Source organism: Epilithonimonas lactis, assembly GCF_900110605.1.
GTDB classification, from domain to species: Bacteria; Bacteroidota; Bacteroidia; order Flavobacteriales; family Weeksellaceae; genus Epilithonimonas; species Epilithonimonas lactis.
In genome coordinates this window covers 230,686-288,356 of the sequence record NZ_FOFI01000004.1, presented here as the reverse complement: position 1 = coordinate 288,356, position 57,671 = coordinate 230,686, and the positions used below count along the sequence as shown (strand labels likewise).

Sequence of the window (57,671 nt, the reverse complement as noted above, 5' to 3'; positions counted from 1 at the left end):
GAGATCAAAGAACAATTGAATGAGAAAATTGGAAGAGAAAATCCTGATTATCTCATCGCTTGTGTTGGTGGCGGCAGTAATGCAGCAGGGACTTTTTATCATTATGTCAATGAACAAAGCGTAAAGATCATTGCGGCTGAAGCTGGTGGTCTTGGCGTTGATTCTGGGAAGTCTGCAGCTACCACTTTCTTAGGAACCTTAGGAATTTTACACGGAAGTCAGAGTTTGGTGATGCAAACGGAAGACGGGCAAGTCATTGAGCCACATTCGATTTCCGCAGGTTTGGATTATCCTGGAATTGGACCGATGCACGCTAATCTTTTCAGAGAGAATCGCGCTGAGTTTTTCAGTATCAACGATGATGAAGCTTTGAAATCTGCCTTTGAACTGACCAAGATCGAAGGCATCATTCCAGCGCTTGAAAGTGCGCACGCTTTGGCGGTTTTGGACAAGAAGAAATTTGAGAAAGATGATGTAGTTGTCATCTGTCTTAGCGGTCGCGGTGACAAGGATATGGAAACGTACTTGAAACATCTTTAAATCTGTAAAATGTAAAACGTATTAATGTATTTATGACCTCAGAATCGTTAATACATTTTACGTCAATACCTTAATACAACAAAAATGAAAAAACTAAACATATACTTCACAGCCGGAGTACCCGAGCAGGAAGACACAGGAAAAATCGCAAAACTGATTCAGGATTCAGGTGCAGATATGATGGAAATCGGGATTCCATATTCTGATCCAGTTGCGGATGGACCTGTGATCCAAGATGCGCACTCGTTGGCTTTGAAAAACGGAATGAGCATCAAAAAACTTTTCGAACAATTGGCTGAAGTCAAAGATTCTGTGACGATTCCGAAGATCTTGATGGGTTATCTTAATCCAGTTTTGCAATTCGGATTTGAGAATTTTTGTCAAAGATGTGCGGAAGTTGGGGTTTCGGGATTGATCATTCCAGATCTTCCACCAATTGCTTTTGAAAATCAATATGGTGCAATTCTTAAGAAATACAATCTGAATTTCACTTTTCTGGTAACGCCGGAAACTTCGGAGGAGCGCATCCAATATCTGGATTCTTTGAGTTCTGGGTTTTTATACGCCGTGAGTTCGTCTTCCACCACAGGCAATGCAAATGCTGTTTTGAAGAATGAAGATTATCTGAACAGACTAGCCTCTTTAGACTTAACAAATCCAGTTTTCATCGGATTCGGGATCAAGGATAAATCGGATTTTGAGAATGTGACGGAGAAAGCGCAAGGCGGCATCATCGGAACTGCTTTCGTGAAGATCCTTTTGGAAGATGGAGATTGGGAAACGAAAGGAAGAGCGTTTATAGAAGCGGTGAAAAATTAATTTCCACCACTATGAAAACCTTCGCAATCCTATTATTATCTAGTTTCTCAACATTGATCTCTGCTCAAATTTGTAGTTGTTCAGAAATGCCAGATCTTAAAGATCTAATATCGTGCAAGACAACAGCGTTTCAAAACGGAGCAAAAATATATTGGGAATTTGATTGTAACTCATCTTGGATCACATTTGAGAATGGTGGTTTAAAAAAGAAGATATTTGAACTCGACAAAACTGAAATGGAATTCAGCGGACAATTGGGTTATAAGAGTTGGACAGAATTGGAGAATTCTTTTTTAATTGAAAACAGCGTTGTTTCGGGTTGCTGTCAGCCAGATGAGTATATTCTTTATAATAAAAATAGTGGAGACCAAATATCAGATCTTGGAACATTGGTCTATCTTGAGAAAACTGGAAAACAGCCATTTGTATTAACATTCAAAAGGAATGAGGATCTGCTTTTTACCGATTTAAACAATCATAGATCCTATGTCGTAAAAATCCCAAAAAATAAGATTGACAAAACAATGAAAAACTCAGATGAACTGTATGCTGAAAATCTGTTCGGTAACGTTCAAATGAAAAATGGATTGCTATCAATGGAATTGAGATATAAAGTTTCAAAGAAAGGCGCGTGGAAAAAGGAAATTATTACACTGGACGTGAACAAAACCGAAAATAATCATCGACAGCCGACACCGCAATAGGGATAGTAATGGATATCCTTTTTGTTTTTTGCGCGGGAAAAAGCGTTGGAAAAACAAAAAGATAGTAATGGATAGCCCGGCCCGAGCAGTGGCCTTAGCGTTGGCGAGGGATTGCCCAAATGATCTGCATAAAAAAAGAGTTTCAATTGACTGAAACTCTTTTTATTTTTAATCTTCGTTGCTTTCGAAGATGGTGGAGAAAGCTGATGTGACCAGCGAGAGCAAGATACTGAACAAAAGTGCCCACCAGAAGCCTGCGACTTCCATACTGTCCATGAGATAGTCGGCCAACAAGATGATCAACGCATTGATCACAAAGGAAAAAAGTCCCAAGGTCAAAATCGTGATCGGCAATGAGAGAATCGACAGGATCGGTCTTACGATCAGGTTGAGAAGTCCCAAAACGATGGCGAAGATTACTGTAGACATAAAGCCGTCGAAATGAACGCCTGTAAGGACTTTGCTAAGGATAAACGCTGATATCGCGGTGATCAGCAAACGGATAATGAAGTTCATAGTTCTGAATTTTATAGATTGAAACTTTCTATTCAAAAACCAGACCTAATTGGCTTTCACGGTCCAGATCGCGCCGTTTTTGGTGGTCAGTTTCTCCAGTTTCCCTTGGGAAGTAAGTTCGTCCAAAATCCGTTCGCTTTCTTTTCGGTTGTTGCCAGATAACTCGTTGAACTCCTTTGCGGTCAGAGAATTGTACTTTTTAAATAATGATTCCCAGTCTTTTGCATATTCTTTTTTGGTAGCTTTTGGATTGGCGGTTAGGATTGCCGTTTCATAAAATGGATATGGTTTGGTGCCGTAAACTGTTTGGGATTCGCCGTTGGCATCCACGAAAAATAAAGTAGGAAATCCTCTCACGCCTAGCTTTCTGGCCAACTTCAGATCGTCTTCGAAAAGCGTTTTGGCTTTGCTTTCAAAATCTGATTTTAATTGATTGACATCCAAACCAACTTTCTGTGCCGCCAAAGCGATGTTGTCCCATTTGGCAATATTTTTCTTTTTCAGGAAGACCAATTCCCTAAGTTCTCTCATAAAGATGATCGCCTTTTCTCCATTCTGCAACTGCGCAGCCTTGAAAGCGATCGACGGCGGATACGAAGAATCTAATGGATCTTCCAGCCAAACATCACCATCAATTGGCATATCATAATGACCGCTCACCTCGTCCCAATGGTGCGCAACGTCCGAAGGTTTGCTGATGCCACCACTGTTGTAACTCCAGTCTGGGAGCAATCCGCCCATGTGATATTCCAATTCGATTTCCTGGCCATATTCCAGTTTCATCTTTCTCAACTGCGGTTCTATGCCCCAACAGGACGAGCAAATCGGGTCGGTGAAATAGATGACTTTGATGGATCGTTCTTTGTTATCGATTTTGAGGTTGTCTTTGTTCCCAACTTCAGGAACGCCGCAGACGCCAGTTTCTGCGTCGCAAAGCAATGGATTGTTGTGTGTTGTAGATTCGTTCATTGTTTTTTTAGTTTTCTTGGTCTGTCCGTTGATAGAGAATGATAACAGACTTAAGCTTATCAGGATCAGTTTTTTAGCATTCATTGGTCAGAGTTCATCGCGTTGTTGAGCTGCTTTTCTTGTAAAATTGTAATGTTTTATAGGATTCGTTTCTTTCTTTTTCCAATTTATCAGAGATCAAAACCCCGAACAAATGGTCGATCTCGTGCTGGAAGATCACAGCTGTGAAACCTTCCACCATTTCGTCGTGTTTCTTATTTTCGAGGTCAAAATATTCCAGTCGGATGCTGTAGCTTCTGTAGAAATCGCCACGGAAAGTCTCTATCGACAGGTCGCCTTCCGGACCTTTGTTCAGAAGTTCGGACCACCAGGTGATCTTCGGATTGATAAAATATTCCACCGGCGCATTTGGCTTATCAAAGCGTTGCACCAGCACCACTCGCCTATTGATCCCGACCTGAGGCGCCGCGATCCCAACGCCACCGCCAGTTGCAGCGAGAGCCAACCTCATTCTCTCGATCAGGATCGGCAGGTTTTTAGCTTTGGGCGAGATCTCTTCGGACTGGTTCAGCAGCACTTTGTGTTGGTCCTCCTGGTCGGTTTGGTAGATTGGTAAAGCCGTTTTGATGTCGCCAGCGAGGATCAGTTCTTTTTCTTCTTTCGAGAATTTCTGAGAAAAGACCAAGGTTCCCACGAACAGTAATATTAAGACCGTAAAATTCCGCATCGTTTATTTTTATTTCAAAGATAAATATTTTGGGCCCCTTATCCGTGCTCCGTTCCCGCTTTTTTCTGTCATTGCGAAAGAAGCGAGGCCATTGGTTGAACTTTTCTACCATCGCAATGAAAGAAAAAGAGCTCCACTCAGCCCGGGGTGCGCTTCGCAACAATGAAGCTTTCAGGTTTGAATTCACATTGCTCCATGATTTTTTCAAGACAATTCAAAGTTAAAAAATGCCCTTCGCCAAGTCCGATGGATAGAGCGTTTGCAGAGCAGCCAAAACGGCAGGCGTCCCGTTACTCAACGGCAGGCGTCCCATTCCTCAATGGCAGGCGTGCCGTTCCTCAACGGGACGCCTGGCATGAGCAAACTTCACGTGTGGTATCGCTCTATTTTGCATGTGGTTTTAGATCGCATCTTACAAATTTTTAAAAAATTCCCATCACTAAACAAAAAAAACGTTCCCCCGAAATGATCCGGGAGAACGTCAAATAGAGAGAAACTAACAACATAAATCTACCAACAGTTCGCCACTCCGTGGCTGGTCTAGGTATTATCTTTAATAGGCTTCAAAAGCCTTATCTAACAGACTAATTGATCACTTCATTTTTCCTTCTGTTGAAGATCCAGAAGATGATCGGGAAGATCAACAAGGTCAATATCGTTGCGGTGATCAATCCACCAATGATGACAATCGCCAAAGGTTTCTGAGATTCAGAACCGATCCCTGTGGAAAGTGCTGCTGGCAGAAGTCCAATCGAAGCCATCAGAGCGGTCATCACCACTGGTCTCGTTCTCACTTTCACACCTTCCATAATGGATGAATCCAAGGATAATCCGTTCTTGACATTTTGATGGAACTCAGAGATCAGGATCACCCCATTCTGGATACAGATCCCAATCAACGCGATCATCCCAACTCCGGCAGAGATCCCGAAATTCATATTGGTCAAATGTAATGCGATGATAGCGCCGATCAAGGCAAAGGGCACATTCGCCAAGACCAAAAGTGAATCTTTCATATTCCCAAATAAGATAAACAACAGGAAGAAGATCCCAATGATACTGATCGGAACCACCTGCGTCAATCGGTTGGTGGCTCTTTGCTGATTCTCAAACTGTCCGGTCCATCCAATCGAGTAACCATCTGGCAATTTGATCTTATCTACTTTCTTCTGCGCATCGGCAATCGTTCCACCGAGATCTCGGTCACGGATGGAAAACTTGACGCCAATGTAACGCTTGATATCATCTCTGTAAATGAAAGCTGCCCCATTTTCTTTCTCGATTGTACTAATTTCCTTTAGTGGAATCTTCGCACCGTCCTGGGTTGGAACCATCAAGGACGCGATATCTTCTTCATTCTTTCTGTATTCCTGAGCGTAACGCAATCTGATCGGGAATTTTCTTTCTCCATCAAACATTTCAGAACCTGTCTTTCCACCAAAGGCCATTTCCAGAACGGCCTGTGCATCGGCTGGTAAAACGCCGTATGCCGCCATTTTGCTTCTGTCCAAAACCACACTGATCTCTGGCTGACCAATATTCTTGATGATTCCAGGTTCTTTCACACCGTCCACATCTTTGATATAAGCCAGAACTTCATCCGCCAGTCTGTCCAAAGTATGCAGATTGTCACCATAGATCTTGATGCCATTTTCCGCTTTGAAACCCGCCACTGCTTCGGCAACGTTATCAGAAATGGGTTGTGAATAATTGAAGGTGATGCCTTGGTAATTCTTCAGTTTTTTATCGATCTGCTCGATCAATTCATCGTACGTGATCTTCCGTTTCCATTCATCTTTTGGTTGGAGGCTGACGGCGAACTGTACGAAACCAAACCCGTTCGGGTCGGTTCCGTCATTACTTCTACCCGTCTGCGCCAGAACATCGGTCACTTCCGGGAAACTCATAATGTCTTTTTTGAGTGCGTTGGCTGTGACCAAAGATTTGTCCAAGGACGAACTCATCGGCATTTCTGCTGTGATCCAAAGCGAACCTTCATTCAACTGCGGTAAGAATTCGGTTCCAAGGAATGTTGCTGAAAATAAAGTGATCGCCAAAACCGCGGTCGAAACGAATAGGCTGACTTTCTTATATCTGAAGGTGAACTTCAAACCTTTCATCACGTATTTGTCCCAGAATTCCACGAATGGATTGTGTCTTTCCTTTACATTTTTCTTTAAAAGCAAATGCGACATCACAGGAACCAAAGTCAACGTGAATATCAATGCTCCCAACAAAGCAAAACCTAAGGTGAATGCCAATGGAGAGAACATTTTACCCTCCACTTTTTGGAAAGAGAAAATCGGTAAAAGAGAGGTGATGATAATTAATTTTGAAAAGAAGATCGCTTTCCCCAATCCGGTTCCGGTCTGTTTGATCCAACCAGCCTTCGCCATTTTGTTGAAGCGTTCCATGCCGTACTTCTTCGCCTTGTGGTCGAGCATCACAAATAATCCTTCCACCATCACGACGGCACCGTCAATAATGATCCCGAAATCCACTGCTCCTAAAGATAATAGGTTGGCGCTCATTCCGGCCATCTTCAGACAGAAAAAAGCAAACAACAAGGACAATGGAATGATGATGGAAACGATCAAGGTCGTTCGCCAATCTGCCATGAAGATCAATACGATGACCGTCACCAGAATGATCCCTTCCAAAAGGTTGTGCATCACCGTATTGGTGGTAAAATCCATCAAGTTCTGGCGGTCGTAGAAGGTCCTCATTTTGACATCCTTTGGAAGGATCTTGGTATTCAGTTCCTCGATTTTGGCTTTCACCAGTTTCAGTACTTCCTGTGCATTCTCGCCTTTCCTCATCACGACGATTCCTTCCACCGTGTCATTGTCATTATTGAGAGAAGCCTGTCCGACTCTCGGCATCGAACCTTCGTGAACGTCTGCCACATATTTGACAAGGATTGGATTTCCGCTGTCATTATGAACGGTGATGTTTTCAATATCAGCAATAGACTTCACCAAACCAATTCCACGAACCACATAAGCCTGACCGCTTTTCTCGATGACATCGCCGCCGACATTCAGGTTGCTGTTGGTGACGGCTTCCAGAACTTCGGTTGGTGTCAGATTATATTTGTCTAATTTTCTGGGATCGATGCTTAATTCAAAAACTTTGTCCTGACCTCCGAAAACATTGACATCTGCAACACCGGGAACACTTCGCAAAGCTCTGTCGACCACCCAGGTTTGGAGTGTCAAAAGGTCTCTGGAATCCCGGTCTTTGCTTTCTAAGGTGTATCGGTAGATCTCTCCGGTCGGTCCATAAGGTGGCTGAACTTCCGGGTCTATTTCGTCTGGCAAACTGACGGTTCGCAATTGGTTGTTGACCATATTCCTTGCGAAAATATCGTCCACACCATCTTCAAACAAGATCTTCACGATAGAAAGTCCGAACATTGTGGTACTTCGGACGCTTGTCTTTTTCTGGACCGGACTCATCGCCAGCTCAATCGGTGTGGTGACGAATCGTTCCACTTCTTCTGCACTTCGCCCGTTCCATTGGGTAATGATGACGATCTGTGTGTTCGTCACATCCGGGAAAGCTTCAATCGGCATATTCTTGAAACTGATGAAACCGGCAACCGCCAGAATCGCCACCCAAATGAATGTGAAGGCTTTATTTTTAAGGGAAAATCCTATGATGCTTTTTATGAATTTGTTCATATTTTATATTTTGAATCACAATTTTTATTTATGATTATTCATATTAATATTGATCCGTAGGTAAAACTTACGGCTATTGATAATAAACCTTGATGGTTTCTCGGAAAGCTTTAAATATTAATTATTCAAAGAGCGGTAAATCAATAATTGATTGTTGGTCACCACGGTTTCACCTTCTGCAAGGCCACTTGCGACGTAAGTGTTCTCTGTGTTTTGTTTCAGGATCTTGATCTCCTTGACCTTGATATCGGTTTGGGATTTGTAAACCACTACAAAATATCGATTGTCATCGAAGATCACGGCACTGGATGGAATGGCCAAAGCGGTTTCGTTTTCTGCGGAAGAAACGCGGATAGTTGCTTTACTTTCCGGGATCAACAAGCCTTGAGAATTATCCAAAACTACCCTAGCCTGCATCGAATTGGTATCTGGGTCGATGATCTTGAAGACCTTGTCGATCTTGCCAAAAAAGACTTTATCGGGATAGGACAATGTGGAAACCTGGGCTTTCATTCCAAGGTTGATCTTGTCAATATCCGCTTCGTTGACGTTCATAATGGCCCAGACGTTTTTGGTGTTTGCAACGTCGAAGATATTCTCGCTTCGGTCGCTTCTGAGTTCCATATCTTTATTGATGTCTTTATGAACGATGTAGCCATTGATCGGCGAGATCACGCTGTAGATGTTTCCTCTTTTCACATTGTAAACCGTGCTTACCGCGTTGGATCGGTGCAAAGCGTCTTTGGCTTTTTGAACTTCACCTTGTGCTTCCAAAATATCTTTTTCCGTATTCAGTTTGCCGGCGTACATTTCTTTGGCAACGCGAAGGTTGTTCTCTGCGACCAGCAAATCTGTTTTCGCATCGCTGACATCTTTCTGCACTTCTGCCAACTCGGTACTTCTGATGGTTGCCAAGACCTGACCTTTGTGGACATAATCTCCTAATTCAACATTTACACTTAAGACATTGCCGCCAACCAAAGGGAAAATATCAATGTAGGTATTTTTGTCCGCAGAGATCTTTCCGTAGAAGCTGTATTCGTCCTCGATGAATTTCTTTTCTACCTTGGCAAATGTTGTGGATTTCAGCATTGTCTGGCTCAATTCAAAACCTTTGGTCTCTTCCTTCACAATTTCTTCCTTTTTGGAACAGGAGATCAAACTGATGGCGAGGATAATGGGAATAATAATTTTTTGCATTAATAGAAGATTTTGGTTTGTACTAATTGATTGAGCTGCTCTGCAGAGATCATGATCTGTTTTTTCATTTCGTAGATCTGCAGCACCGTTTGTCTGTAGCTTTCCAGGAAGTCTGTGAAATCCATCAGGCTGATGTTTCCGCTTCGAAAATTCTTGAGAATGCCATTATAAACCGTATTGAGGTTTTCTACATCCACAGGTTTCAGCTCGAAATATTGGTCGTATTGATTTTTCCAGGTTTGATAGGCCGATTCTACCTGCGTTTCGAGATTCAGTTTTTGATATTCTGAATTTTTCTCGTTTTGCTGGATGGCGTATTTTGCTTTTTCAACATTTCCTTTGTTCACTTTCCAAAGTGGAATGGGGATCCCGACCTTCAAATTAATCTCATTTCTGAATGTTCCAGAGTTTTGATCGTACTCTGCGCCGAGATTCAGATCTGGTGTATTCAATGATTTTTGCCATTGGGCGAAGAGTTTGCTGTTCTCAATCAATCTAAGATTGTAAAGATAATCGGCGTTGTTGACCAAAGCTTTTTCTTTGAGGATTTCCAGATCGCCGAAAGGCTGAGAGATCAAAATATCATTCTCGTCAAGCTTGGAAATATTAGGAAGAATGTTGTTTGAATTGCCTGTCAGGATCTTCATATTTTGCTGAAATGCCAGAATATTATTGTTGATTTCGATCTTATCATTGTTCAACTGAATGACGATGCTTTGAAGTCTTACATAATCCTTGAGCGAGATATTTCCCTTATCCGTCTGGATCTTGTAAGCTGCCAACAGCTCATTCATATATTTCAATTGTCCATCGATGCTGATCTGTTTCTTTTGTTCGTAGATCAGATTGTAATAGGTCTCCCGAAGTTGAGATCGCAGGTCAACCAACAACTGGTTGAATTGCAATTGCGAAAGTTCCTTGTTGGATTTGGCAAACTGGATCTCGTTTTTCTTTTTACCACCGAGATAGATGAGCTGTGTGATCTCTGCACCTTTTGCCCGTCCCACATCGAAAGCGCGCTTGTCCTCGGGATTGTAAGCATTCACGTAACCGCTGATCTGTGGCAATTCCCAGATCTTGGCCTGGATAATATCGGCGTCTGCCATATTGATATTGTACTGCGCGGCGAGAACTTGAAGGTTGTTTTTTTGAAATGCTAATTCGCAATCCTGAAGAGACATCTGCTGCTGTCCGGATAGACAGACAAATGCCGAAACGGATAACACCAGCGTTGTTATTTTATTCATTTTATCTCGTTTTGGTCTTGCAAAAGTGACCTTCCTCGATTAAAACGGACTTAAATGAGACTTAAAAAAAACTTAATTGTGGTTTTGAATGAAAAGCGTGCAAGGATTTTTTGAACTTATTGAAAATATTTTAAAGCAATATTGTTCTCGCAGATTAAGCAGATTTTGCAGATTTAAAAACGCAGTATTGTCATTCCGTAGGAATCTAGACTGTTGAGATTTCTACGGAATGACAAAATTTGGTTTGATTCTGTATGTTTAAACTTTGCGAAGCGCAGCCCGACTTGAGCGGAAATCCTTTTTTGTGGCTGGAAAAGCCAAGGCAAAAAGATTGGGAGCGGAAGGCGGAAATAGCTGCCCCAAATAAAATATTACTTATTAAAAATCACGGTGAAAAGATTCTCATTATCCGAGAGCGAAGTGTAAGAAATCTCCGCTTTGTGGTATTCCAGAATGCGTTTTACGATGCGCAAACCGAGGCCAGAACCTGATTTGTTTTGAGAATTGCTGCCTCGCATAAAGGCTTCGAAGAGTTTTTCTCTTTCGGAAATTGGAATGATGCTTCCTCTTGAAAAAATATTGACAATGATCCGGAATTCGGTTTCTTTGATTGAAATATCAACTTCCTGATCATCTGAGTACAGAGCCGCATTTTTAAATAGATTGATGAATGTAATTTCGAGTAAAGACTTAACACCTTTGACGGTCAGAAATGCATCTTCACTACTCTCTTCGTCGATCTGGAAATCCATTTTGAATTCCGGGAAATTACGATGGACAGACTCGAAAGCGTCGAAAACCACTTCGTCGATACGCACTTCTTCATAAACGCTGGCGATGCCTTCCTTATCAAACTTCGAAAGTAAAAGCAACGAAATCGTGAGGTCCGACAATTGATGAACATCCTGCAACATTTGATTTAAAGTCGCCTTGGTTTTGGGCGAATGATTTTCCAGCTGAATCAGATTCTCGAGCTGAAAAGCCATTCTTGTCAACGGTGTTCGCATCTCGTGAGCCGCACTGGAATTGAAGTCTTTCTGCGACTGGAAAACATCATTCAGTCGGTTGGTCATCAGATTAAAAGACGTTGCCAAAACGCCAATCTCATCTTTGGGATTTTTGACTACAACAGGCGTTGTGAGCTTATGAACACTGATTTCGGAAATGTCGGACTTCAAAATATCCAAAGGTTCCAAAAATTTTGAAACGATGTAATAGCTGAAAAACCAAATCAACAGAATGCTGACCACATACGAGAAAATCAACATATATTTCAAAAAGTCAAGCTTGGATTCTCCCGTAACGTCTTGTGCACTCGTGAGAATGTAGTAGTTATCGCCGTTAATATTTCTTAATGTAGCGTAAATCTCAGGTGAAGAATGTTCCAAATAGACCGTTTTTTCCTTGTCCAAACGGCTTAATAATGTTTTGTCCCAAGTGATTTTTTTGTCCTTCAAAGTGCTGTAGACCAATTCCTTCTCTGCATTAAAGATCATAATGTTCTCATTCAACAAAACATTGTCCGAATTTTCATCAAAGAAAATGGGCGCTTCCTTCTCAAAATCTCTGGACTTCTCGATAAAATTGACCGTGAAAACCAAACGTTTCTGGAATCTTTCCTTGAACTCGTCTCTCCTAAAATCATTGAAAGAAATATAGACCACAAACATCATAATCCCGAAGATCAGGGAAAATGCAATGCTGAGACTAAGTGCTATTCGGCGTTTTAGAGACATGATCTATAAATGATGAATGATAAGTGATGAATGATTAATTTCGAATTTTCAACTTTGAATTTATAAAGGACTAAGGTAATATCCGAAACCTGGTCTGGTGTGGATGAGTTTGGTTTTGAAGTTCTTATCGATTTTTTTGCGGAGGAAATTGATGTAAACTTCAATCGCGTTGTTGGTGGATTGGAATTGGTTTTTCCAGACTTCATCGGAGATATATTGTTTGGAAAGTGTTCTTCCGTTCGCTCTCGCCAGCAAAACCAATAATTGAAATTCCTTCACCGTCAAGCTGATCTCTTCGCCGGAGCGAAAAACCTTGCTGTCTTCTGGGAAGATCTCCAGATCTTCTATCACAATCTTTTCTACTTCTTCTGTCTTTGGCGTCAACCTTCGCATTTGGGAATTGATCCTCAATAATAATTCTTCCAACAAAAATGGTTTCACGAGATAATCGTCCGCCGCGTGCAGAAAAGCCTCCTTCTTCTCCTCGATTCCGTCATACGCAGAAATAATGATGATCGGCGTTTCGGAATTGGTTTCGCGGATGGTTTTGCAGATCTCCAGTCCATTGATCTTCGGAACATTGATGTCCAATAAGAAAATATCGTAGGCTTTGTCGGTGAACATATTCAGGAACACTTCGCCGTCTTCAGCTTTGTCGGTCTTTATGGATCTCGATTCCAGAAAAAGTGCAATTTCTGAAGAGAGAACAGAATCGTCTTCTAAAAGTAATGCCTGCATTTGTTGAGAATTTTTTACAAATATGGGAAAAAGTAAATTGGGAGAATTAAAATTGATGATATTTATGGTCGAATTTTGTTAAATTAGCTTTGTTAAAATAATAGAAATGATTGAAAGCCTTTCCAATAAATTTCTGAAACTTGGAATTCCTGTTGACCAAAAAAAAGTGACATTAGATCTTACTTCAATTTCAAAACTTGATGATCTATTTGAAATTTTTGAAAAGCACAAATTTAAATTTGATGTGTTTGATGCTCAATATCCACAGATCTCTGATGAAGGCGCCTACTTTTCATATTCATTTGATAAGGTTTGGAAGATGACCTTGGGCAATCACGGTTGGTCTGGCGGCATTTACATTATTGATAAAGAGGTAATTATAAATCAATTAACGAATCTAACAATACTTGAAAATAAGATAGAATTAAAAATACGAAATGTAAATTTCTTTAAACAATTTACTGAAAAATCAGATTCTGAAAATTTCGAAATGAATGGGAGGTTAAAAGAAATTCATAAATTAGTTTAGTGCGTGTTTGTCATTTAATTCGGAATCACGTGCTCAAAATTCTCAAAAAATCACTGATAAAATCAAATTATGAACCTTGAAATAATCACTGACAAAATCAAATTAAAAATCGTCGAAAAGGGCGATGCAGAAAGTCTTTTCAAACTGAGAACTAATCCAGAGGTCAGTCAATTCGTAAATAGGGATCTCAACAAAACTTTGGCTGATATTGAGGAATTCATTGAGCATAAGATCAATCATCAAAACGAGATTTTATTCTTCACCATCAAAACAATTCCAGAAAATGAATTGGCCGGGACGATCTGCCTTTGGAATATCGATCACGAGAAAAAGTATGCGGAAGTTGGCTACGAATTATTTCCCCATTTTCAAGGTCGAGGCATTATGAGCGATGCTTTGAAAGCGATTCTTGACCTTGCCTTCAACGAACTTGGATTTGAATATCTACAAGCTTTCACGAACAAAGAAAATCTGAGTTCCAGAAAATTATTGGAGAAATTCGGTTTTGAACATCTTGCTGAAAAGAAGGATGAAAACAATCTGAATAATGTCATCTATGGCTTACGAGCTAATAATTATTAATACGTCTTCGTCATATCATTCGGGATCACCAAATTAAATTCTGTTGGAATAAAATCTTTTTCAGGCAAAACCAACTTAGACTTTTCTGATTCGAAAACAGAGATCACTGCAATTTTCAAATTCGGGTTTTTCTTTTTCAAGTACCAATAGATTCCGCCGTATTGCTTGCTGTGATAATCGCCGTTGTAATGGATAAAAGTCTTTCCAGCCTGTAGATTTTCGAGAATCGATTCCGCCATTGTCGCATCTTTTATGGCTTGCGCTGAGATGAAATTCATCAATTTTAATTCGTCCACGTGGTCGCCCATCAAGGATTTCATTTCTTTGTAGCCGGGCGTTTCCAAAGTGACTTCGATTGGTAATTTGGTAATCCATTTCTTTTCATTTTCCGGCAATTGGTTCAAGCTTTCGATTCCCGATTTTGATGTTTGAGACGCGTATTTTCTGGGAACATTTGTCGCGATGAATTTCAGTTGATGGTCTTTCGCAAAATCCACCAAAGGTCTGTAATCCGTTTCGTAATTTTTCCAAAGTCGAACAGAATCTTTCAGAACTTTCGGGTCAATTTTCCCAGCCAGATAAGAAGCAAGTGCTTTCTGATTGTCTCTTTCAAACATTTCCGCACCCAGAATAACTTGACCTTTTTTCTGATCAAAAAGTGCTTCGGTAATCTTTTTCTCCAACCAATGATTGATGGAATTGTCGTGATGTTCGCCAATGAAAACCACATCATAATTTACCAATTCTTTCACCACTTTTTCTGGCGAAACGGCCTTTGACTTTTTATCAAAGAATTGATATGAACGGAAATCCTGAGCCTGAAAAATATTCAGACTTAACATCAATGAAAATAATATTAACTTCTTCATTTTAAAACAAATAAGAAAGCCATTCTAAAGTCAATTAAAACTAAAAAACGGCTTCATTAACAATACTTATATTTGGATCTTACAAAGCTGCGACAAGATCTTTCCAACCTTGAAGTTCTGGATTTCCAGGCTTTCTCTTTCCGAAAAGCTGAACGATAAAATCGCCTTCTTTGTTGAATACTTCAATCGAAGTGACTTCGCCGTCTTCCGTCGGTTTCTTGGTGATCCAAGTTTCTGCGATCTTCGTTGTATCAAGGTGAAGGTTGAAATCCGGGTCCATCACGTTGAACCATTGCTGGTGCCAAAGTGTCTTTTTCACTTCACCTGTATGGATCTGAATAATACCTCTGTTCCCAACGAAAACCATGATCGGCAATTGCTGCTCAGAAGCGTCCTCCAAGACGTTCACCACTTTAGAATTCTCGATTTTTGTAGCGTAACCTTCCGGCGCCAATCTCAAAGCTTGAGTTCTAGTCACACCGAATTTTCTAAGCATCATAAAGAAATCGTGTGTGTCTTTCAAATCTTTCCAAGCTTGTTGGAAACCAGCGAAATCGATCTCAGAATCTGCTTTCTCTGCAGGTTTTCCGGGAACAGACTCGGTAACAACATTTGGAGATTGTTCGTACGCTGCATATTTCTCTGTCAACGCATCAAATTCTGCTTCGTTGCTTTTGTTTGTCAGATAGATCTTGTGAAGCGCCAATCCATCTTTTCCGAAGAATTGTAAGCTTTTTCTATCGCCTTCGATCACTGAGAAACCGAATTTCCAAGAATTGATGAAAATCCTAAGATCAATATCTTCGCCTACGAAGACCTGTCCGTGAGGATTGCTGAAATCTGGATTCAAATAGACGCCTTTTCTTTCGTGCACGCATTCGTCGTTTCTGGTCAAAGCCATTACTTTTTCCAGCTTTACAACCTCCTGTAGAAGGTCTGCAAACTCAGGTTTCAAAACTGTAACGCCGTTTCCAACGTTTGTAGCCAATAATTCAGCTTCGCTCACGCCCAATTGTTCGGCCGCGTTTCTGATTCTCAAATGTGGGTTTTCTGCTTTTAGCGCTTCCCATTTTTCTTTTAATTCATTAATTAATGTACTCATATTAATTTATTTTGATTTATTTTTTGATCGTTAAAACGTTGTATTCTCTTTTGACCAGTTCGCCAGATTTACTCGTTATCAGTTCTTCTTTCTCCGATTTTATCATCCTTTTGAAATTCGTTTGGGAGATTAGCAGCTCGATGTCTTCGTAATTATAAAGTTTGAAATCTGCTGTGAAAGGTAAATTTTTCATAAAATCTTTCTTCGCAAACGTGAGGACGAAACTTCCGTGTTCCTTTAAAACCCTGTAGATCTCATTAAGAAAATCGACTTGACTTTCCCAGAAATAAATGGTGTTGACCGTCATTATTTTGTCGAAAGTTTCGTCCTCAAAAGGAATCTTCTTTCCATCGTACAATTGAAATTTGGCTTGAGAAAGATATTTTTGATTGATACTTTCTGCTTCTGACTTCATAGTTTCAGAAATTTCCAGACCTGTGTAATTGATATCTTCGGCAAAATCCAAAAGGTAAGACAAATGTCCAGCATTGCCGTGACCGAGTTCTAAAACCTTTTCGTTATCCGTTAACAGCATAGCTTTGATCGTTTCTTTGGTCATCGAGATATTGGTCTCATTCATCATTTTGGCGACATCTTTGCCAACTTCACCTTCGGGATTTGATAACTGTTGTGCTAATATTTTGAGTTCGTTTTCTGTCATTAGTTTAGTTTTTATTTAACCAAATAAGATCATCGTATTGTCATTGACCGGATGTTTGCAAATTGTACAAGGGAAATTATACGCCTTGGAAATGGTTTCTGCCGTGAACACTTTTTCTGGTGAACCGTAAGATAAGACCGAGCCTTTTTCCATTAATAAAATATGGTCTGCGAACTGTGCTGCGAGATTCAGGTCGTGTAGAACTACGATTGCGGTGTTGTTGGTTTTGGTATAATTCTTTATCAGCTCCAATGTTTTGTATTGATGCTTAATATCCAGATTATTAAGTGGTTCGTCCAGGAAAAGTAAAGTGTTTTCTATCTCATTGTCCAACTGTGCCAGAACTCTCGCCAGATGAACACGCTGCTTCTCGCCACCCGAAAGTGAGTTGTATTCACGCTTTTGGAAATGTACAACGTCGGTCTCTGCCATCGCTTTTTGTACCGATTCGAAATCCTCCTGATGCGGCTGAGAACTGAAATATGGATAACGTCCCATCATCACAACATCGGCTACCAAAAGCGGAATGTCCTGTGCGTTGTGTTGGGAGAATTTGGCCTTGTGTTTGGAAAGCTCTTCCAGATTCCAGTCGGACAGGATCTTGCCTTTGAACTGGATATTTTTTTTGTTATCTGTTTTGATTTCGTTCGCTAACAAATTCAGAAGGCTGGATTTTCCTGCGCCATTTGGACCAACGATCGCCAGGAATTCGCCGAAACCAACATTGATATCAACATCCTTCAAAATGCTGATTTTTTGACTTTGATAATTGATCTTTTGCCCTTTTATCATCTTAATGTATTTTTGAATTTAATTAAAATGGCAATGAAAATCGGTCCTCCGATCAATGAAGTCAGGATTCCGATTGGAAGTTCTGAAGGTGCAACAATCGTTCTGCTGATTGTGTCCGCAAAAAGCAATAAGATACTTCCACAAACGGCTGACAAAGGTAAAATGAAATGATAATCGGAACGGAAAAGCAATCTTAAAATGTAAGGAACAATTAACCCAACGAATCCAATCGTTCCAGAAAATGCGACGCATGTTCCCACCATCAAAGCGGTTAAAACGACGATCTGTTTCTTCAAATTTTCAACATTGATTCCCAAGTGTTGTGCATCTTTCTCGCCTAACATCATCGCATTCAAGGCTTTTCCTTTTGGTAAAATGACCAGATACGATAATATTAGGACAATCGTTAAGATGATATTTTTGGTCCAGGTTGCACCTGCCAAACTGCCTAGATTCCAGAAGGTCAAATCTCTAAGTTGTTCGTCTTTTGAAATGTAGATCAGAAATCCGGTGATTGAAAATCCAATGGAAGTGATCGCGACGCCACTCAATAACATCATTACCACATTCGTTTTTCCACCAGAAGTTGAGATCCTGTAGACAATGATCATCGCCAATAATGCACCGACGAACGCGGAAACACCGACCAAAGAATTTCTTACGATTTCCGGCAGATAAGCCTCAAAAGTATGTCCCAAAACAATCGCAATGGCTGCCAACAATGTAGCGCCAGAAGTCAGGCCAATAGCCTCGCCCGTTGCCAATGGATTTTTGAACATTCCCTGTAAAGTAGTTCCGGAAACCGCCAGCATACTTCCAACTAGAACGGCCATTACAATTCTGGACGCTCGCACGTCCCAAATGATGTACTTCTCGCTCAAGGAAATTGATGAATCGCTTGTGACAAATTTCCAAAACACCTCGTAGGAAGTCGATTTACCGAAATCAAAAACCCCGATATTCAAAGACAAAACCATCATCAGCATTAATAAAATAATACCGATGATGGCGTAAAATGTAAGACTTTTTGATTTCAAATCGTATGTTCGTTTTTCATAGGAATGAATTCCTATCTTTTTCTTATTTTCATAGAAATAAATTCCTATGCTAAAAAAATCGTTCGTCCCGATGGGACTTTTATTTTGTGGATTCTATCAGTAGTTTGTTTAGGCTGGCAGCTGCTTCTCCGACTCTTGGGCCGAATGAAGATAGTAAACCGCCGTCCATTGCAATCACACGCTTATTTTTACCAGCGTTGGTTTGAGGAACGCCAGGCATTTTGAGAGCGCCATCAATTCCGCCAGAACCTTGCAATCCACTGCTGAAGAACAGTAGGACGTCAGGATTTGACTGTACGACTGCTTCAGGTGTCAAAGGTTTGAAATCTTCGAAATCATTGGCTGCATTTTCTCCGCCAGCGATCTCAATTATTTTTGCCATTGGTGTGTTTTTGCCCCCGACCATCATCATATTTCCTCTTGCATAGATGAAAAGTACTTTTGGTTTTTTAGCGATCGGCTGAATCTGCTTGATGTCTGCATCAATCTTATCCAATAATTGCTGCTGGTTTGTGTTTCCTAAAGTTTTTGCAACTTGGTCAATTAATTTCTTTGTACCATCGATTGTGAATTCTTGATTGAACAATTCTGATTTGATGCCGGAAGCTTTGATCTTCGTCAGTAGGTCTGGATTGATGTCTTTGTCAGAAGCTACGATCAAACTTGGATTCAGTGCCAAAAGTGGCTCAATCGTCATTGAACGAACGTGACCTAGCTCTTCGGCTGTATTTTTCAAACTCTCAGGATAGGTGCTTGTCACATCGATCCCGACAATTTCCTTCTCGTGGCCGAGTGCTACAACAATTTCGGTAATTCCACCGCTGATGCTCACGATTCTTTGGTTGGACACTGGAGTTTCTGTTGCGGTCTCTTTTTTTGCCTCTACTTTGGAATCTTCTTTTTTGCAAGAAACACCTGCAAGAAGTATTGCTGAGAGGAGTGCTATTTTGATGTTTTTCATTGTTTATTTTATTATCGATTGATTTGTCTTAAAGCGGTTTGTATTCGAATTGAGGGAAACCTCTATTACCGTTGACATCGGTCATTCTGGTAAATCTCAATTTAAAGAAATAGCCGTCGGCATCACGGATCACGTAGAAACGGTCAGAATGAACCTCCAATCCGTTGACACCTACAGGATTTCTCCAATTTGCCCCAATGATGGTCTGGTCATTATTAATGAATTTCGAGCTCTCTACATTTTCTAGTTTAAAGTTGTCATATGCAGTCTGACCAGTAGCAGGCGCTGTTGCTGTTACCTGATAGGCACTTACTTTCCCTAAAGCGTTGGTGATGACAAAGTCAGCATAGATGTAACTTCCCGCTCCTTCGATCACATTGGTCATTACAGTAAATCCCAGATCCCATTTAGAAGCTTCTGGCTGGATGTTAGCTTCTTTATCAGTTGCCATGCTAAAGAATGTATAGTCAAACTGAGGTTTTTTTGCAACGATATATTCTTTGTGAGACGTTTCATTAAGATTTGCATATTTTACCTTGTAACCATCATTAAATCTGACAATCTGAACTTTTTTCCAGCCTCTTGCATCACCGCCAGTGTAGACCGTTCCAGGCGTTTGGGTTCCTGTATAGATATCGCGTCCCATATTCACGAGGTAGATCGGATTTTCAGCATCGTTTGCTTTGATCTCTGCAATGGCAGTCCTACCTGTAATGATGTAGCCTTTTGGATCATCAATATAAGTTTCATTGGTCGGGTCAAAGGTTCCTACCTGTACTTTTTCCTTCAGCGCAGTCACGTCGGATTCTTTGACGGCATCAATGTTTGTAGCATTAGGAATAGCACCAGCAGCCATCATTATAGAATAATTGATCGCCACTTTGAATTGGTCTCCAGAATAAAACCCAAGGTCCCAATCTGTACGTCTGTTGTAGGTTTTCTGCTCGCTGCTCAGGTCTATCCAAACTTGATTTGGTTGCGCTGCGCCGCCAACTTCGGCATCCATAACGGCACCGTCTGTAGGAGGAATTGCAATTGGGTCTTCATTATCATTAATGCACGACTGCGTAAAAAGTGTAAGTCCCAACAAACTGAATAGGAATATTTTTTTCATTTTATCTCTTTTAGAAATTATAATTAACTCTTGCAAAATAGCTTCTGCCATAAAAAAGATCCAAGCTGCTAGCCGCGCCTACGTGAGCGCCTCCAGTCAATGTTGTATCTCGTACAGATGAAACATCAAAAAGATTCTTGATTCCTAAACTCAATTCAAAATGATTGTTGAAAAACGGCTGCATAATGGTGAAATTCATCATACTGTAATCATTTCTCTCTCCCACTTTATAGACTGAATTAGAAACGTCTATTGCATCTAAATTGAACATTTGTATTTTACCCGTGTATTTGTAAAACAGAGAAAAAACCGTATTGATCTTTGGTAGTGTATAATTAGCATTCAGATTTCCTTCAAATGTGTAGAAAAAATCATCTGGAGAGACTATTGAGCCATTTGTCAATGTCTTGGAAATCCCATAGTAAGACGCATTGGCAGCAAGACCAAAGGCACCTTTTCTGACACCAAAATTACCTTCGAATAACATCGACCTGTACTTGTCCACATTGAAATAACTTACCACCAATGGCTGGATCGTAACGTTGACCTGCTCTATCCTATCTTTCACATAGAGATAAGTTCCACTGGCGCCTACTTTGAAGTCCCAACCAGCTGAATTTCTAATCCTTTTCTCAAAATTAAGGGAACCTGTGTAGCCACTTTCCGGGATCAAATTCTGATTTCCCTGTAAGTTATGGTTAGCATCTACAAAATAAGTGTACAACTGGTCAAAGTTTGGAAATCTGTTGGCAGTTCCCACGACCAATCTGATATTGTCAAAATCTGTGATCTTGGCTCTCGCGGTCACTGAGTAATTATGTTGTGAATTGAACTTATCGCTCAAAGCAAGACGGTAGCCGGGACGAAGAGAGAAAACATTGTTGATCTTCCACTCTGCTGTTATGAAATTAGCATAGTTAAAGATCCTTCTCTCCACATTGTTTCCATCAAAAGCTCCGGCAATGAAACCAGCATAACCAGAAGTGTGGTCCAATTCATAACCGATCTGAAAATCAATCTTATCATTGTTCAAGAAATTGCTGAAAACACCTCTAGAATAGATCACGTCTGCTTTATTGTAGGACCTATAATCATCAACTGACATTCTCTGTCTGTTGGGAACATCATAATTATAATCTCGGTACTTTCTGTCTTGGGTCTGGTAGGAAAAATCCCCCGTATAATTAATGACTCCCAAATTTGTCTGAACATTCAATTGATGCAGATATCTTGTTGTAAGATAGTCTCTGTCCACAGACAAATAAGTTCTGTTGCCACCACCCAAATATAACTCTGATACGACTGGATTGTAATAATTCAGTTTTTCATTCAGATAACCAAATTTGTAGAAGATGGATGTTTTGTTTTTGTTATATCTTACGATACCATCAACATTCAAAATATCTTTTGGCTGCCACAGATAGCCTCTTTTGCCATCTTGTCCTATGTATTTGTAACCTTCCTGAGTTCCTTTGAAACCTTGGAAATCATTATGATTGATATTGGCGCCGACATGCCAATTTTCATTGATGTTATAACCTAGATTAAGCGTTTGGATATGACGTCCTTCGCCTTTTTTATATAAGTCATACTCTTTGCCTACGGTCTCCTCTTGTAAAGAAGCGTTCAGAGTGACCTTCTTGTGGCTATTTTTCTTTGTGATGATGTTGATGACACCTGCAACGGCATTACTACCATAATCCACACCCATTGATCCTCTTACAATTTCGATTCTTTCAACATTGTTGACATTAAGTTTTGTAAGGTCGATATTGTTACCTAGACCTATGTCTCCTACAACAGGAATATTATCAATTAGGATCTTGGTGTATTCTCCGGTCAATCCCATGATGCTTGCAGTGGAGTTTCCAGAATTACGATCAGAGGTGATCAGGATATTAAGACTTTGATTAAGTACATCTGCAACATTGGTAGCTGCCATGTTTTTGATCTGCACTTCATCTATAACTTCTACCTTATAGATGGATTTGTTTATGGATTGAGGACTGTATTGCCCGGTAATGACTACTTCTTCTATGTTTTTTTGACTGGTAGAGTCTTTTTGTCCGTACGCAAAATTCAAAATTGCTACTGATAAAAGGCTCATTGTTCGCTTCTTCATTGAAAAAATTTTTGCGAAGATAAGATTTTATTTAGAATCATTAAAAACAATTTCGTACTTTTGTAGAATAATTCTAAATAACAATTTAAGTTTAATAATATCAATTATGAAAGCAAAACTATTTTTGGCCGCATCTCTGTTCGCAGTTGTAGCAAACGCTCAGTTAACATCTATCAACGAAGATTTCTCAGGATTCACTCAACAGAACTTCCCTCAAAATGGTTGGACATCCAATCGTACTTATCCTTATGCATACTTTATCCAAGGTCAATATGCACAAAGCTACAGTTTGTTCGATGTGACAAATCCTACATATATCATTACTCCGGAATTAGCGATCCTAAATGGTTCTCAAACTTTGAAATTTGATGCTCAGGTGTCTACTGGATCTGGCGGTGCAGGCACTATACAGGTTGGTACGCTTGCAAATCCAACCGATGTTTCCACATTTGTTGCAATATCTCCCGCAGTTACTTTGACGACCAGCGCAGCTACATTGACGTACAGTGTACCTGCTTCTTCAGCTAAGTACATTGCATTCAAATTTCAGCCATCTACTGTTCACGCTGCATTGCAAGTAGACAATGTTGTTTTTGGAGAAAGTTTATCAGCGTCCAATTTCGCAGCAGCAAAACCAGTACAGTTTGTTGTAAAAAACAATCAAATCAATTTCTTGAATGATGCTAAGATCAGTAATGTAAAAATTTACAGTGCAAGTGGAAATCTAGTTGCTAATGAAGCTCCAACTCAAAACAAATTGGATGTTTCCAGGCTGAGCAATGGCGTTTACATCATTGCAATAGAAAACAATGAGGGTAAGATCACAAAATCTAAATTTATTAAGTAAAAGATTTGGTTTTGACCTTTTTGGTCAGATAATGCATATAAAAGCTTCTCAGGGAACTACCTTGAGAAGTTTTTTTTTGAACTAGACAGCTTTTATCTTTTTAGATGATTTTTATCAACTTAATTAATTAAATCTTATTTAGAATAATTAAAAACAATTGTATAGTTTTGTAGAATAATTCTAAATAACAGATTTTAATAATTTCAAATAAATGAAAACAAAACTACTTTTGGCAAGTCTACTTGCTTTCACTGTGAACCAAACCGTATTGTCACAGACCGACGAGAACGGATACACCCAAGTTGACCTTACAACTGGCCCTAATTATTCGAATAGAGTCTTCTTCGACCTTTCTGCAAACAACATCATTTCACAACCTGCGACTGGCTGGGATATCGCATTTTACAGAAATAGCGCAATGGACTTCGGGATCAAGGTGAATGATGCTACAAGCGTTGTAACCTACCAGGTTTCTGCTGATCCTGCAGCATTTGATACGGTTACTCCAGCAGACAAGGCCAATTGGGGAGCGCCACTTTACAATCCTGACCAAACGGAAAGAATTCAGGATGGCTCTTTTGATGCTGCCACATTATTGCCTGCAACAGGACTTAACTTTGGCTGGGGATCTTATGATATCGTGACGCATAAAGTGAATGGAAAAGTGGTTTTCGTCTTGGAATATGGTACAACTTACTACAAATTCTTCATTAATGAATATGCTGCTGGATACACTTTCAAATATGCTAAATGGAATGGAACATCTTGGGATGCCACGCAAACAAGAACCATTGCTAACGGTACAGACGATGCATTCTTTAACTATTTCTCTTTTGACACAGGCGAAAAAGTTCCAAACCTGGAGCCAGCTAAAGCAAACTGGGATTTGATGTTCACAAGATATTATACTTTTTATGCCAATATCATGATGTATAAATTATCTGGTGTGATCCAATCGCCCAATGTGACTGTAGCAAAAGTACAACCGGAAACTCAGGCTGTTTCAACTTTTACAGCACCTGCTGCCGCGGCTTATTCAAAAAATATTACAACCATCGGTCACTCTTGGAAACCTACTACAGGCGTTTATTCAGATATTGTTTATTACATCAAAGAAGGAAGTAAGTATTACAGATTGTTCTTTACTGCAAATGGTGGTGCAACAACAGGAAATATGTATTTCAAGTACAAGGATATCACAAACCTTTTGGCTGTAGCAGATTTCGGTAAAAAAGGAACTTTCGGGATCTACCCAAATCCGACCAAGGAAGATAAAAAAGTAAACATTTTATTTGATGTTAAAGAAGCTGCTTCGAAAAACGGAACTGTTGAGCTATTTGATTTTTCTGGCAAGAAAGTTTACGAGACGGCCATCGCCAACCAATCAGGATTCTCAGCTCAAGAAGTTGACCTCAATCGACTTAATTCTGGCGTCTACGTTGTAAAGATCACTTACGGAGGACAGACAGAAACCAAAAAGCTAATTGTTAAATAGTCATATTTCATTGGTAAGTTTTCATTGATCTATATCAGGTCATATGCCATCACCATTTCGCTGCTGGTGTTTGTGAAGGAAATTTACCGTAGCGATTTCAGATTTTATTCTTTATGAGAACCACCTTCGGGTGGTTTTTTTGTGGCTTGTCGTTTGATGAAATAATGAGTAAATTTGTATAAATAATTCCAATCGAACGTGAATTCTCTCATCAACAAAAAAGTAAAGTTCCAAGACCTCGGTGTTAAAGATTATCAGCCAACTTGGGACTATCAGGAAGAATTACTCAAGCAAAATCTGGACATCAAAATCCACAATCGCGAAAATCCGGAGAATCTGAAACCGACCGACAATCATTTGCTTTTTGTAGAGCATCCGCACGTTTACACTTTGGGAAAAAGCGGACACGAATCCAACCTTCTCGCTAACGAAAACAAACTGAAAGAGATTGAAGCGACTTATGTCAAAGTCAATCGTGGTGGTGATATTACGTATCACGGTTTCGGACAGGTTGTCGGCTACCCTATTTTGGATCTGGAAAATTTCTACACAGACATCCACCGCTATATGCGAGATCTGGAAGAAGTCATCATCCGAACAATTGCAGAATATGGCTTGACAGGTGAACGTTCACCAGGCGAAACCGGTGTTTGGTTTGATGTCGGAAAACCTTATGCCAGAAAGATCTGTGCGTTGGGCGTAAAAGCATCACGCTGGGTCACGATTCATGGTTTTGCATTGAATGTCAATACCAATATGAAATATTTCGATTACATCATTCCTTGTGGAATCTCCGATAAACAGGTTACTTCGATGCAAAGAGAACTTGAAAAGGAAGTGGATTACGCGGAAGTGAAGAATAAGATCAAAAAACATTTTGCGGATGTTTTCGGATGTGAACCTTTTGTATAAGTGATAAATGATGATTGATAAATGATTTTTAAAACATAATGATTAATCATTTATCACCTATCAATCGTCATTTATAGTTACATCGTCATCCCAATATCAATTCCTTTGATCTTTCTGTAAAGATCGGTCGCGAAATTATCTGTCATTCCGGAAACAAAATCTATGACACCCAACACTTTCTGATAATCTGTTCCTTCTTTATAAAAGAACTGTTTCGGAAGAAGTTTTAAAGCTTTTTCATCATAAGATTTGACTTCATTCTCAGATTTGAGGATTGATGGGATAAAATGATCAAGAAGTTCATACATCACATTGTAGCCAGCATTTTCAATTTCTACGACAGCCTTGTGATTATAGATTTTTTCGACCGAAAAACTTGTGATATCCTGTAAGGTCTTATTCTCAGATTTATAGATATCCAGAAGTCCTTTGTCCAGATCACCTGCAAGGATCCTATCAAAATTGCTTTTATAAAGCTCGATAGATTTGTTAATCAAAGCATTGATGACCTTTGCTCTTAGATATGATATCTGTTCGTTTTCATTAGAGATAGAACCGAGTTTACTTTCAATTTTTTTAATATCGTCGGTCTCGGATTTGACCAGTTCAAAGAACAGATTTTTACAGTCTGCCGTAGAAACTATTCCCAGTCTGTGGGCATCTTCCATGTCGATGATGTTGTAACAGATATCATCGGCCGCCTCTACCATCCAGACAAATGGATGTCTTTTGAAAATATGGGGATTTTCACTTTCTGATATCAGATTTGTACCTCTTGCGATCTCTAAAAAGATATCTTTTTCGTTTTGAAAAAAACCGAATTTCTTCCGGTGCACGATTCCTTTCTTTCTGGCAATCGCTTCACAAGGATATTTTGCGATACTTACCAGCGTGGCAAATGTCAACTGGATTCCGCCAGCGTCTTTTCCTTGTTGCTGCTGCGCTAAAACTCGTATTGCGTTTGCATTACCTTCAAAATTAACAAGATCAGCCCATTCTTTTTCATTGAATTTGGGCTTCAGATTGTTCTCATTTCTGTCAAAGTAGCTTGCAATCGCATCTTCGCCGGAATGTCCAAAAGCAGGATTTCCAACATCGTGACAAAGGCACGCAGCAGCAATCACATGTCCCAAGTTATGAAGATAAAAATTTCTGGAATCCTCTGTAAGGTGTTTTTTATAATTATCGTGGATGAACTCTCCTATGATACTTCCCAAACTCCTCCCCACAGAAGAAACTTCCAAAGAATGGGTCAAACGGTTGTGTACAAAAACACTTCCAGGAAGTGGGAAAACCTGGGTCTTATTTTGAAGTCTTCGGAAAGCCGATGAAAAAATAATTCTGTCAAAATCTCTCTGGAAATCAGTTCTTGAAGCCTTTGTATGTGGATTATTTCCCGTTCTCTGATTGGTAAAAATCTGGTTTAAGTTCATCATTTTTCAAAATTACTTCAAATTTTATTTTTAACGGAATAATATTTGAGTTTTTATCCACAAAAATCACCCATGCCAGAAGGTCCAACTATTGTGTTGATGAAAGAAAATCTCCAGAAATTTGTGGGAGAAAAAGTTGTTTCTGCTGTTGGAAACTCCGGCATCGATAACGAATTGCTCATTAACAAAAAACTTAAAGAAATCCGACTCTACGGAAAACAGACGTATTTGATATTCGATAAAGTGAGCGTCAAAATTCATTTGCTGATGTTTGGTTCGTATGAAATTGACGAGCAGACAAAACCCGACAAATCTTTGAGACTTGGTTTAAATTTCAAAAATGGGAAAGCACTTTTCTACACTTGCTCTGTGAAAATGGTTGATGACGATATCCTCAAAACCATCGATTGGGAAGCCGATGTGATGAGCGACAATTGGAATCCAAAAAACACGAAAAAGAAACTGAAAGCCGAACCGAAAATGATGGTTTGCGACGCCTTGATGAATCAGGAAATTTTCTCTGGTGTTGGGAACATCATTAAAAATGAAGTCCTTTTCAGAGTCGGCGTTCATCCCGAAAGTGAAGTTGGAAATCTGCCTTTGAAGAAATTGAACGAACTTTTAACAGGGGCCAGAAATTACAGTTTCGACTTTTTGAAATGGAAAAGAACAGATGAATTAAAAAAACATTGGCAAATTTATCACAAAAAGATATGCCCAAAATGTGGACAAACCGTCATCAAGAAAAATATAGGCAAAGGAAAAAGAACAAGTTTTTATTGCGAAAAAGACCAAAAACTGTATTAATTATAAAAGATATTATTACAAAAACTCAAGTTTTAATCATTTGATTTCAACTTAATTTTACTTATCATTGGCAAAAATTTTATTTTATGAAGAATAAATACTTATTAATTCTATCTCTTATTTCATCTGTTGCTTTCGCTCAGCAGAATATATCATTTGAAGCTTCGGAAGCATACACTTTGGGCGACATCAACGGACAAAATGGTTGGACCGTGACGGAATCCAGTGATGGTCCATTGACAAATCAAATCGTAACGACCGAACGTGCAAGTTCTGGAACATACTCTTTCAAAAATTCTTTTGTATCACAATATGATCCTCAATGGTTTCCTATTTTTGGAATCGAGAAATCTTTTTCGCCAGCTTTGGATTACCAGAACACCATCATTTCCTACGACTTCTACTCTTCTGACCAAAACGGCGCTGACTTTGAATTTGCGCTGTATCACGAAAATTTGGAAGAAGAGGTTTTTGATATCGTGACAGCAGTTGGATTTGAGAACAGAGGAAACATCTACGTCTATCCTGAGCTAAATTTTGGTGGTTACACCATTACAAATGCAAGCTGGCAAGTGAACAGATGGTACAATTTGAAAATTGAATTCACCGAAGCGACTATCAAATATTACTTGGACAACAACTTAATTTTGTCCGTTGCCAACACCAGCAAAGTGAATCTGGATGGAATGAATTTCCTTCACAACAATTATGGCGGAGATGCTTATTATGATAATATCAAAATCAATGATGAAGTTTTGGCAGTGAATGATGCAACAAAAGGAAACATCAAACTTTATCCAAATCCAGTGAAAGATATTTTAAAATTAAATCTTCCTAACGGTGAAAAAATATCAACCATCGAAGTTTACAACACGCTTGGTCAAAAGGTTTCCGACTTCAGCAATGTGGAGGAAATCAATCTGAAACAATTGAAAGCTGGCGTTTACATCATTAATTTGAAAAACAACAAAGGAAAAACTTACTCTTCCAAAATTGTAAAACAATAATTGAAAATTTTGAAATCCCGTTCTGTGAGCGGGATTTTTTTTATAAGTTACACACCAAGGCACAGGGGAAATTGGATTTTAGAATAGGTTTAAAGGCACTAGGAAACCTTCGTTTTTTTTAAGATAAGCTTAGTACCTTATTTTTTCCAACTTTTTATTGCAACTAATTTTTGTGCCTTTGTGTTTTTTCATTACTGCACATTAAGTATCTTTAGTAAAAATTAGAAAAGCAATGTCAACAGCCATCAATCCAGAAACGCTCAAGTTCCTTTCTACGCTCGAAATCAATAACAACAGAGAATGGTTCAATGAAAACAAACCGCTCTATCTGGAAGCCAAAGCGAACTTTGAAAATGTGGTAAATGAAATCATCGCAGAAGTCGCCGAGTTTGATGAAAGCGTTGAAAGATTGGAAGCTAAGAATTGTATTTTCAGGATTTACAAAGACACGCGATTTTCCAAAGACAAAACGCCTTACAAAACCAACATCGGCGCATCGCTTGTAGAAAAAGGTCCGAAAACTCTTAACCACGCTGGATATTACATTCATCTCGAAAAAGGAAAATCTTTTCTCGCAGGTGGCGTTTATATGACAGAACCAAAAAATCTGAAAGCGATTCGTGAAGCCATCAGTTCTGACAGCGAAACATTCCTGAAAATCCTCAACAAAAAATCCTTCAAAGATGTTTTGGAATTGCAAGGCACAAAATTGGTGAAAGTTCCACAAGGTTTCGATAAGGAAAATCCAATGGGCGATTATCTCAAATTCAAGCAATTTACCGTGTTCCATCCTTTGTCAGACAAGGAAGTTCTGGATAAGAACTTTGTAAAAAATACGGTGAAGGTTTTGAAGGAAATCTATCCATTCAATCGGTTTTTGAATGAGGCGATTGGAAGATAGATTTATAATCATGTTGGAGTGCGCAGTCCAAGCAAAAAAAATCAAAAATATATGATTGGAACAAAAACTTGGAATGTTAAAAATGTGAGTTATGTCTTTAGTTAAAATTTGTATTTTAGTTAAAGATTTCTTCTTAGAATAGTATTGATGAATCAGAATGAATAAAAGTAAAACGCTCTACACAATTAGCACAAAAGATGAAAGAAATTGTTCTAACGCTCACCGAGAAGAATATTTTAGATAGTTTACTATACTCCGCATCCAAATCAGATCCTATAAAAAAATCGAGGAAAACCACTAGGATACTTTTTGGAGTAATAATGTTGTTACTGACCTTGCTTTTCCTGTTCTCGAACAAATTGATCGCAGGTGTCACTTTTATTGTCGGAAGTATTGCTTTTCTCCTGTTTCCACAGTATCTCAAAATCTATTACAAAAAATTTTTCACTAAACTTTCCAGATCCGATGAACAAAAAAAACTGATCGGTCTAGAATATAAAATGACATTCCAAGACCATTATCTTGAGACCAAGAATAACTTTGTAGAATCAAAATGTTTGTACACCAATTTTGAGTACATAGCCGAAACCCAAGAAAATATTTTTATAAAACTTAAAACCGAAACCTTTCTGACATTTCCCAAGGACCAGATCGACAATGAGCTGAAAAATTACCTTAAAGACCTCTGCTCCCGATATCAAATTGAATATATTGAGGAGAACTGGGTTTGGAAATAGACATCGGATCATAAAAATCGAACGATATCAAAACAAAAAAAATTAAAACACGATGACCTTTTTATTTATCATTTTCTTCATTCCTCTTTTAGTTGTTGGCTGGTACGGAATCGATTTTCTAGTCAAAAAGATATTGAAATCCAACTATGATAAGAAGTATTCCGTAATTTCTTTTGCGGTCTGCATTCCTATCTTTTTTATAATTTTCGTTTATATCCTATTGTCATTGGCATCTATGGCAGGAGCAGAATTTAAAGATTAAAGGTTTCAATCCCAAGCCTTACCACCTCGAAGCATTAAAACCCGCCCAATAATAGAAACAGATGAAAAAAATTATATTCAGGTATTGGTCATTAAATATTGCTGTTACTATTCTGCTGTACTTTGCTTACAGAATCACGATTTCGGAAACAGATTACGCTGATGCAGATTTTCTGGACTGGATCTTTCATATTTTAGATATCGTGGTAAACTTGCTTTATTCATTGGCGTATTTGGTGGGAATGGCCCTTTGTTCGTTTGCAATTTTTCTAAATCTGATAGACAAGGTCAGGAACAATTTCTATCTATCCTTATCAAGCTTTATAGGAATTCCGCTGATATACGTGGTCATCATAACGGTAAACATATTGAGCGATGATCTTCTACAAGACGACTACGTTACCATCTTCAGAAATCTTTTGATCTTTTCGATAATATATCTGCTTTTTACAGGTCTGCAATTTTCATTTTTCAGAAAAAAAGTCAATAAACTTGATTTGAATCCATAGTAAGAAATATACTTCATAAAACAAGAGAAAGATAAGTTGATCATCAATCTAATGCAACACTGATAATATGAGTTATACAGTACAAAAATGGCACAAATTCAAATTCGTTCTACATCCTTCAGAATTTGAGAGTATTTTTTCTGGTCTGGAATATTTCATAGCCATCACAAACCAAAGGGTCGAACTAGATTACAAGATCGAAGATAAAAACTCGATCTTCAAACAATATGAATTGTATTACAAGAAATTGACCTCGGGAAGCGAACGAAAGAAAGAAAATGGGAAATCTGACATTTACACACAGATAACAGACAATCCAAAATATATTGACTATGAAGTTTTTGAAATAGAAGAAGACAATCAGGTAAAGCATTTCAAGCGAGCTATTCAATTGGAACCAGTTATCAATATCAGTCCTTTTTCTTTGACTGTAAATCAGAAAAACCAACAGTTGCGGGTCAACGTTTTTGATGCGACAGGAAATTCAAAGATCGGACTCGAGTTTAGCTATCCAAAAGAGATTTGGCAAAATGACCAAGCTCTAAAAACCGAACACCTAACGACATATCAACTATATCTGGAATTGGTTAGAAGAATTAAAAAAATTGCTCATAAGGCCAAAGCTCTAAGAAATGGAGAGACCTCAAGTCCCGATTTTTGGATCAGCGACAAGAGTTTGTCCGAAGTCAACAATAATTTTGGACTAAGAGAAAACGCGATAACACTGGAATAATAGCATAAATAGACATTTGAATTCTTCCTATTTTCTGAGGACGAATTTGATATGTTTGTAGAATTTGATACTATCAATGAAATTAAAAAATACATAGAAGAAAATCCTGATATGAAAGAATTTCGAGTTTTAGATTGCTACATGAATGAAATCAATTTAGCCGACACCAAATAAATGTACTGCCACTAAAAAAGTATTGCGAAATGCGATGCTGAAGGATTTCTATCCAACTTTTTGTTATATTTAAAACCCGGTATTCCTATACACGTGATGTTCTAAAATCCACACCTTCGGCAAAACCGAAACAATAGAAACTGTCTGAAAAATAGGTACGAATGGAATTAAGAAAAGAAATAGAACCAGACTTTGAAACTGCTGAAAAACTTTATCAAGAGGTTCTAAAATTAATTTTAGCATATACAGATTACTGTGACGAAACCGGAGATGAAGACAACTCTGAGTATGAAAAATTGGAAAATACACTTCACGAGATGACCGGAAAAAATATGTCCCAGTTCAATCTTTGGGAATGGTGGGAAGAAGAAGGTGCAGAAGTTTTGGCCTTTAGAATTTCACTTCCTGACCCAAAAACTGTTGAGAACATTACAAAAGAAGAGTTGACAGAACTTATCAGACGACAAAAAACTTTTGTGATTCAAGATGAGCAAGATGAGACATTAAAAGGACAATTTCATTATCATATTGATGACTACTTCATTAACTTTCTAAGAGTAAATTTTAAAACTTTTGACCACAAACTTTTTCATAGTCACAAGGATAAAAATGGACACTACCATGAATACACCCAAGATGAAATAGTCGAGAAATTATGGAATGCTGGGGATTACAAATAAAAAAAGTTGCTAAAAAAAACTGTATTAGAAACAGTCAGGATCTTGAAAATAATTCTTTAAAAATCAATTTAATAAAATGATGAACCTAATTGTCATATTTCTGGTGATGCTATTGCTTTTTGGGCTGTTTTTCATCAAGAGGTCAAGCTCCAAAATTCCACAAAAAATTGCAGAAGAATCCGGTAGCCTTAGAGTTAGAAGAAACGAAGCTCACGAAAAAGGTATTACTGAAGAAGAAATAAGGACAGTTCTTGTTTCATTGAATTTAGCTCCGTTTGTCATCAAGTTATTTGACGGAACCGAAAATTTAACGAAACACGGGTTTTACAATGTTTTTTTGCCACCATATTCAATGATCGACCAGACGAAAGAAGAACAAGCAATTTATGAGACTGGCAGATACATTCCATTATTCGAGACCATGGATGACTTTTTGGAAGTGCTAGCATATGATAATGTTCTACAAGGCTTTATCCGCTATTGCCCAGAGAATGATCTTCCACTGGCAAATTATGAAGTTCTGACGTGGGATGGTACGTTCATTGAACAAATTTTAGAATGGTACGAGAACAACAAGACCGATGGTGATATTCTAAATATTTGCAAATTGTTCGGTTTGAAACATAGCAAAGAAATTTTAGAAAGTATTCATATGAACTTAGGATCAAAATATACAGATGAAGACCGTAAAAACTGGGTGTCTAAGACCATCGACGAGATTGATGGAAGAATAAAGCAAAACCAACAATAAATGCCTTTTGCGACAGGATTGATAAAGCAAAAATTCGACACCACTTTCTCAGCTGCTATTATACTTATAAATAAACACTTAGATTGACAATCGGATATTAATTTTGATAAAACTATAACGATCGGCTTTCTAGACCAAACTTTGAAAAATGTACAGAATAATCAATCAAAAGAACCTATCTCAAAAATGAATCATGAAAATAATTAAAAGTAACTTCCTCCTTTTTTTATTTATGTTCTCTGCAAGTTTCTCGCATGGACAGACTTTGAAGGTCAGTGACCTGAGAAAAGCCTTTGATCATGATCATCCTACCGAACATAGACAATTGGCTTCGAAAGGATTCAAACTAATTAGTGAAACAATTTCAGAAGACCAAAAGAAATTTAATTTTAAAAATTCAGAAACAAAGGAAATAGTTGAACTCACATTTACTGAAGATGGAGAAGGCGGCGAGTATCTGAATATATTTTATTTTTTACCAACTGAGATCACTTACAAAAAATTCATTGCAGCGTTACCTACTTATAAATTCAAGTACAGTAAAAGAAATTCGCGTTATCAGCTCCCAACAAGTTCATATTCTGGAGAAAATATTTATTCTCATCATTTGATACAAAAAGATGGAAAGAATTATTATTCTTTGGAGTACGCAAGCTACAAAGACAAAGCATTATCTGGACCACGCCCCGGGTCTCGGAATGAGATACAACCTCCACCAATAAAGGACAGCATGATAAAAGTACATATCCCTGAATCATAAAAAATTAATTTCAATGAAAAAACTCTTATTATTAATCGCAATTTTTCCATTTTTAATATCTTGTCAGAAAAATGATTTTGACTTGTACAAAATCTCGTTTCCGATGGATATTACGCCACTTGGTGCAAAATATAAAATCAGAGAGGACAAGGGTTATTCTGATATGGTGCGTTACAATACTACCGATGAAGATCTTTTGTTTTTCGATGGATACAATTTTTCGGGTTCATTAGATGATTCTAATAGTTTGTTTGAAAACTCACTTTCATTTTTTAAAGAAATCGGTAACAATAAGATCGAAGCTTACAAGATCCTGATCACAACATCTAGCGAAGCAACTAAATTCGAAGAGATGTTGGTGGAAAAATTAGGCAAAACTGATTTCTACTATCAAAAAACAGATTTTACTTTTAGAATATGGAATGCTGAAGGTAAAACCTACTTTTTTGAAACCAATAGTTCTGGTGAATATAATGGTAAGAAGTTTAAATCTTGTGACCTTTTTGTTGTAGACAGTAAAAATAGATTTTTCATAAACTTCGCAAGTGCTGGCGGTTTTCAATATTATGGAGATTATCTTCATGAAAAAGACAAACCGGAAAATACGGGCAAAAAGTTCACCTACCGTGATTTTATAGATCAAAGAGAAAAAGAGGATGGGAAAGATTCTTACTTTTTGAAAAACTACGTAAAATAGAAATTATCTATGAAATTCGAAATTGGTAACGCCACTTTGTATCCGGGGAAATCTCGAAAAGTCCACTCCATCTTACCATTTGTATTGTACTCGGTATTTTCTTCAGCAATGTTTTTACAGGTTGGTTAGAAGCTGTTTCCGGAAAATTACCTTACCGTTCCTATGAGAACTTTAAATCTTTGAATGGTGAATTCGAGCAATCGATCATGGTGACGAAAGGTACTACAAAAAAGAAGGAATTAGCTGTTTTGAATAATGATTTTAACCAATTTAAAAAAGAAAATCCGCAATACAAAGGCCTGATATTGTACAGAACAAATGCGTACTACGACATTTATGCTTGGATGTTTTGGAAATGGTACAGATATTTTGAAAACGGACCTATTTTGGAATATCCCTATCTGGAGGCGAAAAATTTGAAACAACACTGATCAATACATCTCACTTAAGCTTTATAAGCCTATGAAAAAACAACTTGCACTTTTGATGCTTCTTGGCACCTTGCAATCTTGCGAAAATAAAACCCAGACAGCAGAGGAAAAAGAAACACTCGAATTACTAAATGATCAACCGCAGAAAATCACAGAGAAAGATTCTTCCCAGACTAAAACGTTAAAAAACAAACCTTCTGACTTCATCCCAAAAGGCTATGTGATCCACAAATATGAAGGTGGAATTTCAGCTTCGGAGTGGGACGAGATCAAAGGCGACCTGAACAAGGATGGTTTGGAAGATGTCGTCCTCATCATCAAAGGAACAGATAAAAGCAAGATCATACAGCACGAATCCCGAGGAAAACTGGATCGCAACCGAAGAGGTATTATCGTCCTTTTCAACAAAGGAGACCATTACGACTTGGCGGCGAAAAACTACGATTGCTTCTCGTCCGAAAATGAAGATGGAGGTGTCTATTTTGCGCCAGAACTTTATCTTGAAATTAAAAATGGAAATCTGTACATCAATTATGGACACGGAAGATATGGCAATTGGGGTTATACCTTCCGGGCTCAAAACGGAGACATGGAAATGATCGGTTATGACGCCTATTCCAGCAGAGGTCCTGTTCCACAATTTGAGGTCAGTATCAATTTCTTGACAAAAAAGAAACTCACCAGAGACAATCTCAACAAAGATGACGACGGAGATGATTATGTAGAGAATTACAAGGACACCTGGGAAAAGATCAAAGTTGAAAAACTTACGAAACTTTCTGAAATAAAAGATTTTGACGAACTACATTACTAATCATAAATGATGAGCATACCGAACATTTTCTAAAACAAACTAAGAATCATGAAAAACATTTCCGCCATATGCTTGATGGTCACCTCGCTCCTATTCTGGTCTTGTGAAAATAAGGTTGAAAAACCTACAGCAATAAAAGAAATTCAAAAGTCGAGAGAAATAAAGGATCATTGGGATTTTACAAGCAAAGACTTCACAGAAAGCAACATCAGACTTTTAAATAAATTCAATGTGTTCAATTTTGAGAAAAATTCCGATAGCACTATCATCCTGAATGGGAATATTTTCCAGGGATGGAAAAAAAAATCATTGGAAATAAAGGACACACTCCTACTTAAAGAAAAGCATTTTTTACAGGATAGTTTGGGTCAAAAAAGACAGCAGATCCTATCCTATTCAAAACGGAATCAAATTGTTTTCCAATTGATTGTCACAAAAAAGGAAATGACCTATGATAGTGGAAATCGGAATACTAAAACAGATGTATGGTTCGACTATACCGGGAAATTATCCATTGCTAAAAAGAATCTAAAATATTCTAGTGCAAATCTATATACAAAGTAGAAATTGTAGAAATACTTTGAAATGGTATTCTTTAAACTTCCACCAATAAGAACAGAAATCTCCCATGATATCTATGGAAAATCCAAATTTATGCCCAATTGTTCTTGCGACTACCTTCTTATTCTATGCAATTATTCTTTTAAAACTATATTTATGTTCAAAAAAATAAGCCTTACTATTCTACTTCTTTGCATCGTAAATGCATGTACCACCCAACAAAAAGCCTGGACAGAGAATGATTGGTACGCCTACACCAAAACAAGCCCCGAAAAACAAGAGCCGGCAAAAGTTTACGAGTTCTCTGATGGCATCATCAGAATGCACGGCGAAAATGTGGGTTACCTGATGTCCAAAAAAAGTTATTCCAATTTTGAACTGACCTTAGACTACAGATGGAATCTGGATGAGCAATACAAAATAAAAGGCAAGAAAAACAGCGGCGTGATGTATAATATTCCAACAGATTCGCGAGATAAGATTTGGCCAAAAGGCATCCAATTCCAGATCAAAGAAAACACGACCGGAGATTTTGTCTTTCTGGATCAGGTTACTGCCAAAGTCAATGGAAAATTGGTGGAGCCTGGTGCAAGCATAACTTCACCCAAATTCCTAGAAAATGAAAAACCTTACGGCGAATGGAACGTTATCGTCATCAGATCACTCAACGGAAAGATTACCCAATATCTGAATGGCAAACTGGTCAACGAAGCTACGGAAGCCACTTCTGTGGAAGGTAGAATCTCACTGAACTATGAAGGTTCTGCCATCGATTTTAGAAATATTAAAATCAAACAAATTTCGAAATAGTAAAGTTTTGAATTTGGTTCAATGTTGAGAAGAATTGGTACTTTGAAGGTATGATTTTTGTTGAAAAGTGAGAGTTACAACTCAAAAAATAAACTATGGATCTTACAATAATTGAAAAGGAAAACAACTTCCAATATCCTCAACTTTACGAACAATAGGAGTCAAACAGAATGAAAACCAATTGTCAATGAAAAAAAATTTAATTATTCTACTACTTACCATAGTGGTTTTTGGATTGCTAACAATCTTAACGGCCAGCATCAAAACACCGGCTGATGGCAATGACACTTATGGTTTTCCTTTTACATTCTACACCAAAATAGGCGGAATGGTTGATCCTTCTCCAACCAGTCCAGATGATCTGATAAGGAAAAATTATTTTTTCTTAGTAATAGATTTGGCATTTGCCCTGTTGACCTCAGTGATTGGTTTGATGATTTATAATCATTTTAAGGCAAAATTTCAAACTAATAACAGCTAATGAATCATCGAAATGGTTTAATATTTTTTATTTGCATTTTTGTGAATTTGCTGGTTGGTAATTTGGCTTTGCTCATGTTTCCAGAGTTGGATTTTCTGTATCGGATTATTATTTCATTGATTATTTTTATCGCTTATGGAACTGTATTTTTTCAATTAGACAAAGATGAAAATCAAAATTACTACAAATGGAAATTGGCTGGGATTTCAATTTTATTAAGTCTATTTGGAATGTTGGTGGCGTGTATTTTCACTTCGATTGGAACACGTTTGCCAATGGATAATGTGATTACGGCTGGACTGAAAGGCATCGTTCCGTTGTTCATCTTTTCGATTGTATTTGCTTCGCCGTTTTGGATTCCGCTGGCAATTGTGAATTTTGTTTGTCTTATTTATATGAAGAAAAAAACGCCACAAATGAATCCTCATTTCATATTTCCCTACTCCACCGACAAAGAAATCAAGCGCAGACAAATCTGGGAAAATCTGCAAACTGGACTTTTGTTTGAGGACACTCAGGTTTTCATTCATTGGCTTACGCCTTATTCCGAGCTGGATAAATACGCGGAAGACAGAAAAGACAGTGGCGACAGAACCAATTGGTTTCTTGGAAAGCACAAGATTTTGGACGGTTTTGAGTCTTACGTTGGCGTAATGAAATGGCTGGATATCGACAGCAAAAAACCATTTGCCCAAACCGACGAATTCCTAGGTGCCGAAAACAATGGTTATCAAAAATTCTTAGAATTAAAAGAAAAATTAACGGATTTGCTAGGCGAGCCAACTTTCATTGAACTGGAAAAATACGACAACCTCGATTTAGGTCACATCGAATGGACCAATGGTAAAGTCAGCATTTCCTTGAGTGGCATTGAGCAGTTTGCTTGTAAGTATCGGTTTTATATTGGGTTGAAGGATGAGAAAATTTAATTTTTAACGAAATTTTGGATTGCAATTTGTTACTGCATTTATGACAGATTGTAATCAAATTCACAAACAAATCACTAAAAACTCAAAGAAATGAACATTGAAAAACTAAAAAAACTTGAAACTGATTCCGTGATTATTAACAAATATATCGGCGTTTCCTCATTTGGGCACAACAGAATTATCTATTTGCCATTGGTCATCGGAATCGGACTTTTGATGTTTGTCGCAATGGCTTTCATCAGCGATTTGACTGATACCGTTGGAATGACAATGCTTATCGTCCTAGTTGCAGTTGCGCTTCTGTGCTTTGGACTTGTCAAAATCATTGCGGATTCGACGAAGAAAAAATTATTGGCGACCACCAATATTGCTCCAATTTCCGTGGCAAAAATCATTGTAGGAAATGCGACCGAACGCGTCTTCTATTGCATCTACACCACCGATGAAAACCGCCACGACGAAAACTTCATCGACAGAATTGCAGAAAAAATCGACATCGCTACGGAAAATCCTCAAACACCGATGGACAAAGAAATTGCAATTTTGTTCCGTCCAGATTTTATAAAACCCAACGAATTTGCCAAAAAACTGCCTTTGGCTTTCACTGAAAATATTGTGGTTTGGCGCAAACAAGTTTCATTCGTAGCAAGTCCAAAAACCGTCAACGAGAAAATCAGAGAGGAAGGTGATAAATTTCCAATGGTCACAATAATTCCCGAAAATGCTCGATTTTTATCTGATTATTACACGGATTAATTTTTTATTTTAATTTTCAGAATAAACTATGAGGCAGAAAAACATTAGCATCACCATTAAAAACTTTGGCAAAAAGAACGATTTGGTGCTTTTGCTTTTCAATGGGGTTTTTCTTATTTTAGGATTGCTGAGTTTATTTTTGAATTGGCGAAATGTGATGGCCATTATTCTGATTTTTGTTCTGATATTTCTCGATAAAAAATTCAGGACAAAGTTTTCAATTTTAATCATAATTTACGTCGTTTCGATTATTTTAATTTCACAAATACCTGAAATTGAATTTGTAGAAATCCTCGCTACTTCAATACTTTTCTCGCCACTGTTTTTCTATGAATCCAGCTTAGAAAGCATTAAAGAGTATTAGAAAGAATATTCCTTCGAAGTTTTTTATTTGGATTCTTCTCGATTAAAATGCCTTCATACAGAAGATAACGACTACAAATCCTACGCTTTGAATCCGAAACAATTCCTGAAAACTTTTAGTGTCAAAGACATCAATTCTTTCATATTTAAAGAAAAACATTTATTGATTGTCACGAGCAAATCCATCATCAGTCCAAGAGAATTGAACATTCAAAATATCGAAAAAATCAAATCGTTCGTAGAGGAAAACTTCCCTGAAAAATTAAATCTAGAAAGTGAACATCAAAAAGCTTTGAAGAACGAAAGTGAAATGTACATTTCAAAACTGTTGCTGGTTTTGCCTCTCATTTTGGCTTTTATCTTTATCTATTTTTTTGGTAATAATGGCAGAAATCATCTGGTAACCTACACTTCGATTGCGGTGACCATTTTTTGTTATATCTTTTTGATTATCAAAATCAAACGCAAAAAGTAATTTGATTTTTCAATTATGAAAATAAAGTGGTGAATTTTGGAAGCGAAGTTGACAATCATCAGACAAGAGAAATTCTTAAAATATTGCAAAGTCATCATTAAACAGCTCTATTGAATTTTAGTTAACAATAATGACTTTTTCTTCATTATTTTTATTTATTTTTGACGGTAATCGTCATATCAATGCAAAAAATCGGCTTTTTACTGTTACTATTTTTAGGATTTTCTCAGAATTATTTTTCTATTAATAAGCCAGCTCAAGACAAAGACGAAATCCAAAAATTAATCGACCAATCCAAACGTTTCTTGGAACAGCGAAATAAACCGAATGCGCTTCTCTCTGTAAACAAAGCGATTAATCTTAGTAAAACCAAAAAAAACGCCGACCAACAAATCCTCGCCTTGAATCAAAAAGGAAAAATCCATATGGCTTTCAGGGAATTTGGTGAAGCTGTGAAGGTTTTTGAATCGGCAATCAAACTTCCATCATCCAACAAAAACTGTGAGATTTTCAATAATCTTGGGGTTTGCAAATTCAATCTTGGAAAAGGCTACGAATCTATCCAAGCCTGTCTGCAAGCCAAAAAATGCTATGAAGAAAGCAAGGAAGTTGCGAAGGTCAATTCCACGCTTTATATGTTGGGCTGGAGCCACGCGTACGTTGGAGAATACGACAAAGCGTCGCAATATTTTTTGAAACAGCTGGAGATTCTGAAAAAAGATACAGCTCAAGTTCTGAACAAAGGAAAAGTTTACCGCGGATTGGGAATCAATGCTTCGATGAAAGGAGATTTCAAATCTTCAATCAATTATCTGAATCAGGCCTTGAACATTTCAAATTCCAAAAAAGACATTGTTGGCACTTTTGAAAATCTAAGTGCGCTTTCGTCCAGTTATGCGCAAATGAATGATTTTGACAACGCCTTCAAATACAGCGAAAAAGGATTAATCGAAGCAAATAAAATCAATGATGAAGCGGTTATTCTGGAAGCGAAAATGAACGCCATTACTGCATTGGTTGGTCTTAAGAAATTTGATAAAGCCTCAACATTCATCACCGAAATTTCAAAAGATACAGCCAAATATTACTTTGTCCCGACGTTCAAAGTTCAATATTATCAAAACAATTCTTTGATTCAAGAAGGACTTGGCAATTACAAAGACGCTTTGCATTCTCAGAAACGTCTGAAACAGTACAACGACTCCATCATTTCTGTCAACAATACGATTGGAATTTCACAATTGAAAGACCAATACAACTTCGAAAAAGACCAAAACACCATTCTTGCCCAAAAAACCGAACTCGGCAAACAGGCAATCAAACTTAAAAACAATACAATTCTTACAATCATCATTTCATCCGTTGCAATAATTTGTCTTGTCATTTTTGCATTTTCAATTTACCTGAAACGCGAAAAAAGAAAACGATTGGATTTGCTTTCTTTAAAATTCAAAGATGGTTTTAATGAATATTTGAAAACCAAGTACGATTTGACGCAACAGCAACTTGAACTTTGGTTGAAAATTGTGGAAGGCGTAGAGGAAGTGCAGATTGCTGTCAGCTTTTTCAAATCTGCAGAAACCATCAACCGATGGAGACGACAATTGTACGCCAAATTAAACTCGGTGGAGGAAACCGACAAGCACTACACCAAGCCAAAAGCTATCATTCTGTACAACAAAGAAGTCGACCTGTTCAAAGAGCTTTCAAATCGATGAATTTATTAAATTAATGATAATCATCGAGTTATAAATTTTGACCCCTGGCAGTCGGTGACCCTTGAGGCTCAATCTTTATGCCTCGTTTCAATTTACTTCATTGCTCTATTCGTTTGTAATATTTGTTTTCTAATATTGCATCAGTATCAGATTTGTTTTATCAAAATAAACTTGTACCGACTGCAGTTGACACGATTTAAAACCAAAATATTAACAAGAAAAAAGAAAGAAATGAAGAGAATTTTTACTTTATCATTCATTGCTTTGATAGGCGCGCAAAGTCTAACTGCACAAACCACAGATGTGGCAACTGGAATCAACTATCCTTGGGGAATCGCCTTCAAAGGAAATGATTTGTATATCACAGAAGCGTTGACCGGAAGCATTTCCAAAATCAATGTCAATGATGCATCGCCTACGCCAACTCTTGTTGTGAGTGGATTGAGCACAGCCATCGAACTTGCTTTCAAAGGTGATGAGCTTTACATTAATGAATTTGATGCCAAGAAAATTTCCAAAATCAATATTACAGATGCAACACCAACGCCAGTAGATGTTTTGACAGGAATCACAGGTGAAGCGTACTCTTTACAAATCAAAGGCAATGACCTTTATTACGCACAATATTTCGAAAACAAAATTTCAAAAATAGACCTAAGCAATCCTACACCTACGCCTACAAATGTTGTCACAGGAGTTGGCACGCCGAGCGGACTATTTTTCGACGGCGATGTGCTCTACATCTCTGAATCTGTTGGCAAAAAAATTTCAAAAATCAATATTACCGACGCAGTGCCAACTGCCTCCACTGTTGTGACAGGATTAGAAGATGAGCCTTACACAAGCATTCTTTATGGCAGTGATTTGTACGTTTTGCTTGCTTCGGTAGGAAAAATTGTGAAGGTAGACCTTTCGGCAACCAACCCAACCGCAACAGACGTTGTCACTGGAATCGCGTTGTCTCGAGGAATGGCAATCAAGGATAATTACTTGTACATCTCAGATTTTATCGGGAACAAAATCTCCAAATTGCAATTGCCGACTTTAGCTGTGAACGATTTTTCTAAAGTTAATTTCCAGGCTTATCCAAATCCTGTTTCCGATTTTCTTCAAATATCAGGTTTGACCAAGCCGGAAAACTATACCATTTTCAACATTTCTGGAATGCAGTTGGGCAAAGGCGTTATTGATAACAATCAGAAAATCAATACAGAAAATTTGAAATCTGGTCTTTACTTAATCAAATTAGAAAACGGACAAACAATAAAGTTTATTAAAAAGTAGATTGTAAAACACGCTCTCTATATATCTGAATAGCGGGAATGAACTTAGTAAAACAAGTTTTTTCCTGCTATTTTTGTTTTAGCCTAAAAGGACATTGGCGGTAATTTTGCTGAATCAATTTTAAAACAAAAACCAATGACAAAAAAAATTACCACACTTTTCATTTCCTGTCTAATGATTCTCAGCTGTCAAAAGGAAAAGACTCAAAAAGTTACCACATATAATTCGGTTGAACCTGCGAAAGACACGCTTCAAATTTCAAATCCAAAACCAACTCCAGAAGCAAACGACAAAATTATCATCTCAAAAAAGCACAAGCCAAATTCTATTTCTTTGGATTTGGATGGCGACGGATTGAAGGATGTTGTGAATATCGTTCAGAACCTTGAAAATCAAAAATATGGATTGGAAATTCTGTTCGGCAACAGAAAACTGGATTATCTTGGAATGGGAAAAGATATTGTAGGTCAAGGATTTGATGACATCGATTGGGTTGGCATCTTCGAAGTTGCTCCAAGGAACGAAATTTATTACAACAACGTCAACGACGATGGAGAAATCCTCACGGAAGACCAAGTGAAAGAATCGGACAAAATCAAACTTCCGAACGACGGGATTTTCATCCATCAGGCAGAATCCTGTGGCGGTGGCGTCATCTATCTGAAAAACGGAAAATACGAATGGATTCAGCAGGAATAAAAACAATTGAATTATGAAATTGAAATATAAATTTTTCGCATTACTGATTTTGCCTTTTTGTTTTTCAAATTGTAATGATAAAAATGAAAAGGCACAAACCACGCAATTATCTCTGGAAAACAAAACTCAGCTTTCAACAAAAACTGAAATAAAACAAAAAACCATTTCTACCGAAGAAGCTGTACTAATCGCGGAAAAACAGTTCAAAAAATATCTCCCAACGATTCTCGAAGCGCACAATGGCTACATCGATAGTCAGGACACTTTCACGGGCGACTTTACCGGCGACGGCGTTGCCGATGTTGCCATTTATTTTTCACTCGGTTCGAATGACGGCGGAAACGTTATCGTGGGACAAGGAATCGCATTGTACCAAAACACGGGAACTTCTGTGAAGGTGATTGCTGGCTATGAGCCCGATTATTTATTTAATTTTAAAAAGATAAGCCAAGGCAAAATCTACGTCGAAAAAATGGAATATGCGGAAACCGACGGCAGATGCTGTCCTTCTATCAAGACAGAACACGTTTTGAAAATTTCGGGAGGTAAGGCATATTAAAAAAATCTCTACTAATCAAACGAATCAGTAGAGATTTAAAATATATTAAGCTTTCAGATAAGCTTCAATTTGTTCTTGCGGAATCAAGTCCAAGATGGAATTTACATCAATGATTTTATGTTCATTGATGATACTTTCCACCGCTTTTTTCGCATCGGGCTGATTGACCAATTGTTCCAAAAGTCCGTAAGTATTGACCATTTTTTTGTGTGTATTTTCCTCATCACCACCAAACCAGGAACCGTTGAAATGGTGACTCACATAATTCTTCGGTAAGTCCTGTGAGAAATAAATGGATGGATAAAGCGTCACATCGTGCTTCAGTTTTTGAATCGTGTCGCTGTAACGGTCAGCGCCATATTCCTTCTCGAGCATTTCGGAAAAAATATCCGTATTTATGCGCTCCACAAAACCATCTTGTTTGTCGTAATAATCTACAAAATCCTTAGAAAGCTGGTGATTAGGCTCAGCCATCCAAAATGCAGAATAAGGAACACCTTTCACTTCGAAACCGCAAACGGCCTTCTCATCCAGAAATTCATCCAGCGGAAGTTTCAGTTCCATATCCGTGTCCATATAGATTCCACCGTGGTCAAGCATTACTTTGGAGCGAACATAATCCGAAACAAATGCCCATTTTTTCTGAGAGAAAGCTTCTTTCACATAGTTGTTGTCTTCCAGAGGTGCATTGCTTTCGTTCCATTCCACAATTTCAAAATCCGGATGTACTTTTTTCCAAGTGGCGATGCAATGTTCTGCCAATTCGGTTTTCGCTTGTCCGCCAAACCAACAATAATGTATTTTTTTTGGAATCATAAATTTTTATTTTTTGAATGTTAATAAAGAAAGCAGAAATCTCTGCAACTCGTTTATTCCTTGCAAACATCAAACCTTTGTATAATTTTGAAGAAAATTTTATTAATAAAAATATTTAATGAAGTGTTGATATGATTGAGATTTCATTAAAAAGATAAAATCCCAAATCACTTAGCTCTTGTCTTAATTTACATTATAAATTTCATTACCACATAGGCACATAGTTTCTATGCTGATATAAGAAAAAATAGTCGGGCATCTAATTCTATTTCATCTTTATCAGAGAAATATTGAATCCTTTCTATGTGCCTATATGGTTTTATTTATTTTAAGAGTTTTTTTTATCTATTTAATAATGATAAACCGTTGGGTATGATATTCGTTGCAATAATTTTTTTAATTTGATTAATGACATCTATGGAAAATCAGCCTGAGAACAACTACCAGCCAAAGAAATACGTAGAACTTTCCACGCCCGATTGGGTGAAAAATGCAACGCTTTATGAACTGAATGTCCGTCAGTTTTCCGAAGAAGGTAATTTTCAGGCCGTCGAAAAACAACTTTCACGACTCAAGAAAATGGGAATCGATATCATTTGGTTGATGCCCATCAATCCGATTGGAGAATTGCATCGGAAAGGCAGTTTGGGCAGTTATTATTCCGTGAAAGACTATTTGGGAATCAATGCGGAGTTTGGGACGGAGGACGATTTTCGACGTTTGATTGAAGCGATTCACAATCAAGGAATGTACGTGATTTTGGATTGGGTTGCGAATCATACGAGTTGGGACAATCATTTGGTTGATGAACATCCGGAATGGTATATGAAATCCAGAAAAGGAACCTTCCAATCCACGCGCTGGCGGGATTATGATGATATTATCGAATTAAATTACAAGGAGCCGGAACTCAGAAAATATATGACCGACGCGATGAAATATTGGGTCGAAGAATATAATATCGATGGCTTCCGTTGTGACATTGCAAGTTTTGTCCCCATTGATTTTTGGGAAAGTGCACGAGCAGAACTTGACAAAATAAAACCGATTTTTATGCTCGCAGAAGCAGAAGACAAGGAACTTCACCGCAAGGCCTTTGATTCCACGTACAATTGGACGCTTTGGAATATTCTGCATCAGATTGTTCAGAATGACCTGAGCGTGAAAACCCTTACCGAAGCTTATATTGCCGAGCACGTTTCCATTTTCCCAAAAGCCGGAATCCGAATGAACTTCATAGACAATCACGACAAAAATTCCTGGGAAGGCAATCAGTACGATAATTTTGGCGAAGCGTTGGAAGCGACCACTGTTTTTACTTTTTTGATGGACGGCATTCCGTTGGTTTACAGCGGACAAGAAGCCGGACTCGACCGCTCTCTGGAATTTTTTGAAAAAGACCCGATTGATTGGACACCTCACAAATTCGAAAAGCTCTACACCACTCTATTTTCATTAAAACATCAAAACCAAGCGCTCTGGAACGGCGATTGGGGCGGAGAAATGGTGAGAATTATGAATGACCGAATGGACCAAGTGATTTCGTTTGTTCGAGAAAAAAACGGCGACAAAGTTTTAGCATTTGTCAATCTCAGCAAAGAATTGATTATGGTTCAGTTTGATACGTCATTTGACAAAGGAATTTATAAAAATCTTTTTACCGGCGAAGAAAAAACGGTTTCTGAAACCTTCATCATCACGATGGAACCTTGGGAATATTTGGTTTTGCATCAAACAAAATCAAAAAAGGATTGAGAAATTGGCGGAAGTTTTGATGATTAACTTTTAAATATTTAAAACTATGAAAAATGTATTGATTTTAAGCCTATTAGTCCTCAATGGATTGGCGTTCGGCCAACAAAAGAAAACTAAAAAAGCACCGCCTATTGTAAAGCAAAATCTGCCAGAACCGCCTAAAGCTAAAGATTACGAGACTCTAATCTCAGAAGATTCTAAGAAATGTTTTGTGTACAAGGCTGAAGAAAAAAAGGATTCTCTGGTGTACGTTACCGAAAATCTTCTGGAATATGGCTGGGCGGGAAGCAATGCAAGATTAGTCATTACAACCTATAATTATGATGCGTCCAAAAAGAATCCAAAGGATAAAAGTGGCGATATCTATGCACCATCACAGAGATTACGTTACATCGATGGCCATTATAAAATCGAAAAAAACACACTGAATTTTACACCAGACAAGGCCGAGAACTATCAAAATCGAACATTCAAATTGGTGTACAAACCGAAGACTCAAAATGTAGAATCCTTGAAAGACGAAAACAATCACCCATTTAAAAAAGGAGATTGTTCGCAACCGACGATTAGTTTGTAATAACTGAATTTAAAAGATAACCAGACAGGCTTGAGTTTTTACTTAAGCCTTTTTTTTGTTTAATTTTGTGAGCTATTATTTATGATGCTTTACAATTTTAATTGAATTACAATTCCAAATCGATATGAACCGAAAAGACATTCCCGAAATCATCATCAGACTTCAAAATGCAGATTTGGAACTTCGGGAAAAATTGATTTCAGAAGGAAAATTGGGTGAAGGTTATAATAAAGAAATGGAAAATCTTCACAATCAAAATGCGGAAGTTTTGAATGAAATCATCGATATCATCGGATTTCCAACGGTCGAGAAAGTGGGAAATCATTCTGCTTATTCAGCTTGGCTCGTGATTCAACATTCGATTGGAAAACCTGAGTTTATGAAAAAATGTGCGGAACTTTTGGAAATCGAGGTTAAAAAAAATAAAGCTGACGCAAGAAATCTCGCTTATCTCACAGACCGAATTGCAACTTTTGAAAATAAACCGCAACTTTACGGAACCCAATTTGACTGGGACGACAATGGAGAATTAAGCCCAAATGATTTTGATGATATCAAGAAAGTCAATCAAAGAAGAAAATCGATTGGTTTGAACACGCTTGAGGAACAAACGGAAATCATTAGAACACAGGCAAAAAACGAAAATCATTTGCCTCCAAAAGATTTGATTCAGAGAAAAACGAAGATGGAAGATTGGAAAAAAACAGTTGGTTGGATTAGATAGAATTTATGAAATTATGAAACGAGTAACAGTATTTTGTGGTTCCAGCTTCGGAACCGATGAGATTTATAAAACACAAGCCATTTTATTAGGAAACAAACTGGCGGAAGAAAATATCGGATTGGTCTATGGCGGTGCAAACGTCGGATTGATGGGCGCTGTAGCAGATGGCGTTTTGGAAAAAGGTGGTGAAGTTTTTGGCGTTTTGCCTAATTTCCTGAGGTCAAAAGAAATTGCCCACGACCATTTGACCGAATTATTTTTGGTTGAAACAATGCACGAACGAAAAACCAAAATGAACGACCTTTGCGACGGCGTAATTGCTTTGCCAGGCGGTTTTGGAACCTTGGAAGAATTTTTCGAAATGCTGACCTGGGCGCAATTGGGACTTCACAAAAAACCAATCGCCATCCTGAATATCGATGGATTTTATGATTCATTGATAACATTTATCCAAACGACTGTTGACAAAGGTTTCCTTAAACAAGTGAACCAAGATATGCTCATCGTAAGCGATAATATCGAAGAACTGCTGGACAAGATGAAGAATTACGAAGCGCCAACAGTCGGAAAGTGGATTACAAAAGAAGAGGTTTAGAAAGCAAATCCAATGGAAAAACTGCGCACGCATATTGAAGAAATCGTCTCATTGACGGATGATGAATTTGATTTGATAAAACGATTCTTCACAACGAAACGAACGTTGAAGAATCAGTTTCTAATCAATGAAGGTGATGATGTTCAGTATGAATTTTTGGTGCTATCAGGCATCTTCAAAGTGTTCTATCTGGATGAGCAAGGCAAGGAATTCATTCTTCAATTTGCGAAAGAAAACTGGTGGATGTCCGATTATCAGGCATTTTTTCAAAACAAAAAAGCAACAATGTACATCGAATGCATCGAAGCTGGCGAAGTCTTGGTTTCCACTTTGGAAGGCAGGGAAAAACTGTCGTCTGAACTTCACAAGATGGAACATTTCTACAGAATGAAATTGACCAATGGCTACATCGCGCTCCAGCAACGCGTTAAACTTTTGCTTTCCAGCACGCCACAACAACGGTACGAAGAATTCTCAAAACTGTATCCCGATTTGCTTCAAAGCATTCCAAAAAAGCTGATTGCAGAATATCTCGGTGTCAGTCGGGAGACACTCAGCAGACTTTATTCCAAATAAAAAATACAGAAAGTGTGATTACAGTCACACTTTTTTTGTGACTTGCGTCCTTCTCTTCAAAGCAGTGTTGAAGCTACTTTTGTCTTATCAATTTTAAACAAAATCAATAACAATTAAAATTATAAGATATGAAAAAGAAAATCTTAATCATCGTTTCTAACGCTAACGCGATTGGACCAAACAACAGAAGAACTGGGACGTTTTTGCCAGAAGTGGCTCATCCATACGCAGATTTTGACAAGGCAGGTTTCCAAATCGATTTCGCTTCGTTGACTGGCGAAACACCTTACCTTGACGGATTGGACCTTGCCGGCGACCCGGACAATTTGAAATTTTTAACTGGCGATGGCTGGGCAGAAATGCAAAAAGCGACTAAACTAAGCAATGTGGACACGACCGTTTATGACGCCGTTTTCACGCCAGGTGGATTGGCGCCGATGGTCGATATGCCCGAACATCAAACTTTGAAAAAAGTACTTGCCGAAACTTACGAACGCGGTGCAGTTGTAGGCGCCGTTTGTCACGGTCCAGTTTCCTTATTAAATGTAAAACTGAGCAACGGAAAATATTTGGTTGATGGAAAAAACATCACGTCATTTACCACAGAAGAAGAATCGATGTACGCGATTGCCGATGTTCCTTTTGACCTTCAAACCGAACTGTCAAAACAAGGTGCCATCTTCCACGCAGAAACCGCTTGGTCAGCACACAGCATTGCAGACGGAAATCTTGTGACAGGTCAAAACCCTGAATCTGCGAGAGGTGTTGGAGAGAAAATTGTGGCTTTATTAAATCAAGAAAATTAATTATGGAAAATCAAAATCAACCTATTTTCATCTTCGCCAAATGGCAAGTAAAGAATGGAAATCTACAAACCGTTTTGAATTTGCTTCCATCATTAATTGAAAAAAGTACAAGCGAAGAAGGCAATATATTTTACAAAATCTATCAAGATAATGCTGACAGCAATATTTTGATACTGAACGAAAGCTATAAAGATATGGCGAGCATCGAAGCTCATAAAAACTCGAATCATTATCAGGAAATTGCAGTGAAACAGATTATTCCGTTCTTGGAAAACAGAGAAGTTATTTTGGCTTCGGAACTTGGTCTGTAACTCAAATCTAAAAGAAATAATAGAAAGCTGAAGTTTAGAACTTCGGCTTTTTTAATTACTTTTAAACCTTCAATATTTAAAGTTCTTTAGTTATGACCATCGACCAAATACTCGACGACATCTACCCGATTCCAGATTCATCAAAATCATTGGTCAAAAAAGATATCAGCTTAATTAAATATCCAAAAGGACAAATCATCATCAACGCTGATAAGATAGAATCGAATGTCTATTTTATCAAACAGGGAATTGCAAGAGCATTTTCCAATGACAGCCAAAATGAGATCACTTTTTGGTTTGGTAAAGAAGGAAGCACTGTTCTGTCTATGATGAGCTACATTTCCAACGGAAAAGGATACGAGGACATCGAGCTTTTGGAAGATTCAGAATTATATCAAATTAAGTCTAGCGATCTGCAGGATCTTTTCATTAAGGATATTCATCTGGCCAATTGGGGACGAAAATTTGCAGAAAAAGAGTTGGCGAAAACCGAGCAACTTTTTATTTCTCGACAGACAAAGACGGCTACAGAACGCTATATCGAACTTTTGGAGAAAACGCCACATCTCATTCAGCGTGTTCAATTGCGCTATATTGCGTCCTATCTTGGGATCACGCAGGTCAGTCTGAGCAGAATAAGGGCCGAGATCAAGTAAGATATTTTTTATCATAGGTAAAATGAAAATGCATCTTATTGTCCGAACTTTGTCAAAAATTAAAGAAAATGAATTGGATCATATTGATCATCGCTGGATTGTTTGAAGTGGCATTTGCCTATTGTCTGGGAAAAGCAAAAGAAACGTCGGGAAATGAAATGTACTTGTGGTACGCCGGATTTCTCCTCGCTTTGGTAACGAGTATGAGTCTTCTGATCAAGGCAACGCAAACTTTGCCCATCGGAACAGCTTACGCCGTCTGGACAGGAATTGGTGCTGTCGGAACTGTACTGGTAGGCATTTTGGTCTTCAAAGAACCAGCAACATTCTTGAGGATATTCTTTCTTGTCACATTGATAGGTTCGATAGTTGGACTAAAAGCAGTGGCTCATTAATCAATAACATCTGTTTCTATCGGGTTTCAGGTTTCTATTTTTTAAATTTATAAAATGAAATATGTATTTTTAGGATTGGCAATTTGCCTGGAAGTTTTTGGAACAAGTTGTTTGACAAAGTCGGAGAATTTCACAAAATTGTGGCCAAGTCTCCTGACGATCATTGCATTCACAGGCTGTTTTTATTTCTTCTCGCACGCCATCAAGGAGATTCCGTTAGGTGTTGCCTATGCCATTTGGGCTGGTTTGGGAATTGTTTTAACGGCGCTGGTTTCCGTTTTTATCTTTAAACAAAAGTTGGATTTTCCGGCCATATTGGGAATCGCGATCATCATCGTAGGTGTGTTGGTCATTAACCTATTTTCCAAATCAACAGGTCATTAATTTTGACAGTTGTTGTGAACTCTCTTTTCAATTTCTATCAGCTTTAAGCCTAGCAATTAGTCAGTTATAATTAAAGTAAACGATATACATTTTATTAATTTACAATTTACGTCCAGATTTTTTTAACTAAAATATTTTACAGAAAAATATATTTTGGCAAAAAGTTTGATGATTAATTTTCAAATAAATCTAATTCATAGTTTATTAGATTTATTGATAAGGAGGGCAGTAATGCCCTCTTTCCCAGACAATCAATGATCAATTATATTAACCGAAGAAGAGAGACAGCTCAAATTTGTTTCTCTTCTTTTTTTTGTTTTGCATTACAAGATTTGAAAATTTCAAAACAAATAGATCACTATAATTATCTGATGAATCTGCTTCTATCAAACGCAAAATCTCTATTTTTGTAGCTTATTAACACCTTAGCTTGAACAATCTTAGATATTATCTCGCCGCCATTTTGGCATTCACACTTTGGGGCACTTTCAGTTTGGTTTTGAGACCGCTTCACGACTATTCCTCGTCGGACATTCTTTTTTACAGAGTGTTTAGTTGCGCGATCATCATGACAGTAGTCTCTCTCCTCTTCAAGCGGGAAAAGTTGAAAGAGAACATCAAATATATTCTGTCAATTCCAAAGAAAAACAGACGAGATTTGATTCTCTTGAATATCGGAAGTAGCATTCTGCTGACAGCCAATTGGTTTTCGTTTATTTATGTGATGAATCACGTGAGCGTGCGGGCAACTTCTGTAGCCTATTTGGTTTGTCCCATCATCACGACGATTCTAGCCTATTTTTTACTAAAAGATAAGTTGACCAAATTACAATGGTTATCGGTTTTTCTAAGTCTTGTAGGATGTATTTTGCTGTCTTATGCCAATATGATCGATATGTTCTACAGCAGTTTGATCGGGTTTACTTATGCGGCCTATCTCGTGAGTCAAAACAAGAACAAGCAGTTTGATAAGTTTCTGGTTCTCAATTTCCATATTCTGCTTTCAGCATTGATTTTGTTGCCCTTTTTCCCGGTTTACTCGAGTGGTTTGATCACCGATTTCAAATTCTATTTCTACGTCGAGATCATCGCAGTGATGTACACTATTGTTCCGTTGCTCCTCAATCTTTATGCACTTTCAGGAATCAGTTCTTCCAAAGTTGGAATGATATTGAACATCAATCCAATCATTGCTTTTGTCTTGGCTGGCGTGGTTTATCACGAGCCATTGGGAAGCTTGCAGATTTTTTCTTATGCTTTGATATTTTTGGCGGTGATTGTTTTTAATGGGAAGGAGATTTTTGGAATGAAAACTGAAAGAAATTAGATTTAATTCCATTTATCAATTCATTATTCTTAATTAATTATAATAAATTTGAATAAATTATACTTTATCCAAATGAAAGTAATTGCATTAATGATTTTTGCCCTAACTTTTCTCAGTTGTAAAAATCGAAAAGAAATTTTCGCAGACCAAAACTTTACCAATGCTTTATTTGACGAAGGTGTCGATGAAAATAATAATGGAACTTTCGAAATAGAAGAATATTTGAAAGTAACCAAGCTTAGACTTACTAACAGAAGAATTTCCAGTATCTCCGGAATAGAAAATTTTAAAAATCTAGAAGAATTATCTATTAACGAAAATTTCATACAAAATTTTACAGCATTAGACAGTCTTCATAAACTTCATACACTAGCAATCACACTTAATCCTACAAAAAATAAAATTGATTTCTCGAAAATTGATAATTTAGAAGTATTATATGCAGTAAGATTAAATTTGAATGAAATTAAACTTAATGACAAAATAAAATCTCTATCTATAGGCGATAATAATTTTGTAGATTTTGATGCAAGCAAATACATAAATCTTGAAACTTTAAGCCTGGACGGTTGTAAACAATTGAAGAAAGTAGATATATCAAATAATTCAAAATTGACTCAATTATATTTGTATCAAACAGCAATTAGTGAACTTGATATTTCAAATAATAATTTACTAAAAATAATGTACGTTGAACCGAATGTGAGACTTATAAAAAATAGTGTTCAAAAAAACCGTTTACCATCACAAAAAATAACTCAAGAGTAATCACTTGACTAATTTCGAAACTTTGTCATACCTTATTTTCTAATTAAACTTCACTATTTAGATTAATTAAAAATAACTTTGTCACTCATCCTTTTTTACTTATTTTTACCTGATAATATTTAAATAAAAATGAGAAAACTAATATTCGGAGGAATGGTGGCTTTATGCGGATTTGTGACAGCTAATGCACAGTGCAAAACAGTCTCCACATTGACAGAAAATTTTGACAACTGGAAAGATATCAACAAATGCTGGTCTATCCAAAAAGGTGAAGCAATGCTCTACGCCAGCGAAAACAAAATCATCTTTTACTCGATGACCAATCCTAAGGAAAATATGTACTTGGTAACACCAAAAATCAAAGCTGGAAACTACACGCTAAGCCTTGATGTGACGGACAATGGCGGAGAAACGACATTGGAAATCTTGTCCATCCAGAACGCTTCAAATCCTAAAACTTTTGCTACTATCGCAAAACCTGTGAAAATTGGGAAAGACAAAAAAGTCTTCAACATCTCATTGAAAAAAGATAGCAACTTGGGTCTGAAAGTAATGCTGAATGGCGTGCATCAAGCCGTTTATTTGGACAATCTTTCTTTGAAACCAAGAAAATAATGGTCTGAGACTTAAACTTATACCAACCCTTCAGAAAATCTCTGGAGGGTTTTTATTTATTCATAGCTTATTTCATTCTTTTTTTATCAAATTTGCGCCGAAACAAATTAACAAAAGATAATTCTATGGAAAAGAAAAATATAGTCGTAATAGGTCTTGGCGGTGTTGGTGGATATTTCGGATTCAAAATCAATCAGTTTAATGAGAAAGAGAATCCTTTTCGAATTACGTTTGTCGCAAGAAGTAAAACGTATGATGTGGTATCGGAAAATGGACTTACACTACTCTCTCCAGAACATCCGGAAAACATCACGAAACCTGATGAAATCGTTCAGAGCATTTCCGAAATAAACAATGCTGACCTTGTTCTCATTTGTGTAAAAGAATATGATTTGGAAAACGTTTGCGAACAATTGAAACAGGTCATCAGCACAAACACAATCCTACTTCCTTTGATGAACGGCGTTGATATTTACGATAGAGTCAAAAAAATAATTCCCGAAAATACGATTTTGCCAGCTTGCGTTTATGTAGCATCTCACATCAAGGAGAAAGGAATCGTGGAACACAAAGGAAAACCCGGAAAATTGATATTCGGCAAAGACCCTTCGAATGCTTCGGAGAATGTAGAATGGATAATCAATTTAATGACAGACAGCAGAATCACCTTCGATTTTAAAAAGAATTCTTTTGCGGACATTTGGACCAAATTTATTTTTGTAGCCAGTTTCGGATTGGTGAGTGCAAAGTACAATTCTTCCATCGGAACGGTTTGTAATGATACTGTGCAGAAACAGGAAGCCACAGCCATAATGAAAGAAGTAAAAGCCATCGCGGACAAAAAATCAATCGGTCTGCCAAGCGACATCATCGAAAAATCTTTTGAAAAAGCATCCACATTTCCACCTGCAACGCCAACGTCTTTGCAACTGGATATCAATGTCAAACAACAAAACAACGAACTCGAATTGTTTGCTGGCGCCATTATCCATTACGGAAAAGAGCTGGGAATTGAAACACCTTCAACTCAAAAAATACATCAGGAATTAACAGAGAAGATTCAGCAACTGAGTCTGTAGATATCGAAAATCAAATTAAAGCCTTTAGGAATCTAGAGGTTTTTTAATTTCTCATTATAACATCTTTCCATTTATTTGTAACAGATTGAAATCTATTTTTCAGAAATTTGTAATTGTAAATTTCAAAAATGGAAAACCACAATCATCATAACCACGACAACCTTCACCCAAATCAAAGAATTTCACCAAGTTCCGTCTATTATTGTCCGATGGAATGCGAAGGCGAGAAACTGTATTTCAAACAAGGCAGATGTCCTGTTTGTAATATGTTCCTGGTTCCGATTGAAGAACGTGAAGACCACACAAACAAACCACAAGCCTACTCCAAAACGAATATTCCCGAAAGTTTCAAAGATAAAATTGGTGAATACTTTTGCCCGATGTTTTGCGAAAGTGACAAAACCTACGAATCGGATTCTGGTTGCCCGGTTTGTCATATGCATTTGGAGGAAATCACAGAAGATTTGGTCAGAAGTCAGAAGCTGGAAGCTGGAAGTTCACACACACATCAAAACACCAAACACCAAACACCAAACACCCATCAAGAAGGAAAATACTATTGCCCGATGTTCTGCGAAGGCGACAAGGTTTACGATTCCAATGTTGGTTGTCCGGTTTGCGGGATGGATTTGGTGATGATTCCCATAAAAGGTGAAAAACACGAAGACAAAACCTACCAAACTTTGCAAAGAAAATTCTGGATAGCTTTAGGATTTTCTATTCCCGTTTTCATTCTTTCTATGGGCGGAATGTTTTTTGACTTTCCTTTTTCTCATCAAGTTCAGGCGATTTTGGAATTGATTTTAACAATTCCAGTTCTTTTTTACGCGGGTTGGTTTGTGATGAAACGTGGTTGGGTTTCATTTAAAACCTGGAATCTGAATATGTTTTCCTTGATTGCTTTGGGCGTTTCTGTCGCATTTTTATTTAGTTTGATTGCTTTGATTTTTCCAGATATTCTTCCCCACGAATTGTCTCACGGTGGAAAAGTTCCGCTTTATTTCGAGTCGGTTTGTGTGATTTTGACTTTGGTG

Annotated in this window: 64 protein-coding genes (2 of these 64 only partly in view); 46 read left to right on the top strand and 18 right to left on the bottom strand. The window is 37.7% G+C overall.

Annotation, left to right across the window (positions count from 1 at the left end):
- The 3 genes from trpB to BMW39_RS15225 form a co-directional block, all read left to right on the top strand.
- Nucleotides 1-540 carry the 3' portion of a tryptophan synthase subunit beta gene (trpB, locus tag BMW39_RS15235; RefSeq protein WP_034974667.1) on the top strand. It extends 639 nt beyond the left edge of the window, so the window shows 540 of its 1,179 coding nt (coding positions 640-1,179); its start codon lies off the left edge, out of view; the stop codon is at nt 538-540.
- 84 nt (nt 541-624) lie between these two features.
- On the top strand, nt 625-1,359 hold the full coding sequence (gene trpA, locus BMW39_RS15230; RefSeq protein ID WP_034974666.1) for a tryptophan synthase subunit alpha: 735 nt from the start codon (nt 625-627) through the stop codon (nt 1,357-1,359).
- Nucleotides 1,360-1,370: 11 nt separating this feature from the next.
- On the top strand, nt 1,371-2,063 hold the full coding sequence (locus tag BMW39_RS15225) for a hypothetical protein (protein WP_131474299.1): 693 nt from the start codon (nt 1,371-1,373) through the stop codon (nt 2,061-2,063).
- 168 nt (nt 2,064-2,231) lie between these two features.
- Here the strand turns inward: BMW39_RS15225 and BMW39_RS15220 are convergent, their stop codons facing one another.
- The 8 genes from BMW39_RS15220 to BMW39_RS15185 all read right to left on the bottom strand — a co-directional run bounded on the left by BMW39_RS15220 (nt 2,232) and on the right by BMW39_RS15185 (nt 12,879).
- The gene (locus BMW39_RS15220; protein ID WP_034974664.1) at nt 2,232-2,579 is read right to left on the bottom strand and encodes a phage holin family protein; all 348 of its coding nucleotides are present in this window, start codon (nt 2,577-2,579) and stop codon (nt 2,232-2,234) included.
- Between the two features lie 45 nt (nt 2,580-2,624).
- Entirely contained in the window at nt 2,625-3,548 is a 924-nt protein-coding gene (locus BMW39_RS15215; protein ID WP_034974877.1) for a DsbA family protein, read from the bottom strand.
- 94 nt (nt 3,549-3,642) lie between these two features.
- A complete protein-coding gene (locus tag BMW39_RS15210; protein WP_051879886.1) occupies nt 3,643-4,275 on the bottom strand; it encodes a peptide deformylase in 633 nt (210 codons plus the stop codon).
- Between the two features lie 584 nt (nt 4,276-4,859).
- Nucleotides 4,860-7,958, bottom strand: a complete 3,099-nt coding sequence (locus BMW39_RS15205) for an efflux RND transporter permease subunit (protein WP_034974663.1) — start codon at nt 7,956-7,958, stop codon at nt 4,860-4,862.
- Between the two features lie 117 nt (nt 7,959-8,075).
- On the bottom strand, nt 8,076-9,158 hold the full coding sequence (locus BMW39_RS15200) for an efflux RND transporter periplasmic adaptor subunit (RefSeq protein ID WP_034974662.1): 1,083 nt from the start codon (nt 9,156-9,158) through the stop codon (nt 8,076-8,078).
- Nucleotides 9,158-10,405, bottom strand: a complete 1,248-nt coding sequence (locus BMW39_RS15195) for a TolC family protein (protein ID WP_175459335.1) — start codon at nt 10,403-10,405, stop codon at nt 9,158-9,160. The genes BMW39_RS15200 and BMW39_RS15195 overlap by 1 nt, the downstream gene beginning before the upstream one ends.
- Before the next feature lie 371 nt (nt 10,406-10,776).
- Nucleotides 10,777-12,141 carry a sensor histidine kinase gene (locus BMW39_RS15190; protein ID WP_034974661.1) on the bottom strand — a complete coding sequence of 455 codons (1,365 nt, stop codon included), beginning with the start codon at nt 12,139-12,141 and terminating at the stop codon, nt 10,777-10,779.
- Nucleotides 12,142-12,201: 60 nt separating this feature from the next.
- On the bottom strand, nt 12,202-12,879 hold the full coding sequence (locus BMW39_RS15185) for a response regulator transcription factor (RefSeq protein WP_034974660.1): 678 nt from the start codon (nt 12,877-12,879) through the stop codon (nt 12,202-12,204).
- A gap of 106 nt (nt 12,880-12,985) precedes the next feature.
- Here BMW39_RS15185 and BMW39_RS15180 point away from each other — a divergent pair, with 106 nt between their 5' ends.
- Nucleotides 12,986-13,408, top strand: coding sequence for a hypothetical protein (locus BMW39_RS15180; RefSeq protein ID WP_034974659.1), 423 nt, complete (start codon nt 12,986-12,988; stop codon nt 13,406-13,408).
- A gap of 69 nt (nt 13,409-13,477) precedes the next feature.
- A complete protein-coding gene (locus BMW39_RS15175) occupies nt 13,478-13,990 on the top strand; it encodes a GNAT family N-acetyltransferase (protein ID WP_034974658.1) in 513 nt (170 codons plus the stop codon).
- Here the strand turns inward: BMW39_RS15175 and BMW39_RS15170 are convergent.
- The 8 genes from BMW39_RS15170 to BMW39_RS15135 all read right to left on the bottom strand — a co-directional run bounded on the left by BMW39_RS15170 (nt 13,987) and on the right by BMW39_RS15135 (nt 22,669).
- Nucleotides 13,987-14,859, bottom strand: a complete 873-nt coding sequence (locus tag BMW39_RS15170; protein WP_034974657.1) for a ChaN family lipoprotein — start codon at nt 14,857-14,859, stop codon at nt 13,987-13,989. The genes BMW39_RS15175 and BMW39_RS15170 overlap by 4 nt on opposite strands.
- Before the next feature lie 79 nt (nt 14,860-14,938).
- Complete coding sequence (locus BMW39_RS15165; RefSeq protein ID WP_034974656.1) at nt 14,939-15,961, bottom strand: hemin-degrading factor; 1,023 nt, start codon at nt 15,959-15,961, stop codon at nt 14,939-14,941.
- Between the two features lie 16 nt (nt 15,962-15,977).
- Nucleotides 15,978-16,622 (bottom strand): class I SAM-dependent methyltransferase, encoded by a 645-nt coding sequence (locus BMW39_RS15160; protein WP_034974655.1) that lies wholly within the window; start codon nt 16,620-16,622, stop codon nt 15,978-15,980.
- A gap of 15 nt (nt 16,623-16,637) precedes the next feature.
- Complete coding sequence (locus BMW39_RS15155; protein ID WP_034974654.1) at nt 16,638-17,414, bottom strand: heme ABC transporter ATP-binding protein; 777 nt, start codon at nt 17,412-17,414, stop codon at nt 16,638-16,640.
- The gene (locus BMW39_RS15150) at nt 17,411-18,451 is read right to left on the bottom strand and encodes a FecCD family ABC transporter permease (protein WP_034974653.1); all 1,041 of its coding nucleotides are present in this window, start codon (nt 18,449-18,451) and stop codon (nt 17,411-17,413) included. Before BMW39_RS15150 ends, BMW39_RS15155 begins: the two co-directional genes overlap by 4 nt.
- Nucleotides 18,452-18,551: 100 nt before the next feature.
- Nucleotides 18,552-19,433: a heme/hemin ABC transporter substrate-binding protein gene (locus BMW39_RS15145; protein WP_034974652.1), complete on the bottom strand. Its 882-nt coding sequence runs from the start codon at nt 19,431-19,433 to the stop codon at nt 18,552-18,554.
- Between the two features lie 28 nt (nt 19,434-19,461).
- A complete protein-coding gene (locus BMW39_RS15140) occupies nt 19,462-20,547 on the bottom strand; it encodes an HmuY family protein (protein ID WP_034974871.1) in 1,086 nt (361 codons plus the stop codon).
- A gap of 10 nt (nt 20,548-20,557) precedes the next feature.
- On the bottom strand, nt 20,558-22,669 hold the full coding sequence (locus BMW39_RS15135; RefSeq protein ID WP_034974651.1) for a TonB-dependent receptor plug domain-containing protein: 2,112 nt from the start codon (nt 22,667-22,669) through the stop codon (nt 20,558-20,560).
- Between the two features lie 106 nt (nt 22,670-22,775).
- On the opposite strand from BMW39_RS15135, the gene BMW39_RS15130 reads away from it, so the two are divergent.
- The 3 genes from BMW39_RS15130 (at nt 22,776) to lipB (ending at nt 25,923) form a co-directional block, all read left to right on the top strand.
- Nucleotides 22,776-23,516: a T9SS-dependent choice-of-anchor J family protein gene (locus tag BMW39_RS15130; protein ID WP_034974650.1), complete on the top strand. Its 741-nt coding sequence runs from the start codon at nt 22,776-22,778 to the stop codon at nt 23,514-23,516.
- Nucleotides 23,517-23,727: 211 nt separating this feature from the next.
- Complete coding sequence (locus BMW39_RS15125; protein WP_034974649.1) at nt 23,728-25,011, top strand: T9SS type A sorting domain-containing protein; 1,284 nt, start codon at nt 23,728-23,730, stop codon at nt 25,009-25,011.
- Between the two features lie 198 nt (nt 25,012-25,209).
- Nucleotides 25,210-25,923: a lipoyl(octanoyl) transferase LipB gene (gene lipB / locus BMW39_RS15120; RefSeq protein ID WP_034974648.1), complete on the top strand. Its 714-nt coding sequence runs from the start codon at nt 25,210-25,212 to the stop codon at nt 25,921-25,923.
- 77 nt (nt 25,924-26,000) lie between these two features.
- On the opposite strand, the gene BMW39_RS15115 is transcribed toward lipB, so the two are convergent.
- Nucleotides 26,001-27,356, bottom strand: a complete 1,356-nt coding sequence (locus tag BMW39_RS15115; RefSeq protein WP_034974870.1) for a deoxyguanosinetriphosphate triphosphohydrolase — start codon at nt 27,354-27,356, stop codon at nt 26,001-26,003.
- Nucleotides 27,357-27,428: 72 nt separating this feature from the next.
- Between BMW39_RS15115 and BMW39_RS15110 the strand changes: the two genes are divergently transcribed.
- The 23 genes from BMW39_RS15110 to BMW39_RS14995 all read left to right on the top strand — a co-directional run bounded on the left by BMW39_RS15110 (nt 27,429) and on the right by BMW39_RS14995 (nt 45,253).
- Complete coding sequence (locus BMW39_RS15110) at nt 27,429-28,163, top strand: DNA-formamidopyrimidine glycosylase family protein (RefSeq protein ID WP_034974647.1); 735 nt, start codon at nt 27,429-27,431, stop codon at nt 28,161-28,163.
- An 86-nt stretch (nt 28,164-28,249) separates the two neighbouring features.
- Nucleotides 28,250-29,170 carry a T9SS type A sorting domain-containing protein gene (locus BMW39_RS15105; protein ID WP_034974646.1) on the top strand — a complete coding sequence of 307 codons (921 nt, stop codon included), beginning with the start codon at nt 28,250-28,252 and terminating at the stop codon, nt 29,168-29,170.
- 232 nt (nt 29,171-29,402) lie between these two features.
- Nucleotides 29,403-30,071: a DUF2461 domain-containing protein gene (locus BMW39_RS15100; RefSeq protein ID WP_034974645.1), complete on the top strand. Its 669-nt coding sequence runs from the start codon at nt 29,403-29,405 to the stop codon at nt 30,069-30,071.
- A 197-nt stretch (nt 30,072-30,268) separates the two neighbouring features.
- Nucleotides 30,269-30,808, top strand: a complete 540-nt coding sequence (locus BMW39_RS15095; protein ID WP_117616768.1) for a YcxB family protein — start codon at nt 30,269-30,271, stop codon at nt 30,806-30,808.
- A gap of 52 nt (nt 30,809-30,860) precedes the next feature.
- A complete protein-coding gene (locus BMW39_RS15090; RefSeq protein ID WP_034974643.1) occupies nt 30,861-31,070 on the top strand; it encodes a hypothetical protein in 210 nt (69 codons plus the stop codon).
- 61 nt (nt 31,071-31,131) lie between these two features.
- Nucleotides 31,132-31,578: a hypothetical protein gene (locus BMW39_RS15085; protein ID WP_034974642.1), complete on the top strand. Its 447-nt coding sequence runs from the start codon at nt 31,132-31,134 to the stop codon at nt 31,576-31,578.
- A 67-nt stretch (nt 31,579-31,645) separates the two neighbouring features.
- Entirely contained in the window at nt 31,646-32,311 is a 666-nt protein-coding gene (locus tag BMW39_RS15080) for a hypothetical protein (RefSeq protein WP_034974641.1), read from the top strand.
- A 335-nt stretch (nt 32,312-32,646) separates the two neighbouring features.
- Nucleotides 32,647-33,165 (top strand): hypothetical protein, encoded by a 519-nt coding sequence (locus BMW39_RS15075; RefSeq protein WP_034974640.1) that lies wholly within the window; start codon nt 32,647-32,649, stop codon nt 33,163-33,165.
- A gap of 76 nt (nt 33,166-33,241) precedes the next feature.
- Nucleotides 33,242-33,916 carry a hypothetical protein gene (locus tag BMW39_RS15070; RefSeq protein ID WP_034974639.1) on the top strand — a complete coding sequence of 225 codons (675 nt, stop codon included), beginning with the start codon at nt 33,242-33,244 and terminating at the stop codon, nt 33,914-33,916.
- 193 nt (nt 33,917-34,109) lie between these two features.
- Complete coding sequence (locus BMW39_RS15065) at nt 34,110-34,676, top strand: hypothetical protein (RefSeq protein ID WP_131474297.1); 567 nt, start codon at nt 34,110-34,112, stop codon at nt 34,674-34,676.
- Between the two features lie 13 nt (nt 34,677-34,689).
- Nucleotides 34,690-35,373 carry a hypothetical protein gene (locus BMW39_RS15060; RefSeq protein WP_131474296.1) on the top strand — a complete coding sequence of 228 codons (684 nt, stop codon included), beginning with the start codon at nt 34,690-34,692 and terminating at the stop codon, nt 35,371-35,373.
- 179 nt (nt 35,374-35,552) lie between these two features.
- Nucleotides 35,553-35,804: a hypothetical protein gene (locus tag BMW39_RS15055; RefSeq protein ID WP_131474295.1), complete on the top strand. Its 252-nt coding sequence runs from the start codon at nt 35,553-35,555 to the stop codon at nt 35,802-35,804.
- A gap of 31 nt (nt 35,805-35,835) precedes the next feature.
- A complete protein-coding gene (locus BMW39_RS15050) occupies nt 35,836-36,618 on the top strand; it encodes a hypothetical protein (RefSeq protein WP_034974635.1) in 783 nt (260 codons plus the stop codon).
- A gap of 48 nt (nt 36,619-36,666) precedes the next feature.
- Complete coding sequence (locus BMW39_RS15045; protein ID WP_034974634.1) at nt 36,667-37,182, top strand: hypothetical protein; 516 nt, start codon at nt 36,667-36,669, stop codon at nt 37,180-37,182.
- A gap of 153 nt (nt 37,183-37,335) precedes the next feature.
- On the top strand, nt 37,336-37,989 hold the full coding sequence (locus tag BMW39_RS15040) for a 3-keto-disaccharide hydrolase (RefSeq protein ID WP_034974633.1): 654 nt from the start codon (nt 37,336-37,338) through the stop codon (nt 37,987-37,989).
- A 187-nt stretch (nt 37,990-38,176) separates the two neighbouring features.
- Nucleotides 38,177-38,470: a hypothetical protein gene (locus BMW39_RS15035; RefSeq protein WP_034974632.1), complete on the top strand. Its 294-nt coding sequence runs from the start codon at nt 38,177-38,179 to the stop codon at nt 38,468-38,470.
- Nucleotides 38,470-39,399, top strand: coding sequence for a hypothetical protein (locus tag BMW39_RS15030; protein WP_034974631.1), 930 nt, complete (start codon nt 38,470-38,472; stop codon nt 39,397-39,399). The genes BMW39_RS15035 and BMW39_RS15030 overlap by 1 nt, the downstream gene beginning before the upstream one ends.
- A gap of 90 nt (nt 39,400-39,489) precedes the next feature.
- Entirely contained in the window at nt 39,490-40,155 is a 666-nt protein-coding gene (locus BMW39_RS15025; protein WP_034974630.1) for a hypothetical protein, read from the top strand.
- 391 nt (nt 40,156-40,546) lie between these two features.
- Nucleotides 40,547-40,993 carry a hypothetical protein gene (locus BMW39_RS15015; RefSeq protein ID WP_034974628.1) on the top strand — a complete coding sequence of 149 codons (447 nt, stop codon included), beginning with the start codon at nt 40,547-40,549 and terminating at the stop codon, nt 40,991-40,993.
- Nucleotides 40,994-41,175: 182 nt separating this feature from the next.
- On the top strand, nt 41,176-42,711 hold the full coding sequence (locus tag BMW39_RS15010; protein ID WP_034974627.1) for a tetratricopeptide repeat protein: 1,536 nt from the start codon (nt 41,176-41,178) through the stop codon (nt 42,709-42,711).
- Between the two features lie 231 nt (nt 42,712-42,942).
- Complete coding sequence (locus BMW39_RS15005) at nt 42,943-43,995, top strand: T9SS type A sorting domain-containing protein (protein WP_131474292.1); 1,053 nt, start codon at nt 42,943-42,945, stop codon at nt 43,993-43,995.
- 135 nt (nt 43,996-44,130) lie between these two features.
- Nucleotides 44,131-44,694, top strand: coding sequence for a hypothetical protein (locus tag BMW39_RS15000; RefSeq protein WP_034974626.1), 564 nt, complete (start codon nt 44,131-44,133; stop codon nt 44,692-44,694).
- A 13-nt stretch (nt 44,695-44,707) separates the two neighbouring features.
- Nucleotides 44,708-45,253 (top strand): FG-GAP repeat protein, encoded by a 546-nt coding sequence (locus BMW39_RS14995; protein WP_034974625.1) that lies wholly within the window; start codon nt 44,708-44,710, stop codon nt 45,251-45,253.
- A 45-nt stretch (nt 45,254-45,298) separates the two neighbouring features.
- On the opposite strand, the gene BMW39_RS14990 is transcribed toward BMW39_RS14995, so the two are convergent.
- Entirely contained in the window at nt 45,299-46,069 is a 771-nt protein-coding gene (locus BMW39_RS14990; RefSeq protein ID WP_034974624.1) for a glycosyltransferase family 32 protein, read from the bottom strand.
- A gap of 417 nt (nt 46,070-46,486) precedes the next feature.
- Between BMW39_RS14990 and BMW39_RS14985 the strand changes: the two genes are divergently transcribed.
- The 15 genes from BMW39_RS14985 to BMW39_RS14915 all read left to right on the top strand — a co-directional run.
- Nucleotides 46,487-47,824, top strand: a complete 1,338-nt coding sequence (locus BMW39_RS14985) for an alpha-amylase family glycosyl hydrolase (RefSeq protein ID WP_165569339.1) — start codon at nt 46,487-46,489, stop codon at nt 47,822-47,824.
- 46 nt (nt 47,825-47,870) lie between these two features.
- Nucleotides 47,871-48,401: a hypothetical protein gene (locus BMW39_RS14980; protein WP_034974622.1), complete on the top strand. Its 531-nt coding sequence runs from the start codon at nt 47,871-47,873 to the stop codon at nt 48,399-48,401.
- 124 nt (nt 48,402-48,525) lie between these two features.
- A complete protein-coding gene (locus BMW39_RS14975) occupies nt 48,526-49,125 on the top strand; it encodes a DUF6624 domain-containing protein (RefSeq protein WP_034974621.1) in 600 nt (199 codons plus the stop codon).
- A gap of 13 nt (nt 49,126-49,138) precedes the next feature.
- Nucleotides 49,139-49,720 carry an LOG family protein gene (locus tag BMW39_RS14970; protein WP_034974620.1) on the top strand — a complete coding sequence of 194 codons (582 nt, stop codon included), beginning with the start codon at nt 49,139-49,141 and terminating at the stop codon, nt 49,718-49,720.
- 12 nt (nt 49,721-49,732) lie between these two features.
- Nucleotides 49,733-50,296, top strand: coding sequence for a Crp/Fnr family transcriptional regulator (locus tag BMW39_RS14965; RefSeq protein WP_034974619.1), 564 nt, complete (start codon nt 49,733-49,735; stop codon nt 50,294-50,296).
- A 128-nt stretch (nt 50,297-50,424) separates the two neighbouring features.
- The gene (locus BMW39_RS14960) at nt 50,425-51,102 is read left to right on the top strand and encodes a type 1 glutamine amidotransferase domain-containing protein (RefSeq protein ID WP_034974618.1); all 678 of its coding nucleotides are present in this window, start codon (nt 50,425-50,427) and stop codon (nt 51,100-51,102) included.
- 2 nt (nt 51,103-51,104) lie between these two features.
- Complete coding sequence (locus BMW39_RS14955; protein WP_034974617.1) at nt 51,105-51,413, top strand: putative quinol monooxygenase; 309 nt, start codon at nt 51,105-51,107, stop codon at nt 51,411-51,413.
- 92 nt (nt 51,414-51,505) lie between these two features.
- Entirely contained in the window at nt 51,506-52,069 is a 564-nt protein-coding gene (locus BMW39_RS14950) for a Crp/Fnr family transcriptional regulator (RefSeq protein WP_034974616.1), read from the top strand.
- Between the two features lie 68 nt (nt 52,070-52,137).
- The gene (locus BMW39_RS14945; protein ID WP_034974615.1) at nt 52,138-52,464 is read left to right on the top strand and encodes a DMT family transporter; all 327 of its coding nucleotides are present in this window, start codon (nt 52,138-52,140) and stop codon (nt 52,462-52,464) included.
- A 54-nt stretch (nt 52,465-52,518) separates the two neighbouring features.
- A complete protein-coding gene (locus tag BMW39_RS14940) occupies nt 52,519-52,848 on the top strand; it encodes a DMT family transporter (protein ID WP_034974614.1) in 330 nt (109 codons plus the stop codon).
- 430 nt (nt 52,849-53,278) lie between these two features.
- A complete protein-coding gene (locus tag BMW39_RS14935) occupies nt 53,279-54,175 on the top strand; it encodes an EamA family transporter (protein WP_034974613.1) in 897 nt (298 codons plus the stop codon).
- Nucleotides 54,176-54,247: 72 nt separating this feature from the next.
- On the top strand, nt 54,248-54,943 hold the full coding sequence (locus BMW39_RS14930) for a leucine-rich repeat domain-containing protein (RefSeq protein ID WP_034974612.1): 696 nt from the start codon (nt 54,248-54,250) through the stop codon (nt 54,941-54,943).
- Nucleotides 54,944-55,072: 129 nt separating this feature from the next.
- Nucleotides 55,073-55,558: a hypothetical protein gene (locus BMW39_RS14925; protein WP_034974611.1), complete on the top strand. Its 486-nt coding sequence runs from the start codon at nt 55,073-55,075 to the stop codon at nt 55,556-55,558.
- A gap of 125 nt (nt 55,559-55,683) precedes the next feature.
- Nucleotides 55,684-56,637, top strand: a complete 954-nt coding sequence (locus tag BMW39_RS14920; protein ID WP_034974610.1) for a ketopantoate reductase family protein — start codon at nt 55,684-55,686, stop codon at nt 56,635-56,637.
- A 128-nt stretch (nt 56,638-56,765) separates the two neighbouring features.
- On the top strand, nt 56,766-57,671 hold the 5' end (the start) of the coding sequence (locus BMW39_RS14915; RefSeq protein ID WP_034974609.1) for a copper-transporting P-type ATPase. It continues 1,641 nt past the right edge of the window; only the first 906 of its 2,547 coding nucleotides appear in the window; it begins with the start codon at nt 56,766-56,768; the stop codon falls past the right edge of the window.

Excerpts from the sequence above, each read along its gene's own strand:
- BMW39_RS15130 (WP_034974650.1), top strand. The coding sequence starts at position 22,776 with ATGAAAGCAAAACTATTTTTGGCCGCATCTCTGTTCGCAGTTGTAGCA.
- BMW39_RS15100 (WP_034974645.1), top strand. The coding sequence starts at position 29,403 with ATGTCAACAGCCATCAATCCAGAAACGCTCAAGTTCCTTTCTACGCTC.
- BMW39_RS15075 (WP_034974640.1), top strand. The coding sequence starts at position 32,647 with ATGGAATTAAGAAAAGAAATAGAACCAGACTTTGAAACTGCTGAAAAA.
- BMW39_RS14950 (WP_034974616.1), top strand. The coding sequence starts at position 51,506 with ATGACCATCGACCAAATACTCGACGACATCTACCCGATTCCAGATTCA.
- BMW39_RS14990 (WP_034974624.1), bottom strand. The coding sequence starts at position 46,069 with ATGATTCCAAAAAAAATACATTATTGTTGGTTTGGCGGACAAGCGAAA.
- BMW39_RS15090 (WP_034974643.1), top strand. The coding sequence starts at position 30,861 with ATGACCTTTTTATTTATCATTTTCTTCATTCCTCTTTTAGTTGTTGGC.
- BMW39_RS15140 (WP_034974871.1), bottom strand. The coding sequence starts at position 20,547 with ATGAAAAAAATATTCCTATTCAGTTTGTTGGGACTTACACTTTTTACG.
- BMW39_RS15080 (WP_034974641.1), top strand. The coding sequence starts at position 31,646 with ATGAGTTATACAGTACAAAAATGGCACAAATTCAAATTCGTTCTACAT.
- BMW39_RS15005 (WP_131474292.1), top strand. The coding sequence starts at position 42,943 with ATGAAGAGAATTTTTACTTTATCATTCATTGCTTTGATAGGCGCGCAA.
- BMW39_RS14940 (WP_034974614.1), top strand. The coding sequence starts at position 52,519 with ATGAAATATGTATTTTTAGGATTGGCAATTTGCCTGGAAGTTTTTGGA.
- BMW39_RS14945 (WP_034974615.1), top strand. The coding sequence starts at position 52,138 with ATGAATTGGATCATATTGATCATCGCTGGATTGTTTGAAGTGGCATTT.
- BMW39_RS14985 (WP_165569339.1), top strand. The coding sequence starts at position 46,487 with ATGGAAAATCAGCCTGAGAACAACTACCAGCCAAAGAAATACGTAGAA.
- BMW39_RS14925 (WP_034974611.1), top strand. The coding sequence starts at position 55,073 with ATGAGAAAACTAATATTCGGAGGAATGGTGGCTTTATGCGGATTTGTG.
- BMW39_RS15145 (WP_034974652.1), bottom strand. The coding sequence starts at position 19,433 with ATGAAAAACATCAAAATAGCACTCCTCTCAGCAATACTTCTTGCAGGT.
- BMW39_RS15155 (WP_034974654.1), bottom strand. The coding sequence starts at position 17,414 with ATGATAAAAGGGCAAAAGATCAATTATCAAAGTCAAAAAATCAGCATT.
- BMW39_RS15160 (WP_034974655.1), bottom strand. The coding sequence starts at position 16,622 with ATGACAGAAAACGAACTCAAAATATTAGCACAACAGTTATCAAATCCC.
- BMW39_RS14920 (WP_034974610.1), top strand. The coding sequence starts at position 55,684 with ATGGAAAAGAAAAATATAGTCGTAATAGGTCTTGGCGGTGTTGGTGGA.
- BMW39_RS14975 (WP_034974621.1), top strand. The coding sequence starts at position 48,526 with ATGAACCGAAAAGACATTCCCGAAATCATCATCAGACTTCAAAATGCA.
- BMW39_RS15025 (WP_034974630.1), top strand. The coding sequence starts at position 39,490 with ATGAACATTGAAAAACTAAAAAAACTTGAAACTGATTCCGTGATTATT.
- BMW39_RS15000 (WP_034974626.1), top strand. The coding sequence starts at position 44,131 with ATGACAAAAAAAATTACCACACTTTTCATTTCCTGTCTAATGATTCTC.
- BMW39_RS15220 (WP_034974664.1), bottom strand. The coding sequence starts at position 2,579 with ATGAACTTCATTATCCGTTTGCTGATCACCGCGATATCAGCGTTTATC.
- BMW39_RS14980 (WP_034974622.1), top strand. The coding sequence starts at position 47,871 with ATGAAAAATGTATTGATTTTAAGCCTATTAGTCCTCAATGGATTGGCG.
- BMW39_RS14930 (WP_034974612.1), top strand. The coding sequence starts at position 54,248 with ATGAAAGTAATTGCATTAATGATTTTTGCCCTAACTTTTCTCAGTTGT.
- BMW39_RS15040 (WP_034974633.1), top strand. The coding sequence starts at position 37,336 with ATGTTCAAAAAAATAAGCCTTACTATTCTACTTCTTTGCATCGTAAAT.
- BMW39_RS15210 (WP_051879886.1), bottom strand. The coding sequence starts at position 4,275 with ATGCGGAATTTTACGGTCTTAATATTACTGTTCGTGGGAACCTTGGTC.
- BMW39_RS15135 (WP_034974651.1), bottom strand. The coding sequence starts at position 22,669 with ATGAAGAAGCGAACAATGAGCCTTTTATCAGTAGCAATTTTGAATTTT.
- BMW39_RS15065 (WP_131474297.1), top strand. The coding sequence starts at position 34,110 with ATGAAAATAATTAAAAGTAACTTCCTCCTTTTTTTATTTATGTTCTCT.
- BMW39_RS14955 (WP_034974617.1), top strand. The coding sequence starts at position 51,105 with ATGGAAAATCAAAATCAACCTATTTTCATCTTCGCCAAATGGCAAGTA.
- BMW39_RS15030 (WP_034974631.1), top strand. The coding sequence starts at position 38,470 with ATGAATCATCGAAATGGTTTAATATTTTTTATTTGCATTTTTGTGAAT.
- trpA (WP_034974666.1), top strand. The coding sequence starts at position 625 with ATGAAAAAACTAAACATATACTTCACAGCCGGAGTACCCGAGCAGGAA.
- BMW39_RS15170 (WP_034974657.1), bottom strand. The coding sequence starts at position 14,859 with ATGAAGAAGTTAATATTATTTTCATTGATGTTAAGTCTGAATATTTTT.
- BMW39_RS15070 (WP_034974639.1), top strand. The coding sequence starts at position 33,242 with ATGATGAACCTAATTGTCATATTTCTGGTGATGCTATTGCTTTTTGGG.
- BMW39_RS14960 (WP_034974618.1), top strand. The coding sequence starts at position 50,425 with ATGAAAAAGAAAATCTTAATCATCGTTTCTAACGCTAACGCGATTGGA.
- BMW39_RS15190 (WP_034974661.1), bottom strand. The coding sequence starts at position 12,141 with ATGTCTCTAAAACGCCGAATAGCACTTAGTCTCAGCATTGCATTTTCC.
- BMW39_RS15195 (WP_175459335.1), bottom strand. The coding sequence starts at position 10,405 with ATGAATAAAATAACAACGCTGGTGTTATCCGTTTCGGCATTTGTCTGT.
- BMW39_RS15180 (WP_034974659.1), top strand. The coding sequence starts at position 12,986 with ATGATTGAAAGCCTTTCCAATAAATTTCTGAAACTTGGAATTCCTGTT.
- BMW39_RS14995 (WP_034974625.1), top strand. The coding sequence starts at position 44,708 with ATGAAATTGAAATATAAATTTTTCGCATTACTGATTTTGCCTTTTTGT.
- BMW39_RS15225 (WP_131474299.1), top strand. The coding sequence starts at position 1,371 with ATGAAAACCTTCGCAATCCTATTATTATCTAGTTTCTCAACATTGATC.
- BMW39_RS15060 (WP_131474296.1), top strand. The coding sequence starts at position 34,690 with ATGAAAAAACTCTTATTATTAATCGCAATTTTTCCATTTTTAATATCT.
- BMW39_RS15185 (WP_034974660.1), bottom strand. The coding sequence starts at position 12,879 with ATGCAGGCATTACTTTTAGAAGACGATTCTGTTCTCTCTTCAGAAATT.
- BMW39_RS15125 (WP_034974649.1), top strand. The coding sequence starts at position 23,728 with ATGAAAACAAAACTACTTTTGGCAAGTCTACTTGCTTTCACTGTGAAC.
- BMW39_RS15095 (WP_117616768.1), top strand. The coding sequence starts at position 30,269 with ATGAAAGAAATTGTTCTAACGCTCACCGAGAAGAATATTTTAGATAGT.
- BMW39_RS15200 (WP_034974662.1), bottom strand. The coding sequence starts at position 9,158 with ATGCAAAAAATTATTATTCCCATTATCCTCGCCATCAGTTTGATCTCC.
- BMW39_RS15215 (WP_034974877.1), bottom strand. The coding sequence starts at position 3,548 with ATGAACGAATCTACAACACACAACAATCCATTGCTTTGCGACGCAGAA.
- BMW39_RS15105 (WP_034974646.1), top strand. The coding sequence starts at position 28,250 with ATGAAGAATAAATACTTATTAATTCTATCTCTTATTTCATCTGTTGCT.
- BMW39_RS15165 (WP_034974656.1), bottom strand. The coding sequence starts at position 15,961 with ATGAGTACATTAATTAATGAATTAAAAGAAAAATGGGAAGCGCTAAAA.
- BMW39_RS15085 (WP_034974642.1), top strand. The coding sequence starts at position 31,132 with ATGAAAAAAATTATATTCAGGTATTGGTCATTAAATATTGCTGTTACT.
- BMW39_RS15115 (WP_034974870.1), bottom strand. The coding sequence starts at position 27,356 with ATGAACTTAAACCAGATTTTTACCAATCAGAGAACGGGAAATAATCCA.
- BMW39_RS14965 (WP_034974619.1), top strand. The coding sequence starts at position 49,733 with ATGGAAAAACTGCGCACGCATATTGAAGAAATCGTCTCATTGACGGAT.
- BMW39_RS15050 (WP_034974635.1), top strand. The coding sequence starts at position 35,836 with ATGAAAAAACAACTTGCACTTTTGATGCTTCTTGGCACCTTGCAATCT.
- BMW39_RS15010 (WP_034974627.1), top strand. The coding sequence starts at position 41,176 with ATGCAAAAAATCGGCTTTTTACTGTTACTATTTTTAGGATTTTCTCAG.
- BMW39_RS15175 (WP_034974658.1), top strand. The coding sequence starts at position 13,478 with ATGAACCTTGAAATAATCACTGACAAAATCAAATTAAAAATCGTCGAA.
- BMW39_RS15110 (WP_034974647.1), top strand. The coding sequence starts at position 27,429 with ATGCCAGAAGGTCCAACTATTGTGTTGATGAAAGAAAATCTCCAGAAA.
- BMW39_RS15205 (WP_034974663.1), bottom strand. The coding sequence starts at position 7,958 with ATGAACAAATTCATAAAAAGCATCATAGGATTTTCCCTTAAAAATAAA.
- BMW39_RS14970 (WP_034974620.1), top strand. The coding sequence starts at position 49,139 with ATGAAACGAGTAACAGTATTTTGTGGTTCCAGCTTCGGAACCGATGAG.
- BMW39_RS15035 (WP_034974632.1), top strand. The coding sequence starts at position 38,177 with ATGAAAAAAAATTTAATTATTCTACTACTTACCATAGTGGTTTTTGGA.
- BMW39_RS15045 (WP_034974634.1), top strand. The coding sequence starts at position 36,667 with ATGAAAAACATTTCCGCCATATGCTTGATGGTCACCTCGCTCCTATTC.